Origin of the sequence: Variovorax sp. dw_308 (assembly GCF_019207085.1) — a bacterium.
GTDB lineage: Bacteria > Pseudomonadota > Gammaproteobacteria > Burkholderiales > Burkholderiaceae_C > Variovorax.
Map to the genome: position 1 here is coordinate 57,250 of NZ_JAATOM010000007.1, position 55,788 is coordinate 113,037.

At 66.9% G+C, this 55,788-nt stretch carries 51 protein-coding genes, 1 pseudogene and 1 riboswitch (2 of these 53 cut by a window edge); of the genes and pseudogenes, 19 read left to right on the forward strand and 33 right to left on the reverse strand.

Annotated elements, in window-relative coordinates; genetic code table 11:
- The 5 genes from HCU76_RS16130 to HCU76_RS16150 all read right to left on the reverse strand — a co-directional run.
- Window positions 1–18, reverse strand: partial view of a GtrA family protein gene (locus HCU76_RS16130; RefSeq protein ID WP_218509975.1) — the start only. 375 nt of this gene lie to the left of the window's left edge; 18 of the gene's 393 nt are visible here — the first part of the coding sequence; the start codon lies at window positions 16–18; its stop codon lies beyond the left edge, outside the window.
- The gene (locus HCU76_RS16135) at window positions 15–1,019 is read right to left on the reverse strand and encodes a glycosyltransferase family 2 protein (RefSeq protein WP_218509976.1); all 1,005 of its coding nucleotides are present in this window, start codon (window positions 1,017–1,019) and stop codon (window positions 15–17) included. The genes HCU76_RS16130 and HCU76_RS16135 overlap by 4 nt, the downstream gene beginning before the upstream one ends.
- On the reverse strand, window positions 1,016–2,686 hold the full coding sequence (locus HCU76_RS16140) for a glycosyltransferase family 39 protein (protein WP_256354223.1): 1,671 nt from the start codon (window positions 2,684–2,686) through the stop codon (window positions 1,016–1,018). Before HCU76_RS16140 ends, HCU76_RS16135 begins: the two co-directional genes overlap by 4 nt.
- 150 nt (window positions 2,687–2,836) lie before the next feature.
- The gene (gene metH / locus HCU76_RS16145; RefSeq protein WP_256354244.1) at window positions 2,837–5,551 is read right to left on the reverse strand and encodes a methionine synthase; all 2,715 of its coding nucleotides are present in this window, start codon (window positions 5,549–5,551) and stop codon (window positions 2,837–2,839) included.
- A gap of 55 nt (window positions 5,552–5,606) precedes the next feature.
- Window positions 5,607–5,703: riboswitch (S-adenosyl-L-homocysteine riboswitch) on the reverse strand.
- Window positions 5,704–5,760: 57 nt separating this feature from the next.
- The gene (locus tag HCU76_RS16150) at window positions 5,761–6,201 is read right to left on the reverse strand and encodes a PACE efflux transporter (RefSeq protein WP_218509978.1); all 441 of its coding nucleotides are present in this window, start codon (window positions 6,199–6,201) and stop codon (window positions 5,761–5,763) included.
- Between the two features lie 101 nt (window positions 6,202–6,302).
- On the opposite strand from HCU76_RS16150, the gene HCU76_RS16155 reads away from it, so the two are divergent.
- Window positions 6,303–7,211 (forward strand): LysR family transcriptional regulator, encoded by a 909-nt coding sequence (locus tag HCU76_RS16155; RefSeq protein WP_218509979.1) that lies wholly within the window; start codon window positions 6,303–6,305, stop codon window positions 7,209–7,211.
- Between the two features lie 6 nt (window positions 7,212–7,217).
- Here the strand turns inward: HCU76_RS16155 and HCU76_RS16160 are convergent, their stop codons facing one another.
- The 9 genes from HCU76_RS16160 to HCU76_RS16200 all read right to left on the reverse strand — a co-directional run bounded on the left by HCU76_RS16160 (window position 7,218) and on the right by HCU76_RS16200 (window position 18,114).
- Window positions 7,218–7,961 (reverse strand): SH3 domain-containing protein, encoded by a 744-nt coding sequence (locus HCU76_RS16160; RefSeq protein ID WP_218509980.1) that lies wholly within the window; start codon window positions 7,959–7,961, stop codon window positions 7,218–7,220.
- Window positions 7,962–8,109: 148 nt separating this feature from the next.
- Window positions 8,110–9,162 carry a homocysteine S-methyltransferase family protein gene (locus tag HCU76_RS16165; protein ID WP_218509981.1) on the reverse strand — a complete coding sequence of 351 codons (1,053 nt, stop codon included), beginning with the start codon at window positions 9,160–9,162 and terminating at the stop codon, window positions 8,110–8,112.
- Window positions 9,163–9,288: 126 nt separating this feature from the next.
- Window positions 9,289–10,416 (reverse strand): ABC transporter substrate-binding protein, encoded by a 1,128-nt coding sequence (locus HCU76_RS16170; RefSeq protein ID WP_218509982.1) that lies wholly within the window; start codon window positions 10,414–10,416, stop codon window positions 9,289–9,291.
- Window positions 10,417–10,625: 209 nt separating this feature from the next.
- Complete coding sequence (gene hutG / locus HCU76_RS16175; protein WP_218509983.1) at window positions 10,626–11,441, reverse strand: N-formylglutamate deformylase; 816 nt, start codon at window positions 11,439–11,441, stop codon at window positions 10,626–10,628.
- On the reverse strand, window positions 11,438–12,817 hold the full coding sequence (locus HCU76_RS16180; RefSeq protein ID WP_218509984.1) for a formimidoylglutamate deiminase: 1,380 nt from the start codon (window positions 12,815–12,817) through the stop codon (window positions 11,438–11,440). The genes hutG and HCU76_RS16180 overlap by 4 nt, the downstream gene beginning before the upstream one ends.
- The gene (gene hutI / locus HCU76_RS16185; protein WP_218509985.1) at window positions 12,814–14,034 is read right to left on the reverse strand and encodes an imidazolonepropionase; all 1,221 of its coding nucleotides are present in this window, start codon (window positions 14,032–14,034) and stop codon (window positions 12,814–12,816) included. The genes HCU76_RS16180 and hutI overlap by 4 nt, the downstream gene beginning before the upstream one ends.
- The gene (locus HCU76_RS16190; protein ID WP_218509986.1) at window positions 14,031–14,621 is read right to left on the reverse strand and encodes a HutD family protein; all 591 of its coding nucleotides are present in this window, start codon (window positions 14,619–14,621) and stop codon (window positions 14,031–14,033) included. The genes hutI and HCU76_RS16190 overlap by 4 nt, the downstream gene beginning before the upstream one ends.
- A gap of 232 nt (window positions 14,622–14,853) precedes the next feature.
- Entirely contained in the window at window positions 14,854–16,593 is a 1,740-nt protein-coding gene (gene hutU / locus HCU76_RS16195; protein WP_218509987.1) for a urocanate hydratase, read from the reverse strand.
- Window positions 16,594–16,635: 42 nt separating this feature from the next.
- A complete protein-coding gene (locus tag HCU76_RS16200) occupies window positions 16,636–18,114 on the reverse strand; it encodes a cytosine permease (protein ID WP_218509988.1) in 1,479 nt (492 codons plus the stop codon).
- Between the two features lie 138 nt (window positions 18,115–18,252).
- Here HCU76_RS16200 and hutC (HCU76_RS16205) point away from each other — a divergent pair, with 138 nt between their 5' ends.
- Window positions 18,253–18,993, forward strand: a complete 741-nt coding sequence (hutC, locus tag HCU76_RS16205; protein WP_213954575.1) for a histidine utilization repressor — start codon at window positions 18,253–18,255, stop codon at window positions 18,991–18,993.
- A gap of 376 nt (window positions 18,994–19,369) precedes the next feature.
- Here hutC (HCU76_RS16205) and hutH read toward each other — a convergent pair whose 3' ends face one another.
- The 5 genes from hutH to HCU76_RS16230 form a co-directional block, all read right to left on the reverse strand.
- Entirely contained in the window at window positions 19,370–20,929 is a 1,560-nt protein-coding gene (gene hutH / locus HCU76_RS16210; RefSeq protein WP_213954576.1) for a histidine ammonia-lyase, read from the reverse strand.
- Window positions 20,930–20,981: 52 nt separating this feature from the next.
- Entirely contained in the window at window positions 20,982–21,725 is a 744-nt protein-coding gene (gene hutC, locus HCU76_RS16215) for a histidine utilization repressor (protein ID WP_213954577.1), read from the reverse strand.
- Between the two features lie 154 nt (window positions 21,726–21,879).
- Window positions 21,880–22,665, reverse strand: coding sequence for an ABC transporter ATP-binding protein (locus tag HCU76_RS16220; RefSeq protein ID WP_213954578.1), 786 nt, complete (start codon window positions 22,663–22,665; stop codon window positions 21,880–21,882).
- 58 nt (window positions 22,666–22,723) lie between these two features.
- Window positions 22,724–23,572, reverse strand: a complete 849-nt coding sequence (locus HCU76_RS16225; protein WP_218509989.1) for an ABC transporter permease — start codon at window positions 23,570–23,572, stop codon at window positions 22,724–22,726.
- A gap of 138 nt (window positions 23,573–23,710) precedes the next feature.
- Window positions 23,711–24,670: an ABC transporter substrate-binding protein gene (locus tag HCU76_RS16230; protein WP_218509990.1), complete on the reverse strand. Its 960-nt coding sequence runs from the start codon at window positions 24,668–24,670 to the stop codon at window positions 23,711–23,713.
- A 330-nt stretch (window positions 24,671–25,000) separates the two neighbouring features.
- Here HCU76_RS16230 and HCU76_RS16235 point away from each other — a divergent pair, with 330 nt between their 5' ends.
- Complete coding sequence (locus tag HCU76_RS16235; protein ID WP_371319838.1) at window positions 25,001–26,401, forward strand: hypothetical protein; 1,401 nt, start codon at window positions 25,001–25,003, stop codon at window positions 26,399–26,401.
- A gap of 115 nt (window positions 26,402–26,516) precedes the next feature.
- Window positions 26,517–28,397: a DNA helicase RecQ gene (recQ, locus tag HCU76_RS16240; protein ID WP_256354224.1), complete on the forward strand. Its 1,881-nt coding sequence runs from the start codon at window positions 26,517–26,519 to the stop codon at window positions 28,395–28,397.
- Window positions 28,398–28,748: 351 nt separating this feature from the next.
- Here the strand turns inward: recQ and HCU76_RS16245 are convergent.
- From HCU76_RS16245 to HCU76_RS16255, 3 genes and pseudogenes are all read right to left on the reverse strand, one after another.
- Window positions 28,749–29,951 (reverse strand): annotated as a pseudogene (locus HCU76_RS16245) (S41 family peptidase); the annotation flags it as partial.
- A gap of 68 nt (window positions 29,952–30,019) precedes the next feature.
- Window positions 30,020–31,561, reverse strand: a complete 1,542-nt coding sequence (locus tag HCU76_RS16250; RefSeq protein ID WP_256354225.1) for a S41 family peptidase — start codon at window positions 31,559–31,561, stop codon at window positions 30,020–30,022.
- 130 nt (window positions 31,562–31,691) lie between these two features.
- A complete protein-coding gene (locus HCU76_RS16255) occupies window positions 31,692–34,016 on the reverse strand; it encodes an ATP-binding protein (RefSeq protein ID WP_218509992.1) in 2,325 nt (774 codons plus the stop codon).
- 118 nt (window positions 34,017–34,134) lie between these two features.
- On the opposite strand from HCU76_RS16255, the gene HCU76_RS16260 reads away from it, so the two are divergent.
- The 3 genes from HCU76_RS16260 to HCU76_RS16270 all read left to right on the forward strand — a co-directional run bounded on the left by HCU76_RS16260 (window position 34,135) and on the right by HCU76_RS16270 (window position 37,678).
- Entirely contained in the window at window positions 34,135–35,334 is a 1,200-nt protein-coding gene (locus HCU76_RS16260; protein WP_218509993.1) for a threonine ammonia-lyase, read from the forward strand.
- Window positions 35,335–35,501: 167 nt separating this feature from the next.
- Window positions 35,502–35,654 (forward strand): hypothetical protein, encoded by a 153-nt coding sequence (locus tag HCU76_RS16265; protein WP_218509994.1) that lies wholly within the window; start codon window positions 35,502–35,504, stop codon window positions 35,652–35,654.
- A 173-nt stretch (window positions 35,655–35,827) separates the two neighbouring features.
- Entirely contained in the window at window positions 35,828–37,678 is a 1,851-nt protein-coding gene (locus tag HCU76_RS16270; RefSeq protein WP_218509995.1) for a phosphoenolpyruvate carboxykinase (GTP), read from the forward strand.
- 203 nt (window positions 37,679–37,881) lie between these two features.
- Here the strand turns inward: HCU76_RS16270 and HCU76_RS16275 are convergent, their stop codons facing one another.
- Window positions 37,882–38,415 (reverse strand): hypothetical protein, encoded by a 534-nt coding sequence (locus tag HCU76_RS16275; protein ID WP_218509996.1) that lies wholly within the window; start codon window positions 38,413–38,415, stop codon window positions 37,882–37,884.
- 107 nt (window positions 38,416–38,522) lie between these two features.
- Between HCU76_RS16275 and HCU76_RS16280 the strand changes: the two genes are divergently transcribed.
- The 5 genes from HCU76_RS16280 (at window position 38,523) to HCU76_RS16300 (ending at window position 43,380) form a co-directional block, all read left to right on the forward strand.
- Window positions 38,523–39,515, forward strand: a complete 993-nt coding sequence (locus HCU76_RS16280) for a LysR family transcriptional regulator (RefSeq protein WP_218510107.1) — start codon at window positions 38,523–38,525, stop codon at window positions 39,513–39,515.
- Window positions 39,512–40,315 carry a metallophosphoesterase gene (locus tag HCU76_RS16285; protein ID WP_218509997.1) on the forward strand — a complete coding sequence of 268 codons (804 nt, stop codon included), beginning with the start codon at window positions 39,512–39,514 and terminating at the stop codon, window positions 40,313–40,315. Before HCU76_RS16280 ends, HCU76_RS16285 begins: the two co-directional genes overlap by 4 nt.
- Before the next feature lie 158 nt (window positions 40,316–40,473).
- Entirely contained in the window at window positions 40,474–41,001 is a 528-nt protein-coding gene (locus HCU76_RS16290) for a hypothetical protein (RefSeq protein WP_218509998.1), read from the forward strand.
- A 329-nt stretch (window positions 41,002–41,330) separates the two neighbouring features.
- Window positions 41,331–42,560 carry a nucleoside recognition domain-containing protein gene (locus tag HCU76_RS16295; RefSeq protein ID WP_218509999.1) on the forward strand — a complete coding sequence of 410 codons (1,230 nt, stop codon included), beginning with the start codon at window positions 41,331–41,333 and terminating at the stop codon, window positions 42,558–42,560.
- A 280-nt stretch (window positions 42,561–42,840) separates the two neighbouring features.
- Entirely contained in the window at window positions 42,841–43,380 is a 540-nt protein-coding gene (locus tag HCU76_RS16300; protein ID WP_218510000.1) for a flavin reductase family protein, read from the forward strand.
- A 72-nt stretch (window positions 43,381–43,452) separates the two neighbouring features.
- On the opposite strand, the gene HCU76_RS16305 is transcribed toward HCU76_RS16300, so the two are convergent.
- Both HCU76_RS16305 and HCU76_RS16310 read right to left on the reverse strand, forming a co-directional pair.
- Window positions 43,453–43,758 (reverse strand): NIPSNAP family protein, encoded by a 306-nt coding sequence (locus tag HCU76_RS16305; RefSeq protein ID WP_218510001.1) that lies wholly within the window; start codon window positions 43,756–43,758, stop codon window positions 43,453–43,455.
- A 9-nt stretch (window positions 43,759–43,767) separates the two neighbouring features.
- Entirely contained in the window at window positions 43,768–44,817 is a 1,050-nt protein-coding gene (locus tag HCU76_RS16310; RefSeq protein WP_371319839.1) for an isopenicillin N synthase family dioxygenase, read from the reverse strand.
- On the opposite strand from HCU76_RS16310, the gene HCU76_RS16315 reads away from it, so the two are divergent.
- Entirely contained in the window at window positions 44,739–45,281 is a 543-nt protein-coding gene (locus HCU76_RS16315) for a BON domain-containing protein (protein WP_256354227.1), read from the forward strand. The two genes, HCU76_RS16310 and HCU76_RS16315, sit on opposite strands and share 79 nt — an antisense overlap.
- Window positions 45,278–46,210 (forward strand): DMT family transporter, encoded by a 933-nt coding sequence (locus tag HCU76_RS16320; RefSeq protein WP_218510003.1) that lies wholly within the window; start codon window positions 45,278–45,280, stop codon window positions 46,208–46,210. Before HCU76_RS16315 ends, HCU76_RS16320 begins: the two co-directional genes overlap by 4 nt.
- Before the next feature lie 36 nt (window positions 46,211–46,246).
- Here HCU76_RS16320 and HCU76_RS16325 read toward each other — a convergent pair whose 3' ends face one another.
- Window positions 46,247–46,417, reverse strand: a complete 171-nt coding sequence (locus HCU76_RS16325) for a hypothetical protein (protein WP_218510004.1) — start codon at window positions 46,415–46,417, stop codon at window positions 46,247–46,249.
- A 244-nt stretch (window positions 46,418–46,661) separates the two neighbouring features.
- Window positions 46,662–48,011 carry an amidase family protein gene (locus tag HCU76_RS16330; protein WP_218510005.1) on the reverse strand — a complete coding sequence of 450 codons (1,350 nt, stop codon included), beginning with the start codon at window positions 48,009–48,011 and terminating at the stop codon, window positions 46,662–46,664.
- 104 nt (window positions 48,012–48,115) lie between these two features.
- On the opposite strand from HCU76_RS16330, the gene HCU76_RS16335 reads away from it, so the two are divergent.
- Both HCU76_RS16335 and HCU76_RS16340 read left to right on the forward strand, forming a co-directional pair.
- On the forward strand, window positions 48,116–49,048 hold the full coding sequence (locus HCU76_RS16335) for a glutaminase (protein WP_218510006.1): 933 nt from the start codon (window positions 48,116–48,118) through the stop codon (window positions 49,046–49,048).
- A 185-nt stretch (window positions 49,049–49,233) separates the two neighbouring features.
- Entirely contained in the window at window positions 49,234–49,512 is a 279-nt protein-coding gene (locus HCU76_RS16340) for a hypothetical protein (RefSeq protein ID WP_218510007.1), read from the forward strand.
- Between the two features lie 58 nt (window positions 49,513–49,570).
- On the opposite strand, the gene HCU76_RS16345 is transcribed toward HCU76_RS16340, so the two are convergent.
- The 4 genes from HCU76_RS16345 to HCU76_RS16360 form a co-directional block, all read right to left on the reverse strand.
- On the reverse strand, window positions 49,571–50,317 hold the full coding sequence (locus HCU76_RS16345; RefSeq protein ID WP_218510008.1) for a hypothetical protein: 747 nt from the start codon (window positions 50,315–50,317) through the stop codon (window positions 49,571–49,573).
- Between the two features lie 117 nt (window positions 50,318–50,434).
- Entirely contained in the window at window positions 50,435–50,962 is a 528-nt protein-coding gene (locus tag HCU76_RS16350) for a DUF2867 domain-containing protein (RefSeq protein ID WP_218510009.1), read from the reverse strand.
- 10 nt (window positions 50,963–50,972) lie between these two features.
- Window positions 50,973–51,455, reverse strand: coding sequence for a RidA family protein (locus HCU76_RS16355; protein WP_218510010.1), 483 nt, complete (start codon window positions 51,453–51,455; stop codon window positions 50,973–50,975).
- A complete protein-coding gene (locus tag HCU76_RS16360; RefSeq protein WP_218510011.1) occupies window positions 51,452–51,799 on the reverse strand; it encodes a hypothetical protein in 348 nt (115 codons plus the stop codon). Before HCU76_RS16360 ends, HCU76_RS16355 begins: the two co-directional genes overlap by 4 nt.
- Before the next feature lie 186 nt (window positions 51,800–51,985).
- Between HCU76_RS16360 and HCU76_RS16365 the strand changes: the two genes are divergently transcribed.
- Entirely contained in the window at window positions 51,986–53,458 is a 1,473-nt protein-coding gene (locus tag HCU76_RS16365; RefSeq protein WP_218510109.1) for a PLP-dependent aminotransferase family protein, read from the forward strand.
- Window positions 53,459–53,503: 45 nt separating this feature from the next.
- Complete coding sequence (locus tag HCU76_RS16370; RefSeq protein WP_218510012.1) at window positions 53,504–54,013, forward strand: hypothetical protein; 510 nt, start codon at window positions 53,504–53,506, stop codon at window positions 54,011–54,013.
- Between the two features lie 13 nt (window positions 54,014–54,026).
- Here the strand turns inward: HCU76_RS16370 and HCU76_RS16375 are convergent, their stop codons facing one another.
- Window positions 54,027–54,701, reverse strand: coding sequence for a class I SAM-dependent methyltransferase (locus HCU76_RS16375; RefSeq protein ID WP_218510013.1), 675 nt, complete (start codon window positions 54,699–54,701; stop codon window positions 54,027–54,029).
- 181 nt (window positions 54,702–54,882) lie between these two features.
- Entirely contained in the window at window positions 54,883–55,317 is a 435-nt protein-coding gene (locus HCU76_RS16380; protein WP_218510014.1) for a YXWGXW repeat-containing protein, read from the reverse strand.
- Between the two features lie 185 nt (window positions 55,318–55,502).
- Between HCU76_RS16380 and HCU76_RS16385 the strand changes: the two genes are divergently transcribed.
- On the forward strand, window positions 55,503–55,788 hold the start of the coding sequence (locus HCU76_RS16385; protein WP_218510015.1) for an ion transporter. Its footprint extends 608 nt past the window's final position; 286 of the gene's 894 nt are visible here — the first part of the coding sequence; it begins with the start codon at window positions 55,503–55,505; the stop codon falls past the right edge of the window.

Sequence of the window (55,788 nt, forward strand, 5' to 3'; positions counted from 1 at the left end):
GCTGCGCGCCCCTTTCATGGGCGGCGAACCGGGTCGCGTGCGTTGCCTTGCGCGACCGACAGCACGCCGGGGATGACCAGGTAGCGCAGCCGCTTGGCCTCCTGCCGGCCCACGGTCACGGTGTTCAGCACGATGCCGCACACCAGCGACAGCATCGCGCCCAGCATGATGCCGGTGACCAGCACGGCGGTGGGCAGCCGTGGCACCAGGCCGGTCTCCAGGTAAGTGAGCACCAACGGCTCGACCAGCACCAGCGACAGCAGGAACAAGGTCGTGGCCACGAGGGAGAAGAAATCCAGCGGCCGCTCGCTGATGAACAGCCGCGTGATGGTGCGCATGATGCGCCAGCCGTCTCGGTAGGTGGACAGCTTGCTTTCCGACCCCTCCGGCCGCGCGAGGTAGCGGCAGGGCATCTCGGCATAGGGCATGCGCAATTCCAGCGCGTGCACGGTCAGTTCGGTCTCGATCTCGAAGCCCTTGGCCAGCGCCGGGAAGGACTTGGCATAGCGGCGCGAGAACACGCGGTAGCCCGAGAGCATGTCGGTGAAACCGCTGCCGAAGAGCCACGCGACCGAGCCGGTCAGCACCCGGTTGCCGAAGCGATGGCCGCGCCGGTAGGTCTGCCCTTCCTGCGGGTCCTCCACGCGGGTGCCCACGACCATGTCGAGGTTGCCGGCCACCAGCATGTCGACCATCTGCCGCACGTTGCCCAGGTCGTAGGTGGCGTCGCCGTCGACCATCACGTACACGTCGGCCTCGACGTCGGCGAACATCCGCCGCGCCACGTTGCCCTTGCCGCGCAGGGCCACGTGCGTGACGTGAGCGCCCGCCTCCGTCGCAACCGTTGCCGTGTCGTCGCTGGAGTTGTTGTCGAAGACGTGGATCTCGGCCTCGGGAAGCAGCGCGCGGAAGTCGGCCACGACCTTTCCGATCGCCAGCGCCTCGTTGTAGCAAGGGATGACGGCGGCCACACGAAGTGCAGGCAATGCAGCAGGCTTGCTGGCGGAAGACTCGGTCATGGCTCGATGGGAAGGATGCGGTAGGCCCTGACGCCGTCCTTTTCGAGGATCAGGCGGAAGTAGCGGTCGAAATCGGGTTGGGTGTGAATGTAAGGCGCAAGCGCCGTCTTGATGACGATGCTGCCGAAATCCTGCGCACGCAGTTTGCGCGCCAGTTGGGCCGGCGGCAGCATGATGAAGTCGGCATAGCGCCAGGGCCCGAACACGTCGCCATACATCAGGTCCGGCCCGAAGTAGAGCGAATCGTTCAGCATGACCTGGTAGGTCTTGCCTTCGACCGGATGCTCGCGCAGATGGTGCAGCACCTCGTAGCCCGCGATATGGCGCTTGAAGAAGGCCTCGCGGCTTTCAGGCGTGGGCGAGATCTCGCGGATGTTGCGCGCGGAGTGATAGACGCAGGCAGCGCCCAGCAGCAGGATGGCCACGACCCCGATCGCCTTGCCCAGCGTGGTCTCTCGCCGGGTCGGCGGCAGGCTGGCAACGTCCGTAGCGCCCGCGCCGCGCTTACGCCAGGCATTGAGGATCCAGAGGCCAAGCTGATGCCAGCCCACCGCCGCCATCAACGCGATCAACGGCAGCGCCGGCGTGAGGTAGCGCGGGTAGCGCGAGGTCACGGCCCACACCAGCAGCGACCAGCCGCAGAACAACATGGCGCCACGCGCGGCGCGCGATCGCCGCACCACCTCGCCGAAGGGCGCGAGCAGAACCGCCCACAACACGCCATTGGGCGGGTTCGAATGGTTCTCCTGCACGTCGACGAGCTGATGCTGGTAGTCGGCCTCGTTCCAGTTGGTGAAGCCGAAGAGATGCGCGCCCAGGGGATTGAAGGGGTCGCCCGTCATCAGCGCGTTGCGCGCGTACCAGTAGATGCACGGCAGCAGGAAGCAGCCGATGGCCAGCAGCCACACCTGCGGCCGGCGCTCGCGCACCAGCACGATCAGCCCCACCAGCGGCAGGAAGGTCAGCGACTGGTACTTGGAGCCGGCCGCCAGACCGAGGAAGAAGGCGCAGAGCGCGAGCCAGCGCACCCCGCGGTCCGGCGCCTCGGCATCGTCGAAATTGCGCCACCACCACCACAGCGCGACGAAGGCCACCAGCACGAACAGCGACACGGCCATGTCGATGTAGGCGTTGTCGTACTGGCCCATGAACAGCCAGATCGCGGCGCCCATGCAGGCGACGACCCGGCTCGCATGCATCACCCCCAGCCGGTAGATCACCAGCACCGACAGCCAGCCCGCCAGCGCATGCACCAGGTGCGGGAACACGTCGTCATAGACCTGCAACACGGCCGCGTAGAGCAGGTCGTAGTTGTACGGGAACCAGGGATAGCGCAGCCAGTCGTAGACGCCCAGCCGCCCGCTTTCCGCGACCTGCCGCGCATAGGGCAGGTGGTACATGATTTCGTCGTAGGTCACCGGCGGCGCGAGCGGCGCCAACAGCGTGGGCACCAGCGCGAGGAGGAGCCCGACCAGTGCGTAGCGGTCCACCCACGTGACCACGGGCGGCGCGGCAAAGGTCTGCCTGCGCCATCCGCGCCACTGCAAGAGGGCAGCGATCACCCCGGCCGCGACAAGTCCCAGCACCGGCGCCCGCTGCAATGCGCCCACCAGCCCGAGCGCCTGCATCGCCACCACGAAGAGGCCCAGGCCCAGCGAGGTCGCCATGCCCCATTCGAGCCAGCGATCACGCTGCGCCGGTTCAGCCGGGCGTGCAAGGACGGCCTGGCCCAGGCCCCAGCAGGCCGCGACGATGACGGCGAGCGCAGCGTAGTGCGTCGCCGCGAATATCAGCTTCTGAATGTCGGTTCCCCCGCGTCAGAGATTGGGCGCCAGCAGGCGCTCCAGGTCGGCCTCGCTGGCCTGGCGCCGCTGCGCCTGGTCCACCAGCTGGTCATGGCCGATCTTGCCGACATTGAAATAGGTTGCGTCCGGGTGCGCAAGGTAGAAGCCGCTCACGCTGGCGGCCGGCAGCATCGCCAGGCTCTCGGTCACGCGCATGCCGATGTCGTTGCAATGCAGCAGGTCGAACATCGGGCCCTTCACGCTGTGGTCGGGGCAGGCCGGGTAGCCGGGCGCGGGACGGATGCCGCGGTACTTCTCGTGGATCATGTCCTCGTTGCTCAGCGACTCCTGCGGCGCATAGCCCCAGAGGTCGGTGCGCACGCGGTGGTGCATCGCCTCTGCGAAGGCCTCGGCCAGGCGGTCGGCCAGCGCCTTGAGCATGATGGCCGAGTAGTCGTCGAGGTCGTCGATGAAGTACTTCTCCTTCTTCTCGACGCCTAGCCCCGCCGTCACGGCGAACATGCCGACGTAGTCCTTGATGCCGCTGTCCTTCGGCGCGACGAAGTCGGCCAGGCAGCGGCTCGGGCGCATCACGCCGTCGATGATGTGCTTCTCGGTCTGCTGGCGCATGCCGTACCAGGCGAGTGCGGTCTCGGTGCGCGATTCATCCGTGTAGAGCACGATGTCGTCGTCGTTCACCGTGTTGGCCGGCCAGAAGCCGACCACGCCGCTCGCCGTGAGCCAGCGGCCTTCGATGAGGCGTTGCAGCATGCGCTTGGCATCGGCATACACGCGCACCGCCTCGGTGCCGACCACTTCATCCTTGAGGATCGCGGGGAACGGGCCGGCCAGGTCCCAGGTCTGGAAGAACGGGCCCCAGTCGATGTACTTCGCCAGTTCGGTCAGGTCGAAGTTCTTGAAGACGCGGCGGCCGATGAACTTGGGCACCGTGGGCTTGAACGCCGACCAGTCGACGGGCGTCTTGTTGGCGCGCGCCTTGGGCAGCGGCCACAACGGCACCTGCTTCTTGTTGGCATGCTGGTGGCGCACCTTGTCGTAGTCGGCATTCACCTCGTCGATGTACTTGCCGGCCTGATCCGAGAGCAACGATTGCGCCACGCTCACGCTGCGCGAGGCATCGGGCACGTAGACCACCGGGCCTTCATAGTGCGGTGCGATCTTCACCGCCGTGTGCACGCGGCTGGTGGTGGCACCGCCGATCATCAGCGGGATCTTCCTGATGCGGAAGTGGTCGTCCTTCTGCATCTCGCCGGCAACGTACTGCATCTCCTCGAGGCTTGGCGTGATGAGGCCGGAGAGCCCCACGATGTCCGCGCCCTCGACCTTGGCACGCGCCAGGATCTCGTGGCACGGGACCATCACGCCCATGTTCACGACTTCGAAGTTGTTGCACTGGAGCACGACCGTGACGATGTTCTTGCCGATGTCGTGCACGTCGCCCTTCACCGTGGCGATGATGATCTTGCCCTTGGTGCGCACGTCGCGTCCTGCGGCTTCGTCGCGCTTCTTCTCTTCCTCGATGTAGGGGATGAGGTGGGCCACGGCCTGCTTCATCACGCGGGCCGACTTCACCACTTGCGGCAGGAACATCTTGCCCTGGCCGAACAGGTCACCCACGATGTTCATGCCGTCCATCAGGGGGCCTTCGATGACGTGCAGCGGGCGGCCGCCCCTGGCGACGATGGCTTGATAGGCCTCTTCGGTGTCCTCGACGATGAAGTCGGTGATGCCGTGCACCAGCGCGTGGCTCAGGCGTTGGCCCACCGTCTGGGGCGCCTCGGGCGTGCCGCGCCATTCGAGCTTCTTGCTCTCATCCTTGGCGCCGCTTCTGGCGGTCTCGGCCACTTCGACCAGGCGCTCGCCGGCATCGGGGCGGCGATTCAGGATCACGTCTTCCACGCGCTCGCGCAGCGTCGGCTCCAGGTCGTCGTACACGCCGACCATGCCGGCGTTGACGATGCCCATGTCCATGCCGGCCTTGATCGCGTGGTACAGGAACACCGTGTGGATGGCTTCCCGCACCGGGTCGTTGCCACGGAATGAAAAGCTCACGTTCGACACACCGCCCGACACCTTCGCGCCCGGCAGGTTCTGCTTGATCCAGCGCGTCGCCTCGATGAAATCGACCGCGTAGTTGTTGTGCTCCTCGATGCCCGTGGCCACAGCGAAGATGTTCGGGTCGAAGATGATGTCCTCAGGCGGAAAGCCGATCTCGTCGACGAGGATGCGGTAGGCCCGCTCGCAGATCTCGGTCTTGCGCTCGTACGTGTCCGCCTGGCCCTTCTCGTCGAAGGCCATGACCACCGCCGCGGCGCCGTAGCGGCGCAGGAGCTTGGCATGGTGCTTGAACTGCTCCACGCCCTCCTTCATCGAAATCGAGTTGACGATGCCTTTGCCCTGGATGCAGCGCAGGCCGGCCTCGATCACTTCCCACTTGGAGCTGTCCACCATGATCGGCACGCGCGCGATGTCGGGCTCGCTGGCGATCAGGTTGAGGAAGCGCACCATCGCGGCCTTGCTGTCGAGCATGGCCTCGTCCATGTTGATGTCGATCACCTGCGCGCCGTTCTCGACTTGCTGGCGCGCCACGGCCAATGCATCCTCGAACTGGCCGTTCAGGATCATCCGCGCGAAGGCCTTGGAGCCGGTGACGTTGGTGCGCTCGCCGATGTTGACGAAGAGCGAGCCCTCGCCGATAGCGACCGGCTCGAGGCCGGACAGCAGCATGGGGGAAACGTGATCGGTTGTCTGGGGCATGGCACTCACCTGTGTGAATCGGGTCAGCAGGTGAGCGTCGTTGCGGAAAGACCTGGAGAAGTCCCAAGCCTGACATGCCCGGCGTGCATGGCGCCGGGGATGTTGCAACGCTCCTTGGGAGCCGGGGATTTTAAGCGCTATGCCCCCACGTCTGTCGCGCCACCCTCAAGACGAAAGGCTCAGGCCGCCTGGGCCTTGCCGCCCATCGCCGAGGCCGGCAAGCCGAAGACGCGGTCGAAGCCCCAGTTGAAGGCGAAGGTGTAGACGAGGAAGTAGGCCGACAGCGCCAGGTCCATCACGAGCGCCTGCCAGAGCGTCACGTCGAGCCACCAGGCCACCAGCGGCGCCAGCAGCGCGATCAGGCCGCCTTCGAAGCCGATGGCATGGACGATGCGCCGCTTGAGGCTGCGGCCGTGCGTCAGCTGGCGCGATTCCCAGGCCTCGAAGCCCAGGGTGTAGAAGAAGTTCCAGGCCAAGGCCACAGCCGACATGCTCACCGCCAACGGGCCCGAATGCGACAGCTGCTGACCCGACATCAGCGACAGGCCCACGCTGGAGCACAGGATCGCGAGGCCCTCGTAGAGGCTGAGGTAGACGACTTTGCGCTGGATGCCTTGCATGATGGAACTGCCACTTGGATTCGTTGGGATGGGGGCAACTTTATGACCATCTTTCTGATATAAAAAGTCATCTTCTTTCAGTTTCATTGATAGATCGACCCATGGCCTTCGCCAGCGAAACCGTCGAACTCTTCCTGGCCGTGCTGGACCAAGGCTCGTTTTCAGCGGCCGCGCGTTCGCTGGGCAGGGTGCCTTCGGCCGTCAGCATGGCCGTTGCACAGCTCGAGGCCGAACTTGATCTACAACTGTTCGACCGCGCCGGCCGCGAGCCCAAGCCGACGGCAGCCGCCCGTTCGCTGGAGCCGCAGGCGCGGCTGCTTTCGGCGCTGCTGAAGGCCTTGCAAGTGCAGGCGCTGGGCCTGACCCAGGGCCTGGAAAACCGGCTGACGCTGGCGATCGCGCCAGAACTCCTCTCCGCGCCCTGGAGCGCACCGCTGGCCGCATTGGCGCAGGAACACCCGCTGCTCGAAGTCGAGGTGCTGGCGGCGCCGCAAGCCGATGCGCTGGCGATGCTGCACACCGGCCGCGCCCAGCTCGCGCTGGTATTCGAGCGCCCCAGCATCGACGGGCGCGAGGGCTTCCAGGAAGTCGCGAGCGAGGTGCTGGTCGCGGTGATCGCACCCACGCATCCGGTCTACGTCGCGGCCGGCAGCCGCCTGGGCGAGCAGCACCTGATCAATACGCGGCAGGTGGTGGTCGCCGGCCGCGACCTCGCATCGCGTGACCCGCGATTCGTGTTCGCGCGCCACACCTGGCGCAGCGACAACGCGCTGGCCGCGCTGAGCCTGATCACGGCGGGCGTCGGCTGGGGCTGGCTGCCGCGCAGCTTCGTGCAGCCGCATGTGGCGACCGGCGCGCTGGTCGAGATCGTTTTCGACAACCTGTCGAACGGGCTCGACCTGTGGGTCGACGTGGTGTGGTCGCGCGAGCGGCCGCTGGGGCTGGGTGCTCAGCGCTTCATCCAGCTTGTTCAACGCGCCGACAAAGGTGCGCTCAAGGCAAAAGGCTGATCCCGTTCAGAACTTGTTCGCCGGCACGCCCGGCGCAAAGTCCTTCATCGGTTCCGTGTACTGCCCCGGCTGCCCCGGCACGCCTCCGGCGCGTGGCGGAGGGCCGCCCGGCGCCTGGGGAGGCCGACCCGGGTTGAATCCTGGCTGAGCGGCGTGTCCCGGATGCGGGGCATAACCCGGATGCGCGTCGTAACGCGGTCGAGGGTCGTAGTAGCCCGGGTGCCCATAGCCGGGGCCGCCCGGAGGCCTAGGCGGCGGCACATAGCCCGGACCGGGCGGGCGCGGTTGCCAGCCCGCGTGCGGCGGGGGCGGTGGCCGCCATCCGGGCACGGGCGGCGGCGGCGGGCGGCCGCCCCACCAGCGGGGTTCGCCGTACCAGGGGCGGTCGCGGTAGTAATTGCCCCAGTAATTGCCGATGCTGAAAGTGACGATCGGCACGCCGATGGTCGCGCCGTAGCTGGCCAGTGGCACCGTCGTGCCACCGTAGGGATACGCGAGCCGCGTCGCCGCGGCCCAGCCGCGCAAGCCGTCTGGCAGGACCACATCGCACCAACCGTAGCCGCCCGTGCATCCGACAACGGAGACCGACTGGCCCGGCGCGAGCCGCGTGATCAACGGGTAATCGTTCGAGGGGCCGGCCCGGAGGTTGACCGAACCACGGGTATAGGCCTCCTGGGCGGATGCCACGAGCGGGAGCATCAGCGCAAGCGCCCCGATGCCAATCCATCGCATGCCGAAGGTGTTGCTCATGGGTTTGTTTCCTTTATGCGTCAGGGTAGGCCGCACGTGAAACAGTTGTCAATCGGCGGTCACCTTGGCAGACAACGGCTCGAAAGCGCGCTCCGTGCACCGATGCGCGCGTTGGCGCCGGGCTTTACGCCCGCTTCACATCAAGCCTTCAGGCGTCTGCGTCGGCAGGCTCGCGATAGAACGGCTTGAGTGCACGGCGCGCCAATGGCGCCACGGCCTGACCGATCGCCGCGATGTGGTCCGGCGTGGTGCCGCAGCAGCCGCCCACGATGTTGACCAGCCCTTCGGCCGCGAATTCATGCAGCAGGCGCGAAGTGTCGGCCGGCGTCTCGTCGAAGCCGGTGTCGCTCATCGGGTTGGGCAGGCCGGCGTTGGGATAGCAGCTGATGAAGGTGTCGCCCGCCACCTTCGACAGTTCCTGGATGTAGGGCCGCATCAGCGCCGCGCCGAGCGCGCAGTTCAGGCCCACGGCCAGCGGCCGGGCATGGCGCACGCTGTGCCAGAAGGCCGTGACGGTCTGGCCGCTGAGGATGCGGCCCGAGGCGTCGGTCACGGTGCCGCTGATGATGAGCGGCAGGCGGTGGCCGGAGTCGTCGAAGTACTCGTCGACAGCGAACAGCGCGGCCTTGGCATTGAGCGTGTCGAAGATGGTCTCGACCAGGATCACGTCGGCGCCGCCTTCGACCAGCGCTTCCGTCTGCTCGTAGTAGGCGGCGCGCAGGGTCTCGAAGTCGACGTTGCGCGCGCCGGGGTCGTTCACGTCTGGGCTGATGCTGGCGGTCTTGGGCGTCGGGCCGAGGGCGCCGGCGACGAAGCGGGGCTTGTCCGGCGTGCTGAACTTGTCGCAGGCGGCGCGCGCGAGCCTGGCGGATTCGAGGTTCATCTCGCGCGCCAGGTGGGCCATCTTGTAATCCTCCTGCGCGATGGTGGTGGCGCCGAAGGTGTTGGTCTCGACGAGGTCGGCGCCGGCCGCGAGGTAGGCCTCGTGGATGTCGCGGATCACGTCGGGGCGGGTGAGCGAGAGCAGCTCGTTGTTGCCCTTCACGTCGCGCTCGAAGTCCTTGAAGCGCTCGCCACGGTACTGCGCCTCGTTGAGCTTGAAGCGCTGGATCATCGTGCCCATCGCGCCGTCGAGGATGGCGATGCGCTCGGCGAGGATGCCGGGCAGTTGCTGGGCGCGGGTGTAGGGGATGGGCTGCATGGCGGGAATTGTAGGAAGCCCGGCAAAGCCGGTACGGCGCAGGGTCAGCCGGCGATGCACATCACCGAATCCTTGCTGCCACCCGATCGACCTCCGCGTCACGCCCGGCCTTCGCCGGCGCCGCGTTCAGCGCAGGAACTTGCCGTCCGGGCGCACCTGCACCAGTTCGACGAATTCCGAGCCCGTGATGCGGCCGCCCGTGAAGTCGGCGTTGAGCGTGGCCACGCGCGTCTTCAGCTTGCGCAGGCTGCTGTGCAGGCTGGCCCGGGTGAGATCGCGGCCAGCCGCGCGCATCGCCTGGACCAGGATCCGCGCGGAGATGTAGCCCTCGTAGCTGTGATAGCCCACCGGCACGTTGGCCTTCTGCGCCAGCTCCCGGAACCGGACGGAGTCTGCCTGGGAGGAATCCCAGGGATAGGGCGTGACCTGGGAGATCGCGATGCCACGCGACTGGTCGCCCAGCAGCTTGGCCGCGACCTCGCCGGCCAGGATCGACATGCCATAGAACGTGGGCGTGGCGCCGTTGGCCCGGGCGGACTGGATGAAGCTCACGGCCGGCCCGGCGGTGAGATACAGGATGGTGGCCTGCGCCTGCATCGGCGCCAGCGCCTTGCCACCGGCGGCGGCATTGCTGGCGTCGGGCGCCACGGGGACCGCACCCACGATCGCGACCTTGGTCTTCGCCGCGGCCTGCTTGATCTGGGCCAGCACTTCCTCGCCGCCCGGCGTGCCGATGTAGGCCACGGCGATGCGCTCGATGCCCAGCGTGTCCAGGTGCGCCACGAGCGTGGCGGCCTCGCGCTGCTGGTTGGCACGGGTGTAGTAGGCGACGCCCTCGGACTTGTCGCGCACCGAGTCGACCACGGCGGTCGCGCCGACCAGCGGCGTGTCGCTGGCACGCAGCAGGGGCAGGCCGGCCAGGGTGGGCGCGGCACCCACGCCGCAGTAGCAGGCCAGCGCATTGTGCTTCTCGATCAGCGTCTTGTAGTTGGCCTGCGCGGTCGCGGGATTGAAGGCGTCGTCCAGCGCGATCAGGTTCAGCTTGCGCCCGCCGATGCCGCCTTGCGCGTTCACCTCGTCGAACACCAGCCGCCCTCCGCTTTGCATGAGCAGGACGCTGGGGCCCAGCGCACCGCTGAGAACGGCACTCTGGCCGATCACGATGTCTTTGCCGGATTCGCTGGCGTGAACCACCGAGCCACATCCCAATGCAACGCCTGCGCCGGTCGCCAGGACAAAAGAACGTCGATCCATGAAGGCAATGTCTCCGATAGGTGGTGCTTCAGCGCACGGTGCGCCCTTGCATCGCAGCGATGCGGGTCGCTGCGCGCGGCGATGTTAGCCGCGGGCGTAACGCTTGGTAACCATCGTGGCGGAGGGCCTACACCGCGCTTACATCGATTGCCATCGCGTGAGACATCGAGTTGGAAAACGCATGCGCACATGCGCGGAGTTGCGCGATTTCAGCGTGCCTCGACGAACCCCAGCACCGCCTCCACCATCCGCCGCACATGCGGCTGCACCTTCGCCGCGACGTCCGGCAGGTAGTCGAACGGCAAGGCTTCCTGCATGTAGCTCGACTGCGTCATCTCCAGTTGCACGGCGTGGATGCCGCGCGACGGGTCGCCGTACTGGCGCGTGATGTAGCCGCCCTTGAAACGGCCGTTGAGCACGCCGGTGTAGCCAGCGGCCGAGGTGGCGATGCCTTGCAGCTTCAATGCGAGGCCAGGATCGCAGCTCGCGCCATTGGCGGTGCCAAGGTTCAGATCGGGCAGCTTGCCGTCGAAGAAGCGTGGCAGCACGGAGCGGATCGAGTGCGCATCCCACAGCGCAGCGGTGCCGTGCGCGGCCTTGAGGCGGGCCAGCTCGGTCTGCAGTTGCGTGTGATACGGGCGCCAGATGGCGTCGCGCCGCGCGGCGATTTCCATCTTGCCCGGCAGGTCGCTGGCCGAGTAGATGGGCGTCTTGTCGAAGGTGTCGACCGGGCACAGGCCGGTGGTGTCCTGGCCGGGGTAGAGGTTCTGGTCGTCGGGCGGGCGGTTGACGTCGATCACGTAGCGCGAATGCGTGGCGACGAGCACCGAGGCGCCGAGTTCGTCGGCGAAGTCGTAGAGGCGCTCGAGGTGCCAGTCGGTGTCGGGCACCTGGCGCGCCTCGGCGGTGAAGCGGCTTGCCAATGCCAGCGGCACATGCGTTCCGACGTGCGGCATCGAGATCAGCAGCGGGCGGGTGCCCTGCCGAAAGCGGAACGGGGGTTCGGTGGTTTGGAAAAGGCTCATGGGGTGTTCGACTGCAGTTGACTGCGCGCGGCGACGAAGCCCGCCGTGGCGCTTTCGTGAAGCATATGCCGGCCGGACGTCGTGCGGGGCTGGCCTGCGACCCAGACTTCATCGATGGCACTGGTGCGGTGGCTGGCGAAGACATGCGAGGAGAGCATGTCGGGCGCCGGCAGGCCGGCCAGCGCGGTGTGCGTCGCGTCGAGCATGACGAAGTCCGCTTGCTGGCCAACGGCCAGGCCGGCGACCGATCGGCCCGCGGCGCGCGCGCCGCCACGCACTGCCGCCAGCGTCATCGCGGTGGCAACCTGCGGATGCGTTGTATCGGCCGCGACATTGCGCTGGCGCGTGGCCAGGCGCTGGCTGTATTCCAGCATCAGCAATTCCTCGGCAGCGTTGACGCAGATATGGCTGTCGGAGCCGACGCCCCAGGCGCCATGCCACTGCGGCAGGTCGAAGATGCCGTCGCCGAGGTTGGCCTCGGTCGTCAGGCACAGGCCCGCCACCGCACCGGTCGCCGCGGCGCGGCTGTACTCGCCGGCATCCATGTGCGTGGCATGCACGAGGCACCAGCGTGCGTTCACGTCGGCGTGATCGAGCAGCCACGCGACGGGGCGCTGGCCGCTCCACGCGATGCAGTCGTCGACCTCTTTGGTTTGCTCGGCGATGTGGATGTGGATGGGCGCGGTGGAGTCGATCGCGTTCAGTCCGGCGAGCGCTTCGCGCAGGCCCTCCGGCGGCACGGCGCGCAGCGAATGCGGCGCGAGGCCGAGCCGCGCGCCCTGCGCATCGCACGCCGGCTTGAGCCGTTCGAGCAGGCGCAGCATCGAGTCGGTCGAGCGAATGAAGCGCTTCTGTCCGTCGTTGGGCGGCAAGCCGCCGAAGCCGCTGGTTTGGTAGAGCACCGGCAGCAGCGTGAGGCCGATGCCGGCGCGCCGTGCCGCGCTCAGCAGCGCCAGCGACAGGGTCGCATCGTCGGCGTAGGGCTGGCCATCGGCATCGTGGTGGACATAGTGGAACTCGCAGACCGAGGTGTAGCCCGCCTCGATCATCTCGACGTAGAGGCCGAACGCGATGGCTTCGAGTTGCGCGGGGTCGAGGCGCGATGCGAAGCGGTACATCAGCGTGCGCCAGCTCCAGAAGCTGTCCTGCGCTTCACCGCGGTATTCGGTGAGGCCGGCAATGGCGCGCTGGAAGGCGTGTGAATGCAGGTTGGGCATGCCGGGGATCACCGGGCCGCTGGCGGTCGGCATGTCCGCCGAGGGTTGCGCGCCGGGCTCCGCGCGCGTCAGCCGGCCTGCGTCGTCCCATGCGAGCAGGACGTTCTTTGCCCAACCAGCAGGCAGCAGTGCATCGGCTGCGAACAGCGAGGTCGTCATGCTCCCTCCCCCACGGCGATGCAGCCCTGGCGCACCACCGTCCGCACCGGGCGCTGGCCGAACCAGTACGCGAGCTCGGCGGCATCGTTCAGGTTCCACAGCACGAAGTTGGCTGGCCGCCCGATGGCCAGCGTGCCGTGCGTGTCCTGCAAGCCGAGCGCGCGTGCGGCATGCACTGTGATGCCGTCGATGGCCTCGGGCACGGTGAGGCGGAACAGCGTGCAGGCCATGTTCGCCATCAGCAGCAGGCTCAGCGCGGGCGAGGTGCCGGGGTTGTGGTCGGTGGAGACGGCCATGGGCACGCCGAGGGCGCGCAGTGCGGCAATCGGCGGCACCTGGGTGTCACGCAAGGTGTAGAAGGCGCCGGGCAGCAGCACGGCCACGGTGCCGGCCGCGCGCATCGCCTCGATGCCGGCTTGCGACAGGTGCTCGATGTGGTCGCACGACAGCGCGCCGTAACGTGCCGCCAGGGCCGCGCCGCCCATGTCGGAGAGTTGCTCCGCATGCAGCTTGACCGGCAGGCCGAGCGCTTGGGCCGCCTTGAACACCCGCTCGGTCTCTTCGAGCGAAAAGGCGATGCGCTCGCAGAACACGTCGACCGCGTCGACCAGGCCTTCGGCGGCCAGCGCGGGGAGCATCTCGTGGCATACCAGGTCGATGTAGTCGCTGCTGCGGCCCGCGTATTCGGGCGGTAGCGCGTGCGCGCCGAGGAAGGTGGTGCGCACCGTGACGCCATGCGCCACACCGAGCCGCCGGGCGACGCGCAACTGTTTGCGTTCGTGTTCCGGAGCCAGGCCGTAGCCGGACTTGATCTCGATGGCGCAGACGCCTTCGGCCAGCAGGCTTCGGAGGCGCTGCGATGCGCTGTCGAAGAGTTCGTCTTCGCTGGCCTCGCGCGTGGCGCGCACGCTGGAGACAATGCCGCCGCCGGCCTTGGCCACTTCTTCATAGGTCGCGCCGGCCAGGCGCATCGCGAACTCGTTGGCGCGCTGGCCGCCGTAGACGAGATGGGTGTGGCAATCGACGAGGCCCGGCGTGACCAGCGCGCCGCCGCCATCGCGCGAGGGCCGGTCGGCGGCCGCTGCGGGCAAGGCGGTGCGCTCGCCGATCCAGCGGATCACGCCTTGCGCGACGACGATGGCGATGTCCTTGCCGTCCCTGTCGCGCAGGCCGGTCCAGAGGCCATCGGCCGAGGGAAGCGAATCGAAGGGTTTCATGTTTCCTGTATTCCGGTTTGGGTGCACCGCGACCAGCGCACCGCCACGAGCGCGGCATTGGGTGTGAGCGGCTCCAGCGTCCAGCGACGCGGGGTGTCGGCCCACCAGAGGCCTTCGCCGCTCGCAAGCGTTTCATCACCGGCGCGCCAATCGCCGTGGAGGCTCAGCAGCAGGCCTTCGCGTGCGGCGTCGAGTGCCTGCGCCTGCGCGATCACAGCCACCTGCGCGGTGCAGCGTTCGCGGCGGCTCATCACGTTGAAGTCGCTCGACGCGCCGCCGAGCAGCGTGCAGTTCAGCGCCACATCGCCACTGAACGCGAATGGCTGCAGCGCCTCGTCGAGGCGGTGCTGCACGCCCTCGCCTTGCAATGCGACGCCATCGCCGTCCAGCAGCATGATGGTGCGGTCCACGCCCTCGAACTTCGAGAACGGGCCGCTGGCGGCGATGGTCGCGATGCTGGCGCGCCAGTCGAAGTCATCGAGCCCCGCACCGGGCGGCCAGCACGCGATCTCGCGCGTGGCGCCGCCGCCGTTTTTCCAGGGGGTGGGCACGAGGTCGGCGCGGGAGAAGCGATGAAGCGTGGTCATTGTTGGGAGCTGTGGCTGTCACTCCCTCTCCCTCCTAGAGAGGGTCGGGGTGAGGGAGCATGAGCCCAGCGCAGCACCACTGCGCTCCGTTCACTCCCTCTCCCTCTCCCGCTCGCGGGAGAGGGCTGGGGTGAGGGCCGGCGGCGCGAAACAGGACCTGCGCCTGATCGAAGGCCGCCCGCCATCACCCTGCCCTCTCCCGGAGGGAGAGGGGAAAGACAGCGGAGACAGATCACTTGATCATCGGCAGCTTGAGGCCGTGCTTCTTCGCCGTCGCGATGGCCTGCTCGTAGCCCGCGTCCGCATGGCGCATCACGCCCGATCCGCAATCGTTCACCAACACGCGCGCCAGCCGTGCGGCGGCTTCGTCGGTGCCATCGGCCACGATCACCATCCCCGAGTGCTGCGAATAGCCCATGCCCACGCCGCCGCCATGGTGCAGGCTGACCCACGTCGCGCCGCCCGAGGCGTTGAGCAGCGCATTGAGCAACGGCCAGTCGCTCACGGCGTCGGTGCCGTCCTTCATGCTTTCCGTCTCGCGGTTCGGGCTGGCGACGGAGCCGGTGTCGAGGTGGTCGCGGCCGATGACGATCGGGCCCTTCAGCTCGCCGTTCTTCACCATCTCGTTGAAGGCCAGGCCGGCCTTGTCGCGCTCGCCCAGGCCGAGCCAGCAGATGCGCGCCGGCAGGCCCTGGAAGCTGATGCGCTCGCGCGCCATGTCCAGCCAGCGGTGCGTGTGCTTGTTCTCGGGGAACAGCTCCTTGATCTTGGCGTCGGTCTTGTAGATGTCTTCCGGATCGCCCGACAGCGCCACCCAGCGGAACGGGCCCTTGCCTTCGCAGAACAGCGGACGGATGTAGGCCGGCACGAAGCCGGGGAAGTCGAAGGCGTTGGCAACGCCCTTGTCGAACGCCACCTGGCGGATGTTGTTGCCGTAATCCACCGTCGGGATGCCCATGGCCTGGAAGTCGAGCATGGCCTGCACGTGCACGGCGCAGCCTTGTGCGGCTTCGTCGGTCAGGCGCTTGTGCTGCGACGGGTCCTTCTGCGCGGCCTTCCACTGGGCCACGGTCCAGCCCACCGGCAGGTAGCCGTTGATGAGGTCATGGGCCGAGGTCTGGTCGGTCACGAGGTCTGGCTTGATGCCGCCGGCCTTCGCGCGCTTCACCAGTTCGGGCAGCACGTCCGCCGCGTTGCCCAGCAGCGCGATCGACACGGCTTCCTTGGCGGCGGTGTGCTGCTGGATGAGTTCGATCGCGTGGTCGATGTCGCGCGCCTGCTTGTCGACGTAGCGTGTGCGCAGACGGAAGTCGATGCTGCTCTGCTGACATTCGATGTTGAGCGACACCGCGCCCGCCAGCGTCGCGGCCAGCGGCTGTGCGCCGCCCATGCCGCCAAGGCCGGCCGTGAGGATCCACTTGCCCGACAGGTCGTTGTCGTAGTGTTGGCGGCCGGCTTCGACGAAGGTCTCGAAGGTGCCCTGCACGATGCCCTGGCTGCCGATGTAGATCCAGCTGCCAGCAGTCATCTGGCCGTACATGAACAGGCCCTTGCGGTCGAGCTCGTTGAAGTGTTCCCAGTTGGCCCACTTGGGCACGAGGTTGGAGTTGGCGATGAGCACGCGTGGTGCGTTGGCGTGGGTCTTGAAGACGCCGACCGGCTTGCCCGACTGCACCAGCAAGGATTCGTCGTCATTGAGTTCCTTCAGCGACGCGAGGATCTGGTCGAAGCAGGCCCAATCGCGCGCCGCGCGGCCGATGCCGCCGTAGACGACCAGGTTCTGCGGGTCTTCCGCCACTTCGGGGTCGAGGTTGTTCTGGAGCATGCGGTAGGCCGCTTCGGTGAGCCAGCTCTTGCAGTTGAGCGTGGTGCCGCGCGGGGCGCGGATGACGCGGGTCGGGTCGTGGCGCGGGTCGGTGGCGGCGGGGGCGGTTGCTGCGGCCTTGGCGAGGAACTTGTCGGGTGCGTTCATGGTGGGGTCCTTGGAAGAAGTCGAATGTTTGGAGGATGGTGCTCAGGCCGGTTGCCGGGCCTCGGACGTGGCGACGGGTGCCGTCGGGTGGGCGGTTGGCGCACTGCCGGGCCGCACTGCCCCTTGGGGATAGATCATCGTGGCCGGCACTTTCATCGTGCGCTTGGCCAGCGGGTAGTACACGAGGCAGGTGACGACCAGGCTCACGATCCAGGACACGTCGGCGCCGCCGAGCATCGTGGCGATCGGGCCCTTGTACATCGCCTGGTTCAGGAACGGGATCTGCACCACCACCCCCAGCACGTAGCAGCCCAGCGCCACCGGGTTGTAGGCGCCGTAGCGGCCATTGCAGTCGTACAGGGCGGGAATGTCCACTTTTTCCTTCGAGACCAGGTAGTAGTCGACCAGGTTCACCGCGCTCCAGGGCACGAAGACCGCCAGCAGCAGCAGCACGAAGTTCTTGAAGTTGTTGAGGAAGTCGGCGCTGGCCAGCAGCGCCACGCCCATCGAGACCAGCACGAAGCCGACGATGTACAGCATGCGGGCGCGCGGCGAGATCTGCGTCCTGTTGTTGAAGGCGCTCACGGTGGTGAGGATGGTCATGAAGCCGCCGTAGGCGTTCAGGCAGTTGACGGTGAGCTTGCCGGTGACGATGACCGCGTAGATCAGCACCGCGATCGTGGGGCCGGCCAGTTCGCCCATGAAGCCCACCTGGTTCTTGAGGAAGTTGCCGCCTAGCGCCGCCACCAGCACGCCGAAGGTCATGGCGAGCTGCGCGCCGATGACGCTGCCCGAGAAGGTGGTCCAGAAGGTCGAGGCGATGGTGGTGCGCGTCGGCAGGTAGCGCGAGTAGTCAGCCACGTAGGGCGCGAAGGTCATCTGCCAGCCGGCGGACAGCGCGATCGTCAGCAGCAGCGTCGACACGGTGAACGGCTTCTGGCCGAAGGCACTGGCGACGTCGTGCTGCGCGAACAGCCGGAACGCCAGGTAGCCGAAGCCCAGGATGCCGACCACGGTGGCGATGCGGCCGACCACGTGGATCAGCCGGTAGCCGACCACCGCCACCAACGCGGTGAGCGAGCCGAACACGAGGATGCCGAACTCCGGCGCCGCGACGCCGAAGATGCGGTTGATCGCCTGCCCCGACAGCACGGTGCCGGTGGCCGCGAAGCCGAGGTACATCAGGATGACGAGCACCAGCGGCAGCGCGGCGCCGCGCACGCCGAACTGCACGCGGCTGGAGATCATCTGCGGCAGTCCCAGGCGCGGGCCTTGCGCCGAGTGCAGCGCCATCACGATGCCGCCGAGCACGTTGCCGATCAGCAGGCCGACGATGGCTGTCAGCGCCTCTGCGCCGAAAACGATGGCCAGCGCGCCGTCGACCACGGCGGTGATCTGCATGTTGGCGCCGAACCAGAGGGTGAACTGGCTGCGCGGCGCGCCGTGGCGCTCGTGCTCGGGAACCATGTCGATGGTTCGGGTTTCGACGCCGGCGACGGGCGTTGTCGATTCGATGTGCATGTGGGGCCTTGCGTGTGGACTCGGAAAATCAACCGTACAACTTTTCTATTTCTCCACTAAGTTGTATATACCAATTGTGTGGTTTACTCCGGCAAACGTCAATACGTTTGACTAGCCATTACCCACTGGTAAACCCCTATGAAGACGCTTTCCCCGCCTGAGCCCACGGACGCCAAGGCTGACGCCAGCGTGCCGGCCTTCCAGCGCATCAAGGACCATGTCCTGCACCAGATCCACACGGGCCAGTGGCTCGAGGGGCAGTCGATTCCCAGCGAGGCGATGCTGGCCAGGCAGTTCGGCGTGTCGCGCATGACGGTGAACCGCGCGCTGCGCGAGTTGAGCGACGACCAGACGCTGGTGCGCGTGCAAGGGTCCGGCACCTTCGTGGCACAGCAGAAGTACCAGGCCACGGTGGTCCAGTTGCGCAACATCGCGGAGGAGATCGCGGCGCGCGGCCATGTGCACCGGGGCGAGTTGCAGCGGCTGGAGCGTTGCAAGGCCGAGCCCGCATTGGCGCGCCAGTTCGCGCTGCCGGGACATCCGACGCTGTTCCATTCGGTGGTCATCCACTTCGAGAACGACCTGCCGATCCAGCTGGAAGACCGTTACGTCAACCCGGCCGTGGCGGCGGACTACATGGCGCAGGACTTCTCCAGCCAGACGCCCAATGCCTACCTGATGCGCGTGGCGCCGCTGCAGGGCGTGGAGTTCTCGATCGAGGCATGCCTGCCCCCTGCGGAGGTGGCGGAGCAATTGCACATGGCGGCGATGGAGCCGTGCCTGGTGCTGCGGCGGAAGACGTTGTCGCAAGGGCAGGTGGCGAGCGTGTCTGCGCTCTGGCATCCGGCTTCGCGCTACCAGTTCACCGGGAGCTTTTGAAGACATCGCAGCAGCGCGCTTACAGGCTGCGGGCGGGATCACGCCGACGGCGTACTCCCCTCCGCGAATGTCCCCCGCCGTCAGTCTTCGACTGCCGCCTCCTCCTTTATTTCGCTGCGGGGAGCACACCATCGACGTGATCCGAGACGCGCAGTGGTCGATCAACCGAATCCACGGACGCCACGAACCGTCCCTCGTGTCGAGGGCATCGGGTGTCTCCCGCAGCGAAACAAAGGAGGAGCGGCGGGAGCCGAAGGCGGGGGACATTCGCGGAGGGAGATACCCGGTGTCCTCGGCACGCGCCCCCGATTCGACTCGATCCGCCGAGTAAGGTGCTCAATGTCAATCGAGCACCGATACGAGCACCAGCGCCGGGTCAGCCGGCGTGGCTCGGCAGGATGTCCAGCAAAGCGCCCGGCATGTCCGCATTCAATGCCCACAGCCGCATGGCTTCGATGTCGGGCGCGAGGTAGCGGTCACGTTCGAGGTAGGCGACCTTCGTGCGGATGGTGGCGAACTCGGCTTCGACCAACGGCGAGCTCTTGAGTCCGCGCTTCAACTCGATGCCTTGCGCTGCGGCCATCGCTTCAATGCCGACGACGACTGCCGTGTTGTTGACCATGTCGCCCAAACGGCGCGCGGCATAGGTCGCCATCGACACATGGTCTTCCTGGTTGGCGGACGTCGGCAGGCTGTCGACGCTGCCGGGATGCGCGAGCGACTTGTTCTCGGAAGCGAGCGCGGCGGCCGTGACCTGCGCGATCATGAACCCCGAGTTGAGGCCGCCGTCGTGCACGAGGAATGGCGGCAAGCCCGAGAGGCCGGTGTCGAGCAGCAGTGCCAGGCGGCGTTCCGAGATCGCGCCGACTTCGGAGATCGCCAGCGCGATGATGTCCGCGGCAAAGGCCACCGGCTCCGCATGGAAGTTGCCGCCGGAGATCACCTCGCCGGTGTCGGTGAAGACGAGCGGGTTGTCCGAAGCGGCGTTCGCTTCGATGACCAGCACGCGCGCGGCATGCGCCAGGTTGTCGAGGCACGCGCCCATGACTTGCGGAATGCAGCGGACCGAATACGGGTCCTGCACGCGGCCGCAATCGGGATGCGACGGCACGATCTCGCTGCCGTCGAGCAAGGCACGCACCGCGCCCGCCACCGCGATCTGACCGGGCTGGCCGCGCGCCGCATGGATGCGCGCATCGAATGGCTTGATCGAACCCTGGATGGCTTCGAGCGACAACGCGCCCGACATCAGCGCCGACGCAAAGACGTTTTCCGAACCGAAGAGGCCCGCCAGCGCAAGCGCCGTCGACACCTGCGTGCCGTTGAGCAGTGCCAAGCCCTCCTTCGGGCCGAGCACGAAAGGTTCGAGCCCGATCAGGCGCATCGCCTCGGTGCCGCTCACCGTCTTGCCATCCGCCGTGATCGCCTCGCCCTCGCCGATCAGCACGCAGGCCATGTGCGCCAGTGGCGCCAAGTCGCCGGATGCACCGACGGAACCCTTGCACGGGATGCTCGGCGTGATGCCGGCGTTGAACAGCGCCAGCAAGGCATCGACCAACGCCGGCCGCACGCCCGAATGCCCGCGGGCCAGGCTCACCGCCTTGGTCGCCAGCACCAGCCGGACGACCGCTGCACCCAGCGGCTCGCCCGTGCCCACGCTGTGCGACAGGACCAGGTTGCGCTGCAATTGGGCCAGGTTATCGTTGCCGATGCGCGTGCTCGCCAGCTTGCCGAAGCCGGTGTTGATGCCGTACACGACCTCGTCGTTGTCGACGATGTGTTGCACGGCATCGCGCGCGGCCAGCATGCCGGGCAGCACCGAGGGGTTCAAGGAGAGCTTCAGCCCACCGAGGTGGATGCGGCGCAGCATCGCAAGGTCGACCTTGCCGGGCGTGAGTTCGAGCGTGTTGCTTGTGGTGGTATCAGTAGGTTTCATATGCCTGTCTATACAAGTGGTTGCGGCCGAGGGCCGGGGAGGAAACTGGGCCTCAGTGGCTGGGATTGCCGTCCGAGCGGAAGCGGCTGCCGAGCCGGTAGCGTGAGGCGGGATGAAGGCAGCGCACCACCGTCACCGGCACGGTGCGCGTCCAGGTGCGGCGCGTGAGCAGCAGGCACGGCTCGGCGACGGGCATCGCGAGACGGGCGGCCTGTTCGGCGGTGGGCAGCACGGCGTCGACCAGGTGCTCGATCTGGTCGAAGGGCACGCTGCGCACCAGGTATTCGCTGGGCGGCGTGACGGCCAGGTCCTGCTCCATGAAGTCGGGCACCACACGCGGGTTGACGTAGCGGTCTTCGAGCTGCACCGGCACGCCGTCCTCGAGGTGCAGGCAGGTGGCGTGGAACACCGACTCGCCGGCCCGCACGTCGAGCCATGCCGCCACGTCGGTCGAGGCGGCGATGCGTTCGGCGGCGATGAGCTGGTAGCCGTAGTCATGGCCGCGCGCACGGATCTCGCTCGCGATGTTGGCGATGTGCAGCAACGTGGATTGCGGCTTGTCCTCCGCCACGAAGCTGCCGACGCCGGCGACGCGCGTGATGCGGCCTTGCTCGACCAGTTCGCGCAATGCGCGGTTCACGGTCATGCGCGAGATGCCGAACTGCGCCACCAGTTCGTGCTCCGACGGGAGACGATGCCCGGCCGGCCAGGTGCCGTCCTGGATCTTGCGGGCGATGTGGTCCTTCACCTGCGCGTAGAGCGCGAGTTCGGGGGACTTGCGGACGGTCTTGGTCATGCGAAGACCTGGAATACGGACTTGACCGTACGCGAAGGACGCGGAGAAACGCAAAGGCCGCGAAAGAAACCTGAAGACATTTTTTGGTGTCTTCTTTCGCGTCCTTCGCGGAACCTTCGCGTCCTCTGCGTCCGGCTGTCCGTCTTCATGATGCTCAATGCGCCTCCGCCGCCATCGACTCCGCGCGGATCTCTTCGGTCAACCGCGCCTTGATCTCCATGAACTCCGGCGAGGTCTTGATCGTGTAGTGGCGCGGGTGCGGAAAGTCCACCGCGATCTCGGTCTTGATGCGGCCCGGCCGCGCGCTGAACACGGCCACGCGGTTGGCCATGAAGATGGCCTCGTCGATGTCGTGCGTGACGAAGAGCACCGTCTTCTGCGCCGACTCCCAGATGCCGAGCAGCAGCTCCTGCATCAGCACGCGCGTCTGGTTGTCGAGCGCGCCGAAGGGCTCGTCGAGCAGCAGCATCTTGGGGTCGTTGGCGAGCGCGCGTGCGATGGCGGTGCGCTGCTGCATGCCGCCGGAGAGCTGCTTGGGAAAGTGGTTCTCGAAGCCGCGCAGGCCCACCTTGGCGATGAAGAAATCGCTGCGCTCCTTCTGGTCGGCCTCGCTCATGCCGCGTTCGCGCAGGCCGAAGCGGATGTTCTGCGCAACCGTGAGCCAAGGGAACAGCGTGTAGCTCTGGAACACCACGCCGCGGTCGGCGCCCGGGCCGTCGATGTGCTGGCCGTCGAGCAGCACCTGGCCGGTGGTCGGGAAGTCGAGGCCGGCCACGATGCGCAACAACGTCGACTTGCCGCAGCCCGAGGGGCCGAGGATGGTGACGAAGTCGTTTTCCTTGACCTCGAAGTCGATCGGCAACAGCGCCTGCGTGCGCTGGCCCTTCGTGCCTTCGAAGATGCGTGAGACGCCCTGGATGGAGAGTTGGTTGCGGCTCATGCAGCGCTTTCTGCTTCTTGCTCCCTCTCCCGCTCGCGGGAGAGGGAGTGAAGCGGGTTCATATCGTGCTCCAGGCGAAGAGGCGGCGGTTCAGCGCCTTGAAGGCGAAGTCCGAGACCAGCCCGATGATCCCGATCACGATGATCCCGAAGATGATCTGCCCGGTGTTCAGCAGCGCCTGGCTGTCCGTGATCATGTGCCCGATGCCCGACGACGAGCCGATCAGCTCCGCCACGATCACATAGGTCCAGGCCCAGCCCAGCACCAGCCGCAAGGTCTCCGCGATCCCCGGCGCCGCGCCCGGAATCAGCACGCGCTTGACGATGCCGCTGCCGTTCGCGCCCAGCGTATATGCCGCCTCGACCAGGTCCTTGCGCGCACCACCGACGATCACGGCCACCATCAGGATGATCTGGAACACCGAGCCGATGAAGATGACCAGCAGCTTCTGCGCCTCGCCGATGCCGGCCCACAGGATCAGCAACGGAATGAAGGCCGACGCCGGCAGGTAGCGGCAGAAGGAAACGAAGGGCTCGAAGAAGGCCTCCACCGGCTTCCACGCCCCCATCGCAATGCCGAGCGGCACCGCGATGACCGACGCCAGCACGAAGCCGCCGAACACCCGCCACACCGTCATGCCGATGTCGTGGACGAAGTTGTATTCGGCGAAGAGCAGCCAGCCCTCCTTCACCATCGTCACGGGGCTCGCGAGGAAGGTCGGCTTGACGAAGCCGCCCAGCGTGGCCGCGGCCCAGAGCGCGACGAAAAGCACGAAGAAGCCGACGCCGAGCAGCCAGCGTGCGCGTGGGCTCACCGGCTCGAGGGGCGCCACTGGCCGACGTCGGCGCGGAGCGATGACGGAGCCGGGCACCTGAACGGATGGCTTCATGGCGGTGGAGGTATTCATCGGGCGACAGGAAGTCGTGAGGATTTCGTAGCGAGGGCGCCTGCCGGGAGGCCGGTTCGCGGAGCGGAGACGCACTCTCGTGCGTCGAGCACCGCAGGCTCGAGATCGGTGGCCGCAGTAGAAATGCTCGCGGCTTCCTTATTTGATGTAGCTGGCGTCGAATGTCACCGCCAGGTTCTCCGGCGCCTTGCGGATCACGCCGGCCTCCAGCAGGATCTTCTCGGCATCCTTCATGAAGCTCGTGATCTCGCCCGCGAAGAACTTCTGGTTCGCCGCCTTGTCCTGCCAGCGCAGGTAGGCCGACGATTTGGCGAACTGCTCGCCGCTTTGCTTGACGGCCGAGCCCATGACCTCGTTGGCCTTGGCCGGATCGGCCTTGATCATCTCCAGCGCCTCGAAGTACGAATTGGTCAGCGCCTGCGCCGCCTTGGGGTTGGCCTTGAGCCAGGTCGGCGCGCAGCCCACCGTGTCCATCACCATCGGGTAGTCGAGCGTGGTCGCGAGGATCTTGCCGGCCTCGGGATTGCTGCGGATCGTCGAGAGATAGGGCTCATAGGTCATCGCAGCATCGTTCTGCCCGGCGACGAAGGCGGTGGCGGCGGGTTGCGGCTCCAGCGAAACGAGCTTCACGTCTTTCAGCGTCATGCCGTTCCTGCTCAGCATCCAGGCCAGGCCGAAGTACGGCGAAGTCCCGGGCGCGCTGACGCCGATGGCCTTGCCCTTCAGGTCGGCGAAGGTCTTGACGTCGTTGCGCACGGCCAGGCCGTCGGCGCCGTAGGACTTGTCCATCTGGAAGATCTGCACGATCGGCACGCCGTTGGCGTTCCAGGCGACATGCGTTTCCACGGTGGTCGCGGCGCACTGGATCGCGTCGGATGCCAGCGCCAGGTGGCGGTCCTTCTGCGGAATCATCTTGAGGTCCACGTCCAGCCCGTTCTTCTTGAAGATGCCGGCCTTGTCGGCCAGCGTGAGCGGCGCAAAGCCCGTCCAGCCCGACATGCCGAGCGCGATCTTGGTGACGTCCTGCGCCTGCGCGGCGCCCACGGCGCAGAGGCCGGCCGCAAGAACTGTGGCAAGTTTGAAAATCGTTTGGACCATGAAAACTCCTGGGGTCTGGCTGGAAGGTGAGCGGATTGTGGCTGGATGCACCAACTTGTCTATACAGGGTGAACCCTGTGTGCACTGACGGTGCAGTTCTCTTGGAGGGATGCACCATTATGCTGTCTATACAAGTTGCTGCCAAGCGGGTCATGGTTCATGCGCAAAGGCCGTGCCAGGGGCGCAGGCCGGCGCATGCATGACGCCCGCCGAGGCCGATCGGCCGAAGAACTTTCCGAGGCCAAGCCGGCGAACAGGCTCATGGGCATCTTTGCAATACTTGCTTGACCCTCCCCCCATCGGCAGCCCCACGACAAGACTCGGAGAGACATGGACATGCAGGCAACTTTCAAGCTGGCCACGCTGGCCGTCGCCATCCTCGCGGCGCTCGGCGGATGCGCAGGAACTTCGAGCAACAACGGCGCGCCGATCGGACCGGCGCTTGCCTCCACCATGCCCGAGGCGACGGAGACACCCCCGCGGCCCACTGCCTGCCCGCCTGCCGTGCCCGCCGCCGCAAGCTGCCTCACGGGTGTCGATTCGAGGGGGGCCATCTACCTCATCGCCAAGCCGGCCAACTGGAACGGCGTGCTCGTGCTGCACGCGCACGGCGGGCCGAACCTGGAAGCCCCCTCGGCCCAGCGCGCGGCCGAAGACCTGACGCGCTGGGCCGTCATGGTGGACGCCGGCTATGCCTGGGCCGGCTCCACCTTCCGCCAGGGCGGTGTCGCGGTCCGCGCCGCCGCCGAGGACACGGAGCGCCTGCGCGGCATCTTCCGCCGGTACGTCGGCAAGCCCACCCGCACGATCCTGCACGGGCAGTCCTGGGGCGCCGGCGTGGCAGCCAAGGCCGCCGGGATGTTCACCGCGCAGACGGTCGGCGAGACACCGTACGACGGCGTGCTGCTGTCGAGCGGCGTGCTGGCCGGCGGCAGCCGCTCCTACGATTTCCGCACCGACCTGCGCGTGGTCTACCAGTCCCTCTGCCACAACCATCCGCGCCCGGCCGAAACGCAGTACCCGCTGAACCTGGGCCTGCCGGCCGGCGCGAAGATGACACAGGCCGACCTCAGCGCCCGTGTCAACGAATGCCTGGCCCTCGACAAGCCCGCCGCCAACCGCACGCCCGAGCAGCAAGCGCGCGTGCAGACCATCGAGAAGGTCATCAGGATCCCGGCCAGCGCGATCCACTCGCACATGAGCTGGGCCACCTTCCACTACCAGGACATCAGCAGCAAGCGCACCGGCGGCGCGAGCCCCTTCGGCAACATGGGCGTGACGTACGCAGGCTCGCCCGACGACGCAGCCCTCAATGCCGGCGTGGCCCGTTACAGCGCCGACCCGGCCGCCTACCAGCGCTTTGCCGCGGACACCGACCCGACCGGCAAGATCCCCGTGCCGGTGCTCGCGGTCAAGTGGATCAGCGACCCCACGGCCTTCGTCGAACTCGACTCGTACTTCAAGTCGGTGATGGACCGCGGCGGCAGCGGCGAGCGCCTGGTGCAGACCTTCACCACGCAGGGCACGCACAGCTACATCAGCAGCCCGACCTATCCGACGCTGGTGACGGCTCTGCTGGCATGGATCGAACAGGGCGCCAAGCCGACACCCGCCAGCATTGCCGCGGCCTGCCCTGCCAACGAAGCCAGGTTCGGCGCAGGTTGCAGCTTCGACCCGGGCTACACACCTGCCGCGCTGGAAAGCCGCGTGCCGGCGCGCAATCGACCCTGAAGGACAGGAAGTCACGTTTCGACCCGCCTGATGCTGGCGACGCCGCAAGGCTGAGACAATCGGGACCTTGCGTGCCGGGGAGGTGCGCCCCACTTTCCAAGCCCGCCGCCGCACCTTGTCCGCCTTGCCCTTGACCACCGCCGCCACCGACCCGCTGGAGATCCTCCTCGAGGTCTTCGGCTACACCGCCTTCCGCGGTCCGCAGGAGGCCATCGTCGACCACGTCGTCGGCGGCGGCGACGCGCTGGTGCTGATGCCCACGGGCGGGGGCAAGTCGCTCTGCTACCAGGTCCCGGCCATCGCGCGGCAGCGGGCGGGCCAGGGCGTGGCCATCGTCGTGTCGCCGCTGATCGCGCTGATGCACGACCAGGTCGGCGCCCTGCACGAGGCCGGCGTCAACGCGGCCTTCCTCAATTCCACGCTGGACTGGGCCGAGACCCAGGACGTCGAGCGCCGCGTGGCCCGCGCCGAGATCACCCTGCTCTACGCCGCGCCCGAGCGCGTGACCACGCCGCGCTTCCTCGAACTGCTCGACGGCCTGGCTGCACGCAACAAGCTCAGCCTGTTCGCCATCGACGAGGCGCATTGCGTGAGTCAGTGGGGCCACGACTTCCGGCCGGAATACCGCGCGCTCACCGTGCTGCACGAACGCTATGCCGGCGTGCCGCGCATCGCGCTCACCGCCACCGCCGATGCGCTGACGCGCGCCGATATCGTCGAGCGCCTGCAACTGGAAGAGGCCCGTCAATTCGTCTCGAGCTTCGACCGCCCCAACATCCGCTACACCATCGTCGAGAAGAAGGACGCGACCACGCAGTTGCTGCGCTTCATCGAACGCGAGCACGAGGGCGATGCGGGCGTGGTCTATTGCCAGTCGCGCAAGCGCGTGGAAGACGTTGCCCTGGCGCTGCAGGATGCGGGCATCAACGCCCTGCCCTACCACGCCGGCCTGGACGCCTCGGTCCGGCAGAAGCACCAGAACCGCTTCCTGCGCGAGGAGAGCATCGTGATGGTCGCGACCATCGCCTTCGGCATGGGCATCGACAAGCCCGACGTGCGCTTCGTCGCCCACCTCGACATGCCGAAGAACATCGAGGGCTACTACCAGGAAACCGGCCGCGGCGGCCGTGACGGCGAGCCGGCCGACGCCTGGATGGTGTACGGCCTGCAGGACGTGGTGAACCAGCGCCGCATGATCGACGAGAGCCCTGCCGGCGAGGATTTCAAGAAGGTCATGCGCGGCAAGCTCGACGCGCTGCTGTCACTGGCCGAGGCCAGCGATTGCCGGCGCGTTCGCTTGCTCGCCTACTTCGGCGAACAGAGCAAGCCCTGCGGCAATTGCGACAACTGCCTGACACCCCCCGAGCTCTGGGACGGCACCGACGCCGCACGCAAGCTGCTCAGCACCGTCTATCGCGTGCAGCAGCAAAGCGGCATCAGCTTCGGCGCCGGCCACGTCATGGACATCCTGCGCGGCAAGGAGACCGAGAAGGTCAAGCAGTTCGGCCACGAGCGCATCAGCACCTTCGGCATCGGCAGCGAGTTCAGCGAGGCGCAGTTGCGCGGCGTGCTGCGGCAACTGATCGCGATCGGCGCGCTGGCGGTGGACGCTGAGGCCTTCAACACGCTGAAGCTCACCGACGGCTCGCGCGCGGTGCTCAAGGGCGAGGCCCGCGTGGCGCTGCGCGAATCGGTGACCTCGCCCACGCCACGCAAGACCCGGCGCGAGAAGAGCGCGCGCGGCACTGCATCACCCGCCGCCGCCTCGCTCGACGCCGTCGGGCAGGCACGCTTCACGGCGCTCAAGGCCTGGCGCGCCGAAGTGGCCCGCGAGCACAACCTGCCCGCCTACGTGATCTTCCACGACGCCACGCTCGCCGCCATCGCGCAGCGCGCGCCGGGCACGCTGGAAGACCTGCAGGGCATCAGCGGCATCGGCGCCAAGAAGCTGGAAGCCTATGGCGCCGATGTGCTGCGGGTCAGCGCCGCTTTCTAGCTCTGGCCAGCCTCGCCAGGAGGGCTGTCGACCCAGGTTCGTGATGATCCGGTTGCCGCGCGAGGGCGAGCGATTCAACAGCGGCTCCCAGGCCTTCGCATCGGCCTTCTGCCGCGCCGCCTCGGACTTGGGCATGCCGTTGTTGGGGCATTGGCCCGCAAGCGCCGTCGCCAGCAGGGCCTCGGCCGGCTCGCCCAGCGCGTGGCTGAAATCGTCGGCCACGAAGCAGTCCGGCTGGAAGCCATCGCCATAGTCGCCGAAGCCTTGCTGGTTCACGCCCTTGAACTGGATCGCGAAGTAGGTCGTTCCGCAGTTGTCCTCAGGCACGAACGCATACGGCTTGCCGCAGGTGGCTCCGCCGATGAGGTTGACCTTCACGCCGATGCCGCGCAGTCCGTTCACCACCGACTCGCTGGCCGAGCAGGTGTCCGGCCCGGTGAGGACCGTGACCTCCTTCAGCCCCAGTTGCGGCAGCGCCTGGTACGTCGGCGCCGAATAGCCCTGCGCATAGGCGTAGAAAGGGATGCTGGCCTGGGCCGGCGTCAGTCGGAACGGGTTCTTGCTGTTGAACTCCAGCCGCTCGAAGGTCTTGCCGACGGTGGCATCGCCCGAGGCCACCATGTAGGCCAGTTCGCTCGCGATGCTCAGCATGCCGCCGCCGTTGTAGCGCATGTCCAGCACCAGGTCCTTCGCGCCGGCGCCGTTGAGCGCATTGACCGCGGCGATCAGCTGGACCTCGGACGGCCCGTTGTGGTCGTTGAACTGGAAGTAACCGACTCGGCCCTTCGCGGTGTCGAAGGTCTTCACGTTCTGCACCGGCGACTGCGTAATGTTGGCCGAAGCCAGCGTGACGGTGCGCGTGCCGCCGTCGAGCAGGCCCAGCTTGAAGGAGTGCAATTCGCCGGCATTCGCGGGCGACAGGCCTGCGTTGAGCCTTGCCGTGTCCGTGCCATTGACCACGTCGACGCCGTCGACCTCCAGCAACTTCATGCCCCGGCTGACGCCAGCCAGCGCCGCGGGCGAGTCCGGCTCGAGGTAAGCCACGCGCACGTCGCGCGGACTCGTGCGCTGCAGGAAGGCCAGTTCCATGCCGTAGCCGACCGACAAGCCGGCCGAAAGGTTGAGGTATTCGGCCGTGTCCTCGGTGAAGTGGAAGCGGTCCTTGTCGTGGCCGGTCGCGGTCTTCCGGGGCGTCTTCAGCACGTTGAAGTAGTCGACCGGCGTGGCATAGGCACTGGCCAGCAACCCACCCGGCACCTCGTCGAACCAGAGGTAGGTCTCGTCGATCCAGCTGCGGACCCAATGCTTCTCGTCATCGAGCGTGCCGGCGCGGTCGCGGAACGGAGTGCCGGTCGCGGGGTCGGTGCCGATGCGCGGCGCCGCGCATCGGTCCGCCACCGTGGAAGACGCGGCGATGGGCTCCGACGGCGCCGTTGCCGGCGCCTGCATCAATGCCAGCGCGGCGAGATTGCCGCCCCCTGCACCACCACCGCCACCACCGCCACCACAGGCGGTCAACGCCAAGCCGGCAACGACCCCGGCACCCCAACGCATGTTCAGCCTCACTGCCTCGCCCTCCCGGAAATTTGCGGGAGAGCCTAACAGCGTCGATGCCGTCTTGACTATCTCTTCAACGTGTCGATCAGTCGGTTTTCGCGAATTGGGGTGCGCCACAGGGTGGGCGTCGCACCGCTGGCCGCCTTTTCGAGCTGGATGGCCGTCTTCGCAGCGGTCGGACAGGCGCCGCCGCGCAGCATCATGAGCGCGGCGGCCAGGCGGCCCTCGGCCGGGTCGCCCAGGTCGTGGGTGAGGTCGTCCGCCACCACGCAGTTGGGCGCGAAGCCGTCGCTGTAGTCGCCGAAGCCCTGCTGGTTCACACCCTTGAACTGGATGGTGAAGTAGGTGGTGCCGCAGTTGTCTTGCGGGAAGTAGCCATAGGGCTTGCCGCAGGTGGCGCCGCCGACGAGGTTGACGCTGACACCCACGCCGCGCAGCGAGTTGATGATGGACTCGCTGGCCGAGCAGGTGTCCGGCCCAGTCAGCATCGTCACGCGGGAGAGGCCCAGTTGCGGCAGCGGCTGGCCGGGCGTCGTCGAGTAGCCGCGCGTGCTGCCATAGAAGGGCACGCGGGTCTGGTCTTCGGAGAGCTGGAACGGGTTCTTGCCGTTGAACTGCAGCAATTCGAAGGTCGTGTCCTGGGTGGCCGCGGGCGTGGCCACCATGTAGGCCAACTGGCTCGCGATGGAGAGCAGGCCGCCGCCGTTGTAGCGCAGGTCGATCACCAGGTCGCCGATGCCGTTGTCCTTGAACTGACGGATCGCCGCGATCAGTTGCGCTTCGGCCGCCTCGTTGTGGTCGTTGAAAAGGAGGTAGCCCACGGGGTGTCCACCGACGTCGATCGTCCTGGCGCTCACGGTCGGGCTGCTGCGCACGCCGGCCGCGACGAGCGACGCAACGACGGTGCTGCCGTCCGGCCGGGCCAGCTTGAACAGGTGCCGCTCGCCCGCCGCGACGGGCGCCAGGCCCGCATTGAGCGCGGCGACGTCGCTCCCGTTGACCACGTCGACGCCGTCGATCTCCAGCACCTTCGCGCCACGCCCGATGCCGGCGGAGCCTGCCGGCGTGCCGGGCTCCGCCGAGGCCACGCGCACGTCGCGGGGCGGCGCGGCGCTGAGGAACGCCAACTCCATCCCGTAGCTTGCGGTCGCCACGCCCGTGCTGGCGACTTGGCGATAGGCGGCCGTGTCGTAGGTGAAGTGGAAGCGGTCCTTGGGCCGGCCCGAGGGCGCGGTCGCCGATGTCTTCAGCACCGCGAAGTAGTCGATGGGCGTCGCGTAGTTGGCGGCCACCAGATTGCGGGGCACCTCCTCGTACCAGAGGTAGGTCTCGTCGGTCCAGCCGCGAAGCCAGCGCTTTTCGTCGCTGGTCGTGCCCGGGACGTCAGGGTAGGTAGCACCGGTGTCGGGATCGATGCCCTGGCGCGGCGCCGCACAACGCCCCGCCACGGTGGACGACGCGACGATCTCGTCCTTGGCAGTGGCGCCGGACGTCGCGGCCAGTGCCGGGATCGGCAGGACGCCGCCTCCTCCACCGGCACCGCCACCACATCCACCCAGGACGAGTGCACCGATGAATCCCGCGCACCATCGAACTTGCCGCTTCATTTGCCAGGTCCTTCCCATCCGAGGGACACAGCCTAGCAATTAACGAAAGTTAGCAATGACTCGAAAGAATTAGCTTTCAGGCCCCAGCGCCGTCAAAGACGCCTGATTCTGAAAAAATATTCTCTGGCAACTACTGGACGAAGCCCATGCCGCGCGATTCGCGCACTTCCGGCTTAATCCGATGTTCTGCTTCGAGTTGGTCGAGGAATTCGGACGCGGAAAATTCGGTTGCGAGGATATCGGTCTGGCGTTTGACCGCCGCGAAATCGCCAGGGCAGAGCTGGTCGAGCCTTGCGAGCCGCGCACGCAATTCGCCGGTCAGGAGCGCCGTATCGCCGGCCAGCGCTTCCACGACGAACATGCGTTCGCGCTGCGCCGCCGTCAGCGGCATGAACTTGATCTTGAAGGTGAAGCGCCGCAGCGCCGCCTGGTCGAGCCGGTCGAGCAGGTTGGTGGTGCAGACGAACACCCCGTTGAAACGCTCCATGCCCTGCAGCATCTCGTTGACTTCGGTGACCTCGTAGGTGCGCTGCGCGCCGCGGCGGTCTTGCAGGAACGAGTCGGCCTCGTCGAGCAGCAGCACGGCCTTCTCGGCCTCGGCCTCCTTGAACATGGCGGCCATGTTCTGCTCGGTCTCACCGACGTACTTGCTCATCAGGTCGCTGGCCTGCTTGATGATGAGCGGCCGGCCGATGGCGCGCGCCATGTGCTCGGCCAGCGCGGTCTTGCCGGTGCCCGGCGCGCCGTAGAAGCACAACGTGCCGTGGCCGCGCGCCTTCACCGCCTCGACGATGCGCGGGATCTCGAAGCGGGTCTCGACATTGAGCATGTCGAGGTCGTAGGTGGTGACGCTGCGCCTTTCGCCATGCCCCGTTTCGCCGGTGCCCAGCGCCAGGTCCGCGTTCTTGAGCTGCCGCTCGATGAGCGATTCGACCGTCACCTCGTCGGTCTTGGCCAGTTCCGCGAAGCGCGCCGCCGTGCGGATCTGCGCAGGCGTCAGGCCCTTGCGCTCGGCCAGCTTGGCAGTGAAGGCCTCGGACACCGGAATGCCTTCAAGCGTCTTGCGCACCAGTTGCTCGCGTGCGCCGGGCGGCGGCGACTTGAGCTCGAGGTGGTAGGCAAACCGGCGCCGGAATGCCGGGTCGATCTGCTCGATGCGGTTGGTCACCCACAGCGTGGGCACCGCGTTCGATTCGAGGATCTGGTTGACCCAGGCCTTGCCGCTGACGCTGCCGCTGGTCGGCGCGGAGATCTGCTCGGCGCGCGCCATGTATTGCGCGGCCTCGGTGCTGATCGGCGGGAACACGTCCTCGACTTCGTCGAACAGCAGGGCGGCCTGCGCACTGCCCTTGAGGAAGACCTGCGCGATCTGCAGCGAGCGATAGCGGTCGCGACCGCTCAATGAATTGCCGTCGCGGTCGGCGTACTCGACCTCGAACAGCTCCAGCCCGGCGGCTTGCGCCGCCACCTTGGCCAATTCCGTCTTGCCGGTGCCGGGCGGCCCGTAGAGCAGCACGTTGACGCCCGGCTCCTTGCGCGCCACCGCGGCGCGCAGCAAGGTGACCAGCATCTGCGCCTCGTCGGCCACGAAGGAAAAATCGTCGACCCCCAGCGCGCTCTTGGTCGACGGCCGCGTGAACACCGCCATCAATTCATTCTGGTCGCGGTACTCGCGCATCAGCACGGGCGGCAGCTTCTCGCTGACCTTCATCAGGTCGGCCAGGTCGGTGATGTTGTGTTCGGAGATGAGGTTCTCGACCAGGCCGATGCGCTCCAGGCGCGAGCCGGCGCGCAGGGCCTCGCCCACCTCGCTCGCATTGACGCCCGCCACTTCGGCGATGGCGGCATAGGCCTCGGGCGCATTGTTGACCTTGAATTCCACCAGCAGCGAACGCAGGTCGCGCTGGTAGCGCGCCAGCGTGCCGTAGAGCAGCAGCGCACGCTCGGCCTTGTTCAGCAGCAGCAGGCCGGCCAGCGCATCGATGTTCTTCTCGACCAGCGTCGACTGCTTGCGCAGCGCATGCGTGAGCCAGTCGCGCGTGGCCGACAACACCGAGAGCAGGTCCTTCGGCTGGTCCTTCGCGTACTCGTCGAGGTAGAAGAACAGCGTGCCTTCTTCATAGGGCCCGCGCCAGACGCCGTGGCGCTCCAGCAATGTGCGGCTGTCGAGCACCTCGACGCCCTTCCAGATCTCGTTGCCCGCGCAACGCCGACCGAGGAATTCGCGCAGCCGCTGCAGCACGGCCGTCGGCCAGACGAGATGACGGCCCGTCAGGGAGAGCAGGCCGTTGAGGTCGCGCCGCACGTTGAAGCGCGGTCCCTGCTTGGCCGCCAGCGTCAGCACGAAATGCGAACACATGAGTTCCAGCACCGGCGCGCCCTTGAGTCCAGGCGAAGGCACGGCCTGGCTGCGCGATGCAGCCGCCACCTCATCCACACCGGAACGCTTGACCATGCGGGACTACCCTTCTCCAAGAGCCGACTCAGCGCGACCATAACGCAGAGTTTTAGGTTCGGGAAGAAATGGGAACAGTAAAAACCCTGATGTTACGAATCCGTCCACAATTCCAGACATGGTTGAAATTGAACAGATCGCCAAGGCGGCCACCCGACTGCGCGGGCAATTGCTCGACACCCCCTGCGTGGAATCGCGCACGCTCTCTGAAATCGTGGGGGCGCAGGTGTTCCTCAAGTTCGAGAACTTGCAGTTCACGGCGTCCTTCAAGGAACGCGGGGCCTGCAACAAGCTGGTGGATTTGTCGGAAAGCGGCGTGCGCGGCGTCATTGCGATGTCGGCCGGCAATCACGCGCAGGGCGTGGCCTATCACGCGCAGCGGCTGGGCCTGCGTGCGCTGATCGTGATGCCGCGCTTCACGCCCGGCGTGAAGATCGAGCGCACGCGCGGCTTCGGCGCGGAGGTGGTGTTGCACGGCGACACGCTGGAAGGCGCTCGCGCCCATGCGTTCGAGCTGGCCGAGCGCGAGGGCCTGAGCTTCGTGCATCCCTATGACGACGAGGCCATCATCGCCGGCCAAGGCACGGTGGCGCTCGAAATGCTCGATGCGGTGCCCGAACTCGACACACTGGTGGTGTCGGTCGGCGGCGGCGGGCTCATCGCCGGCATGGCGGTCGCGGCGCGCGCGCGCAAACGGGGCATCGAGATCGTCGGCGTGCAGACGACGCGATTCCCGGCGATGGTCAACGCCATCAAGGGCACGCAGCACCCGATGGGCAACAGCACGATCGCCGAGGGCATCGCCGTCGGAACACCGGGCGTGCTGACCCGCGAAATCATCAAGAACCTGGTGGATGACCTGCTGCTGGTCGACGAGGGCGACATCGAGCAGGCCGTATTGATGCTGCTCGAAATCGAGAAGACGCTGGTCGAGGGTGCCGGTGCCGCGGGCCTCGCGGCCCTGCTGCGCCACCCCGAGCGCTTCCGCGGCAAGAAGGTCGGCCTGGTGCTGTCGGGCGGCAATATCGATCCCTTGCTGCTGGCCGCCATCATCGAGCGCGGCATGGTGCGGGCCGGCCGCCTGGCCCGCGTGCGGGTGAGCGCACGGGACGTCCCCGGCTCGCTGGCCCACATCACGGCGACCGTCGCCGAAGCGGGCGCCAACATCGACGAAGTCCACCACCAGCGGGCCTTTACCATGCTGGCAGCACAGAACGTCGACGTCGAACTGGTGTTGCAAACCCGCGGGCGGCCCCATCTCGCATCGGTGCTCGACGCGCTTCATGCGGCCGGTTTCGCCGCCGAAGAGCAACGTTAGGCGATGCTGGACGCATCTTGTGCGCGGCGGACGCGCATCGTGAGCGGACTTCACTTGCCTTGGCTATAGGCCAAAAGTCGCACATTTTCAGGGGGCGGACCCTGACATGATGTGTCGGAGCGTGCCCCTAAAATGTGCGCCAGTTTTGCGAACCTGAGGTATCCCCGATGTCCACCCCTACCCCCGTCGAACCGGGTCACGACGCGATCGTCGAAAACGATGCCGTCGAATCCATCGTCCATCTGATGCCGCTCGTCCTCCCGATCGTGGGCGGCGTGCTGATGCTGTTGCTGGCATCCATCGCCGTCTTCATGGCCTGACGCAGGCGCCGGCCGGGCGGCCCTCCAAGGCGCCCGCCTCGTCTCGTCGCCCTCCCCTCGCTTCTCCATGCGATACCGGGCTCCGGAAGAAAACGTTTTCTCCAACGGTCTTTGCGCACCGCTGCGCCAAGGTCCGTTCGAAAAGACGATTTTCAAAGACCAGGAGATTTCCGATGAACGCACCCGTGATGAATGGCCTCACCATTCAAGCACCCCAATATGTCAAGAACGCGAAGCTGATCGCCTGGGTGGCCGACATGGCCGCGCTGTGCAAGCCCGAACGCATCTACTGGTGCGACGGCAGCACTGAAGAGTACGACCGCCTCTGCCAGCAACTGGTGGACGCTGGCACCTTCAAGAAGCTCAACCCCGCCAAGCGGCCCAATTCCTACCTCGCCTCGTCCGACCCGAGCGACGTGGCGCGCGTCGAGGACCGCACCTACATCTGCTCCGAAAAGAAGGAAAACGCAGGCCCCACCAACAACTGGATGGCCCCGGCGGAGATGCGCAACACGCTGCACCCGCTCTTCGACGGCTGCATGAAGGGCCGCACCATGTACGTGGTGCCCTTCAGCATGGGCCCGCTGGGCTCGCCGATCGCGCACATCGGCATCGAACTCTCCGACAGCCCCTACGTCGCGGTCAACATGAAGATCATGACCCGCATGGGCAAGGCCGTCTACGACGTGCTCGGCGTCAATGGCGACTTCGTCCCCTGCGTCCACACCGTCGGTGCGCCGCTGGCAGCCGGCGAGAAGGACGTCGCCTGGCCCTGCAACAAGACCAAGTACATCGTCCACTACCCGGAAACGCGCGAGATCTGGAGCTACGGTTCCGGCTACGGCGGCAACGCGCTGCTGGGCAAGAAGTGCTTCGCGCTGCGCATCGCCTCCAACATGGGCCGCGACGAAGGCTGGCTCGCCGAGCACATGCTGATCCTCGGCGTAACCAACCCCGAGGGCAAGAAGTACCACGTCGCCGCCGCCTTCCCCAGCGCCTGCGGCAAGACCAATTTCGCGATGCTGATCCCGCCGGCGGGCCTGGACGGCTGGAAGGTCACGACCATCGGCGACGACATCGCCTGGATCAAGCCGCAGCCCGATGGCCGCCTGCGCGCGATCAACCCCGAGGCCGGCTACTTCGGCGTGGCACCGGGCACCAATGTGCTGACCAATCCGAACTGCATGGCCAGCGTCGAGCGCGACACCATCTTCACGAACGTCGCGCTCACTGACGACGGCGACGTCTGGTGGGAAGGCATGGGCGACGCGCCCGCGCACGCCATCGACTGGCAGGGCAAGGACTGGACGCCGCAGATCGCCAAGGAAACCGGCGCCAAGGCCGCGCACCCGAACGCGCGCTTCACCGTTGCCGCCACCAACAACCCGGCGCTCGACGAAGCCTGGGACGACCCGAAGGGCGTGGCCATCGACGCCTTCATCTTCGGCGGCCGCCGCTCCACCACCGTGCCGCTGGTCACCGAGGCCCGCAGCTGGGTCGAAGGCGTCTACATGGCCGCGACCATGGGCAGTGAAACCACCGCCGCCGCCACCGGCCAGGCCGGCGTGGTGCGCCGCGACCCGTTCGCGATGCTGCCCTTCATGGGCTACAACATGAGCGACTACTTCCAGCACTGGCTCGACCTCGGCAAGAAGCTCGACGCCGCCGGCGCCAAGCTGCCGAAGATCTACACCACCAACTGGTTCCGCAAGGGCGCCGACGGCAAGTTCGTCTGGCCCGGCTACGGCGAGAACATGCGCGTGCTGAAATGGATGATCGAGCGCATCGAGCAGAAGGCCGACGGCGAGGAACACGTGTTCGGCGTCAGCCCGCGCTATCAGGACCTGAGCTGGACCGGCCTGGACTTCAGCGCCGAGCAGTTCAATACCGTGACCAGCATCGACAAGTCGGCCTGGCGCGACGAGCTGAAGCTGCATGAGGAGCTGTTCGCGCAACTCGCGCATCATCTGCCGAAGGAGCTGCCGGCCACGAAGGCAGCCATCGAAGAGCGCCTCGAAGCCTGAGAGGGGTGAATATTTCTACTGCGGACGCCGATCTCAGGTCTGCGGTGCTCACCGCACGAGAGTGCGGTTCCGCTCCTCCACCCGACCTCGGCGCCCTCGCTACGAAATCTTCACCCCTCTCAGCGCCGCGCTGTTCACCGCATTCTTTCCAAGCATGAAAAAACCGCCCTCGGGCGGTTTTTTCATGGCGACAGCAAGCTTGATCAGTGGAAGTGGCCGGACTGCACGCGGGCCAGCGCCACATACAGGGAAGGCGTTTCGTGCAAGCCAGCCATGCGGGTCAGCAGGTTGGGGGTTGCGGCGGCGGCGACTTCGGTCACTTCGCTTTCTGCCTTGCTGCGCTCGATGGCAGCGCGCAGTTCTTGCATGATGCGGGGGTCGCGTTCGGCGCTTGCCAGGAACAGTGCGTCGGCGCGCGCGTTGGCACGGCGTTGCGCACCGGCGACGAAGACCTTGCCGACGCGCTTCGCACCGGCCGCCAGCACGTCTGCGTAGAGGGCGGTGCCGGCGAACAGCGCGGCGCAGAGCACGGCCCATGCGGCCAGCAGGCTGCCTTCATCCCAGTTCGTCACCAGGGCTTCCGCAACCACCAGCGCCGAGGAAAGGGCCGCCACCAGCAGGAAGGCGACCACATGGCGGGCGCCAGCGCGCTTGCCGTTGACGATGTCGAACAACACTTCTGCGCGTTCGACGCCAGGGTGGATCGTGGGGTGGTTTGCGTTGACGAAGCTGGTCATGATGGTCCTCTCAGAATTGCGTAGGGGGTGAGCCGATGACTGGATCATAGGGATTTCCCTAATGCTGCGCCACTTTATATTTCTGATGTTTATCATTCATTGAAATGATGAACGTCAACTTTCGCACGCTGGACCTGAACCTCCTGCGCGTCTTCGACGAGGTGATGGCCGAGCGCAACCTGACCCGCGCCGCCCGCAACCTGTCCCTGACGCAGCCCGCGGTCAGCAATGCCTTGCGCCGCTTGCGCGACCTGCTGGGCGATGAACTGGTGCGCCGCTCGGGCGCTGGCGTCGAGCCGACGCCGCGCGCCCTGGCGCTGTGGCCCACCGTGCGCGATGCGCTGCGGCACCTCCAGCATGTGCTGGCGCCCGGCGACTTCACGCCGGCCACCGCCGACACCGCCTTCGTCCTGGCCATGGCCGACGCCACCGCGGCGGAACTGGTGCCCGGCCTGGTGCAGATCATCGAGCGCGAGGCGCCGGCCGTCTCGTTGCGCGTGGTGCCGCTCACCACGCGAGATCCGCGCCCGCTGCTGGAGAGCGAAGGCGCCGACATGGCGGTCGGCTACTTTCCGGCGGTGCTGGCCGCGTTGACGGCGCGCGGCCAGTCGGGCGTGGCGGTGCCTTTCGAGACGCAGCGGCTCTACGTCGGGCAGTACGTCTGCGTGATGCGGCGGGGGCATCCGCTGGCGGACAAGCCGCTCACGCTGGACGACTACTGCGCCGCGCGGCACCTGCTGGTCAGTTTCTCGGGCCGGCCCTACGGCTTCATCGAGCAGACGCTGGGCGCCCTCGGCCGCGAGCGGCACATCACCGTCACGGTGAACCAGTTCTACACGGCCGGCCGCGTGGTCGCCAGCTCGGACCTGCTGGCCGTGATGCCGCGCCACTTCGTCAAGGTGACCGGCATCGCCGACCAGTTCGAGCTGCGCGACCTGCCCTTCGACCAACCTCTGGTGCATGTGGATGCGCTCTGGCACCGGCGCACGCAATATGGCCAGGCCCATGCCTGGTTGCGCGATGCACTGGCGCGCGCGGCGGAGGTGGCGTTCGCGAAGTCCCCCGACGAGGTCGAGTTGCCGGCGAAGATACGGCCATGAAGCTTCAACTCCTGTCCGACCTGCACCTGGAATCGCACCCGCGCTTCGAGGCGGAAGCCGCGCCGGGCGCCGACCTGCTGGTGCTGGCCGGCGACATCGGCTCCTACCAGAACGGCTCGCGCCTGACCGAGCCGGATTTCGGCCTGGGTCGTTTTTCGCCACGCCGGGGCTGGCCGGTGCCGGTGATCTACGTGCCGGGCAACCACGAGTACGACGGCGATGACTTCGACGCCGTGCACGCGCGCCTGCGTACCACCTGCGACGCGCTCGACATCCACTGGCTGGAACGCGAGACGCTCGTGATCGATGGCATCCGCTTCGTCGGCACCACGCTGTGGAGCGACTTCGACGCGCTGGCCGATCCGGCGGGCGGCATGACCGACTTGCTGAAGGCCCGCGGCAAGGCAATGCGCGCGGCCGACTTCTACCTGGAAAAGGCAGCAACGCTGCGCGACGGCAAGCCGTTCATGTCGGCGGAGTTGAGAGAGCAGGCGCTGCTCTGCCAGGACTGGTTGCGCGATGAACTGGCCCGGCCCTTCGAGGGAACGACGGTGGCGATCACGCATTTCGCGCCGACGCTGGCCAGCGCCGATCCACGCTACGGGCTGTCGCCGGGCACCGCCGGCTTCTGCAATTCGCTGGACGATCTGCTGCCGCTGGCCAGGGTATGGCTGCACGGCCACCTGCATTGCGCCTTCGACTATGTGAAGGACGGCTGCCGGGTGGTGGCCAATCCCCTAGGCTACCGCAGCAAGGGCGAGCAGGAGGCGTTCCAGCCGAGGCTGCTGATCGAGGTGTGAGGCTTGTGCGAAGGGTCACTGGAAGGCATCCCCAGTGACGTCCTCCGGTCTGGTGTCTAGAGCAAGTGCTCCAACTATCGACCCGTTCTAGCTTTTGCCGACTAGGCCTTTGGCGGGAAGATTCGGTCATACCAACTCAAGACCTCAAGGAAAAGATCATGTCGAACCAATCCCTCGCTACCGCCGCCACCCACGTCGTCGCCCAGTACAGCGCTGCCGGCAAGACCCTGAACCACGCCTACCGCGCGACCGTCGAGCGCCTGCTCGACAGCGCCAAGACCCGTTTCGTGTCGGCGCTGGAAGCCCGTTCGATCCCCATGGTCAACGACCAGGTCAAGTCGCAACTCCTGAACGCGCAAGACGTGCTCGCCGGCTTCATGCTCAAGGGCGTGCAAACCGCCTACGGCCAGGCCGACCAAGCCATCGAGCTGATCGCCAAGCGCGCCAACAGCGGCATCGAAAAGGTTGCGTCCACCGTGGCCCGCGTCGAATCGTCGTTCGAAATCGCCAACCTCGAAGTCGTGCGCGCCGTGAACGCCCCGATCGCTTCGGTGGCAACGCAGATCGCCGACAAGGTTGCCGAAGGCGCCAAGGCCCTGGAAGCCCGCATGGGTGTCGTCGCTGAAGAAGTCGAAGTCGCCGTCGCTGCCAAGCCGGCACGTCGCGCTGCTCGCAAGGCTGCCTGATCGCGCCCTTTTCAAGGTAACTAGGCTTCGCCAACAGTTGGCGGCAGCAACCAGTTCGGGGTGCGCAGCCCGCTGAACTGAATCGGCCGGGATGATCGTCATGCACGATCTCCCGGCTTTTTTTCGTCTGCCCGCGCCGCGGTGCACGCCGGGTACCACCCTTGGCGAGCGCCGCCGTACGGCCTTGCATTCGAGCGCAGAGCAAGGCGGAGCGCCGCAGACAGTGCCTTGGCACGGCAAGGCGCTCCAACGCGGCCATGCGTTCGAAGGCAAGGCCGTACGGGCCCGCCCCTATGATCGGCCGGCATCATTCAGCAGGGGAACAACGCATGCTCAACGGGCTGTGGCTCGGATTCTTTCTCGTCGCGGCCGTGGCATCGTTCGGCCGCTGGCTGGTCGGCGGCGATGCGACCGTGTTCGCGACCGTGGTGGAGAGCCTTTTCGCGATGGCGAAGCTGGCGGTCGAGGTGATGGTGCTGCTGTTCGGCACGCTGACGCTGTGGCTCGGCCTGCTGCGCATTGCCGAGGCGGCGGGGCTGGTCGGATGGCTGGCGCGCCTGCTGGGGCCCTTGTTCCGGCGCCTCATGCCCGAGGTGCCCGCGGGCCATCCTGCACTGGGCCTGATCACGATGAATTTCGCGGCCAATGCGCTGGGGCTGGACAACGCGGCCACGCCGATCGGGTTGAAAGCGATGCGCGAGTTGCAGTCCCTGAACCCGAGCGCCACCGCTGCCAGCAACGCGCAGATCCTGTTCCTGGTGCTGAACGCCTCCTCGCTCACGCTGCTGCCGGTGACGATCTTCATGTACCGCGCGCAACAGGGCGCGAGCGACCCGACGCTGGTGTTCCTCCCGATCCTGCTGGCCACCAGTGCGTCGACGCTGGTGGGCTTGCTGTCGGTGGCGGTGGTGCAGCGCCTGCGCTTGTGGGACCCGGTGGTGCTGGCCTATCTGCTGCCCGGCGCGCTGGTGCTGGGCGGCTTCATGGCGCTGCTGGGCACGCTGTCCGCGGCGGCGCTGGCCGCGTTGTCCTCGCTGCTCGGAAACCTGAGCCTGTTCGGCATCGTGATCGTGTTCCTGCTGGCCGGCGCGCTGCGGCGCGTGAAGGTCTACGAGCAGTTCATCGAGGGGGCGAAGGAAGGCTTCGACGTGGCGAAGAACCTGCTGCCCTACCTGGTCGCGATGCTGTGCGCCGTGGGCGTGCTACGAGCGTCAGGCGCGCTGGACTTTGCACTCGACGGCATTCGCTGGGTGGTGACTCAGGGCGGATGGGACACGCGTTTTGTCGATGCGCTGCCGACGGCGCTGGTCAAGCCGTTCTCCGGCAGCGCGGCCCGGGCGATGCTGATCGAGACGATGAAGAGCCAGGGTGTCGACAGCTTTCCGGCGCTGGCCGCCGCCGTGATCCAGGGCAGCACGGAGACGACCTTCTATGTGCTGGCGGTGTACTTCGGCGCGGTGGGCCTCCAGCGGGCACGGCATGCAGTGGCTTGCGCGCTGGCGGCGGAATTGGCGGGGGTGGTGGCGGCGATCGCGGTTTGCTATTGGTTCTTTGGGTGACTCGTGAATTTTGTGGCGGAGGGTCTGCTGACTCGTCGGCTTCGAAGCGGTGAAGACCACCAAGGGATGAGCTCAGCTTCGAAAACGTCTGTCACGTGCGGGCCAAGGGCGACAACACCCAGGACTCGCGGTACGCCGCCGGCAACGGCGAAAAAGGTGAAGGGCAAATGAGTGGCGTGATTAGCAAGGTCATCGGGAAGCAGTAGCCAGAAGCTGCCGATCGGGGCGTCAGGACGCCCGCGACAACCGTCCGCGGCGGCAATCGGTCCGATCGGCCAGAATGCAACTCCCCTTGCCTCCCGCCTCTGTCGTGACCGTTCCTGCCCAGGCGCAAGCGCCCTCCTTCTCGCCCGACGAATTCCGCGATGCGCTCGGCATGTTTGCCACGGGCGTCACGATCGTCACGGCGCGCGCGGCCGACGGCACGCTGGTGGGGCTCACGGCCAATTCGTTCAACTCGGTGTCTCTCACGCCGCCGCTGGTGCTGTGGAGCCTGGCGCGCTCGTCGGGGTCGATGCCGGCACTGGACACGGGGTCGCACTATGCGATCAACATCCTGGCCGCGAACCAGAGGGAACTGGCCGAGCGCTTCGCACAGAAGCGCGCCGACCGCTGGATCGACGTGACCTTCGCCGAGGGCCTGGGCGGCGCGCCCTTGCTGGACGGTGCCGTCGCGAGCTTCGAGTGCTTCAACCGCAGCCGCTACGACGAGGGCGACCACGTGATCTTCGTCGGCGAGGTGGAGCGCTGCTCCATGCGCGTGGGCGCGTCACCGTTGCTCTTTCATGGCGGGCGGTTCTACACGGAGCATCCGCTGTAGCAGGCCTTGCGGCAGCAGGGCCAACAAGCCGAACAATCCGTCAAGCCCCGTGTCACGCGCGCAAAGGCCTGATCACTCGAACACAGGCCTGAAGAAGCTCCGCTCGTAGCTGAGGATGCAGCGCGTGTCTTCCGCGTACCTGAACGCCGCCTGGCACTCCGCATCCGCGAAGGACAGCGCGCGGTATTCCTCGTACGCAGCAAGGCTCGGGAAGGTGAACATCGCCAGCGCGATGTTGTTGGCGCCTTCGGAGGGCAGGAAGTAGCCGTGGTGCTGGCCGCCGAACTTCTGGACGAGCGGTATCCACAGCTTTCCGTAGTGTTCGAATTCCTTGAGCTTGAACGGATCGATGACGTAGCGCAGGTAGCAGGTGACCATGGTGATTCTTCAAGCCTTCTTGTAGGTCGCATCGAAGCGAGACTGCAGGTACGCCTGCGCGGTGATCGCCTCATAGCGCGGCGTCTCGCCCGCAGGCACGCATGACGGAATCGCACTGACCAGCGCATCGGGGTTCGGATCGAGGAACAGCGCGATCGAGTAGCGCTCGCGCGTCGGCCGCAGCACGCGGTGCGGCGTCGACACGTACACGTCATTGGTCCAGCGCATGAGGCAGTCGCCGATGTTGCAGAGGAAGGCGCCGGCCGGCAGCGCGGGCGCGTCGATCCAGTCGCCGTTGCGCGGGCGCACCTGCAGGCCCGCGACGCCATCGGTGGCGAGCAGCGTCACGTTGCCGTAGTCGGTGTGCGCACCGGCGCCGATGCCCTCCGCCGCCATGCCCGCGGCCGGCGCCGGGTAGTGCAGGAAGCGCAGCGTGGCCATGGGCTGGTCGATCTTGTCGTCGAAGAAATCGGGCGCCAGGCCGAGGTCGGTGGCAAAGGCCGCATGCAGCATGCGGGCCGCGGCCAGTGCGGCATCGAAATACGCCTGCACGCGCGGACGCCAGCCGTCGATGGGTGGCCAGGCATTGGGCGGGCGCGTCTGCTCGTCGGTCCAGATGAAGTTGAGGGCCTCCTTCTGGTCGGCGCCCCTTTTTTCGTCGAGCGCCTCGGCGCCGAAGTCGACGTACCCGCGGTTGTGGCCGAGCTTGCCGATGGCGATGGATTGCCTGGTGGCGGCATCCAGCGCGAAGAATTCGCGGCTGGCGACAAAGGCGTCGGCGAGCAGTTCGGGCGCAACGCCGTGGCCGGTGATTGCGAAGAAGCCGACGTCGCGGCAGGCGGCGCCGACCTCTGCGGCGACGCGCGCGTGCTGCGCCGTATCACGGGATGCCAACGGGGAGATGTCGATGATGGGAATGGCCGTATGCATGCGTCGAGTTTGCCCCAGCGGCCCTGGCCCTGCGCGGCTACCATCGACGCATGACCCGTTGCCGCATCGGCGCTTGCCGGCTCGTCTGGATGGCGTGGCTGGCGGCAGGTACCGTTGGCGCGGCGCCATCCACAAGCGACCCCCAGGTGGAGCGGCGCAACTGGTTCGACGACCCCTTCTTCCAGATCGCATCCGGCCTGCCCGGCTGTCCTGTGCCGCTGGGGCCGTTCTATACCGAGGCCGAGCGGCGCATGCAGATGCACAGCCGGCTGGAGCGCGGCACCAGTTGCTGGCTCGAGCACCGCTGTGAGGACAGCAACGCCTACCGGTATGACAAGGTCGTGGCGCCCCGTGTGCGCGATGCATTGGCCGCCGTGCCGGGCCTGAAGCGCGCCAGCGTGTGGGTGACGGTGCAGCGCCGCTGGGTGTATCTGCAAGGCTGCGTGCCGACGCGCGACCTGGCGGTGCGCCTGGAACGCGCGGCACGCGGCGCGAAGGACGTGGAAACCGTGGTGCCGGACCTGATGGTCGGCACGCGGGGCCGGGCGCCGTATCCGCTGAATGAAGACGAAGTGAACGCAAGAAAAAAATGATCGAACGCAAGACCCATCTCGACACCCGCGCCATTAGCCTGCTGGTTGCATGCTGCGCCTTCTGGGGGCTGCAGCAGATCCTCATCAAGACCACCGTGGTGGAAGTGCCGCCGCTGTGGCAGGCGTCGATCCGCATGGCGGGTGCGGTGCTGCTGCTGTGGCTCTGGTGCCGCGCACGCGGCGTGCCGCTTTTCAACCGCGACGGCACGCTACCGGGCGGGCTGCTGGCGGGGCTGCTGTTCGCGGGCGAGTTCTGCTGCATCTACCTCGGGCTGCAGGACACCACGGCTTCGCGGCTGACGGTGTTCCTCTACACCTCGCCCTTCTGGGTGGCGGTGTTCCTGCCGCGCTGGGCGCCGTCGGAGCAATTGCGCGGCTGGCAGTGGGTGGGGCTGGCGCTGGCCTTTGGCGGCGTGGTGCTGGCTTTCAGCGAGAGCTTCGGCCACAGCAGCCCGAAGCAATTGCGCGGCGACCTGCTGGCGCTGGCGTCCGGCATGCTGTGGGGGCTGACCACGCTGTCCATCCGCGCGACCAAGCTGGCGACGGCCAGCGCCGAGAAGACGCTGTTCTACCAGGTGGCGGTGACGGCAGCCGTGTCGCCGTTGCTGTCGCTGGCGCTGGGTGAGACCTGGGGCTTGTCGTATTCGGCGATGGCCTGGGGTTCTATCGCGGTGCAGACCGTGATTGGCGCGTTTGCCAGCTACCTGACGTGGATGTGGCTGCTGCGGCACTACCCGGCGACGCAGATGTCGTCCTTCACCTTCCTGACGCCGCTGTTCGCGCTGGCCTTCGGCGTGATGCTGCTGGGCGAGCCGCTGACGCTGCGGCTGGTGCTGGCGCTGGCCGGCGTGGGCCTGGGCATCGTGATGGTGAACCGGCGCAAGGCGCCTGTCGCGGACGCAAAAAAAGCCGCCTCGACGGCGGCTTGATCTGGCGCTTGCAACGCGGTGGTGTGCCGGAACGCTTCAGCCGCCCTTCTTGGCGCGCTTGCCGGGGTTCTTCTTGCTGCGCGTGGCGGTGCCGCGCTCCAGGCTGCGCTTCTGGCCGACGCCCGACTTGGTCAGGGTGTAGCCGGGTGCGGGGATGGGCTTGGGAGAGGCTTTGCGCTCGGCCTCGGTTCTGAAAGTGGTAGGCATGGTGGGCTCCGGTAAAAAATGTCCGGGCGCAATTAGGCCACAGCCGGGAAACCCGGCCTGCGGCACTTGGCTTTTGGGATTGGCGAGGCCCTGCTAATGTCCATGGCGCCATGCGCGGCCCTTGACGCATGAAGCCAGTGCGAGCGCAGCGAAGCACTTTCGTGGGCACCCGCGGAACCGGCTTTGCCGGGCCGGTGGGTGCGCCCCCTTGAGGGGGAAGCGCCGCAGGCGCTACGGGGGTGGGTCATTGCAGCCAACGCGCAACTGCAACAGTCGTGCGGTCTTCCAGCAGCGGCCCGATGATCTGCACGCCGATCGGCATGCCTTCGGCGCTCTTGCCGACGGGCGCGACCGTCGCGGGCAAGCCCGCCGTGGTGGCAGCGCCGGCCCATGCCAGTTGCTCGTGGTAGCGCGTCGATGCGCCATCGATGGACAGCATGGTCGTGTTCCAGTCGATCGGCCCGGGGATGTGCGGGAAGGCCGCGGTGCCGAAGGGCGGGCACAGCACGACGTCGAAGGACTCGAACAGCTTGCGCCAGGTCACGCGCAACTGCGCGCGGCGGTCGAGCATCGTGAACCACTCATGGGCGGAGATCGAGGGCGGTGCGTCGGGCGCGCCGCGCGTGACGACGGCCTTGAGCATGGCCGCGTACATCTTGTGCATCGCTTCGAGGTCGGGCAGCAGGTCGCTGCCGTGGCTGACCTGCGCGCCGGCCCGCGCGAGCCGTTGGGCGGTGGCCTCGACGGCGGCCTGAACCTCCGCAGAGACGCTTGCGCAAGGATGCGTGGTCATCACCAGTACGCGCAGGCCGCTGGGCTGCGCATGCCGCGCGGGGGGCAATTCGAGGCACCATGCGGCGGCATCGTCCACGTCCGGTCCGGCTAGCACGTCGAGTGCGCGCTCGATGTCGTCGGCGCTGCGCGCCAGCGGGCCGATCACGGCAATCACATCGGCCACGGCGCTGGCCGCGCCGGGGAAATCGTGGCCGCGCCCCGGCAGCAGGCCCACGCTGGGCTTGTGGCCGTAGACGCCGCAGAAGTGCGCCGGCACGCGGATCGAGCCGCCGATGTCGGAGCCCACTTCCAGCGGCACCATGCCCGACGCCACGGCCGCGGCCGCGCCGCCGGAGGAACCACCCGGCGATCGGCTGGTGTCGAGCGGATTCAACGTGCGGCCATAGACCGGGTTCACGCTTTGCCATTCGCCCAGCGCCAAGGCGACGTTCGTCTTGCCGAGGATGACCGCCCCGGCGGCCTTCAGGCGCGACACGGCCACGGCGTCCTGCTTGACCGGAATCTGCTTCGCGAACTCCAGCCCCCAGGTGGTGGGCAGGCCCGCCACGTTGAACGATTCCTTCACCGTCATCGGCACGCCGAGCAAGGCGCCGCGCGCCCCCTTGCCGAGCGCGACATCGGCGGCGCGCGCCTGTTCCCGCGCACGCTCGAAGTCGCGCACGACGACGGCGTTGATCTCGCCATCGAGCGCCTCGATGCGGGCGATGGCGGCATCGCAGAGTTCAAGGGCGCCGACCTGGCGCGTAGCCAGGGCGTCGACGAGTTGGGTGGCGGTGGCCGTGGCGTAGTCGAGGTTCATGGCTTCATTGTGGTCAGCGTGCGCCGCGCGTGCCTGACCAAACTTGCTCAGTTGCATGCGGCCCTGCGCGACATACTCAGGTGGAATCCAACCAACCACAATCCATGAGCGAACCCTTGTTGTCCAACTTCCAGGCCGTGCTCGACGAGATCGACGCGGAGATCCGGCCCCTGCTCGGCGCGGGCGGCAAGGTGGCCAGCTACATCCCGGCACTGGCGCGCGTGCCGGCCGCGCAGTTCGGCATCGCGCTGCGCACCTGCGGCGGCGAGGAAGCCTGCGCGGGCGACGCGGCCACGCCCTTCTCGATCCAGAGCGTGTCGAAGCTGTTCACGCTCACGCTCGCGATGCAGCATCTGGACGAGCAGTTGTGGGAGCGCATCGGCCGCGAGCCGTCGGGCAATCCGTTCAACTCGCTGGTGCAACTGGAGAGCGAACAGGGCAAGCCGCGCAACCCTTTCATCAATGCCGGCGCCATCGCCGTGGCCGACCGGCTGGTGACGCGCGGCGATGCCAAGGGCGCCATCCTGGCGCTGATGTCGAGCCTGGCTGGCGAGCCCATCGCGTTCGACGACGAAGTGGCCGCGTCGGAGGCCGAGACCGGCTATCGCAACATCGCGCTGGCCAACTTCATGAAGAGCTTCGGCAAGCTCGACAACGACGTGGCGCCGGTGCTGGACATGTACTTCCACCAGTGCGCGATACGCATGTCGTGCATGCAGCTGGCGCGCGCCGCGGCCTTCCTGTGCCGCGACGGGGCGCATCCCATCGAAGGGCACCCGGCAGTGACCACCGAGCGCCAGACCCGGCGCATCAATGCGCTGATGCTGACCTGCGGCACCTATGACGCGGCGGGCGACGTGGCCTTCTCGATCGGCCTGCCCTGCAAGAGCGGCGTGGGCGGCGGCATCGTCGCGGTGGTGCCGGATCGGCTCACGCTGGCCGTGTGGTCGCCCGCGCTCGATGCCACGGGCAACTCGCTGCTGGGCATGAAGGCGCTGGAGCTTTTTGTCGGGACGACCGGGCTGTCGGTGTTCTGACGCTTGCTTGTGGCCATGTCGTTCAAACCGCCATTTCAGCAACAGGAGAAGCCGCTCGAAGAGTTCGCCTCCCAAGGGATTTACCCGCAGCGGGATAAAGAAAAAATTCATGCGTCAAGCCGGGCCAGTTGAAGTCTGCTTCTCGATTGACCTGGATGGGGAATCTTCGAAATCCAAGGACACCTTTGGACCTTGTTGGCCATCACCACCACATTGATGTGTTCGCTCCGCAGCAACTGCGTGCGCAGCTCACCGAGCATGTGAGCGTGGAGCTCGGGTCCGAGCGCATCCGCGTTGCGCTGCGCATCGTGCCGGACGATAACAACCCGTGCGCCATCCTGGCCATGCAAGATGAATCGGTGCGCAGCCGTCATACATTACGAGCCGCGCCGTTTCACGAAAAGTGCGGGCGTTTGGTCTTTCGCTTCGTGAATCCATTTAAGCAGGAAAGAGTGCTCCATTAAATCTCAAGCCAAAGGCGAACGCGAGATTCATCGCATCGCCTTGGCTTCTGGCTATGAATTAACCGCGCCCCACGTTGGCAGCTTTCGTATCCGATCTAATTTGCTCCTTTGATCTCTCCACGTTTTCCTGGCACTTACGGGTCATTTTTGACTTCATCTGAAAACCCGAAAATGAACCGTCGTTGTACACCACGGCGATAAGTTTATGATTACCGGGACTCAAGACTACTGTCTTGTTGAAAACGCCACCGTGACCATTCATGAATCCATAATTTGCGGTTTGTCCAACACTTGTCCGACCTAACAAAGATGCTGCATTTACGTTGTCAAGATAAACTGACGCATCATTGTCGGCTGAAAACACCCCCTCGATATTGATGGTTGAACCTATGACACAATCTGGAAGATTGAAGTCTAGCGTGTACTGGTAGTTGCCTTGAGGCGCGCTGTTGGTATTGTTGATGTTGATCCAAGAAGCAACAGACCCTGTATCAATCGTCTTGTTGGTCGCAACCTCGGTAGTCCAATATTGGTATGGCGTAATGGTGGGCGCTGCGGAGCCTTTATAGATCCATGTGGCAACGCCCGTGCTTAGATCCAGACTTGCTGTTTCGCCTACGCATTTGCAGCATTCGAGCTTCGCTATTTTTGCCCCCTTGCCCTCACCAGGAAGAACTCCCCTTGATGGTTTAGAAGGTCCGCGCATGTCCGGGTTGTGTTGCGCCACTGCCGCCGTAGAAAGCGAAGCGAAAAGAGCGCACGCCAAGGCCGAATGCTTGACGCGCGCGAAAGCACATGAACTCATGATATTCCCCCTGAATATGATAATTTGACGTCCAGTCGACGTCGATTCACAGTCTGCCGCGCATCGTCAAATCGCGCCTCATCAATTTTTAGTAGACGCTCTAACTTTTACTTAGTGCTAAGGCGCACTGACCCTTCCCGCCTTCGCCGCACGGTTCAGCGACGAGCGCACGACCATGCGATGGAAAGGCGCGATGACGCGGATGTAGTTGCGGCCCAGCAGGTTGTGGCAATGCACCACCGTCACCAACACCATCTCGTGGCCACCCCCCGCGGCGGGTCGTCTCAGCACCGACACCCGGAAGTCGAGATGCCGGTCGTCCTCGCCGAGGACCACTTCGTCCCCGTGCGTTTCGTAGATGCGGAAGAAGCCGAGGCGGGGCGTGCGCGTCGTATCGGCACGCAGCGCATCGGCGGTCTTCAGGCCGAACAGCTTGACCACGCCATCGCGCACGCCCATGAGCCGCTCGACCCATGGCGCTTGCTTCTCAAGCGCCTTCCGGGCGAGCGACAGCGCGTCGCCAGGGGCACCGGGCGGCAAGTCCATGGCGAAGGCATCGGCCAGGAAGGCGCCGGCGTAGAGCGGCGCCACGCGGGCCTCCTTCGGCAGCGCACAGGCATGGGCACGAGGCGATGGCGAAGGCATGGGCGGCGCTTCAGTCGCCGTACGTGCTCGCGACCATGTCCAGCTCCACCGACGCATTCTTCGGCAGGCTGTAGACGCCGACCGAAGTGCGCGTGTGCACGCCGGCCTCGCCGAACACGCGGTACAGCAGGTCCGACGCGGCGTCGGCCACCTCGCTTTGCTGCGCGAAGTCGGGCGTGGTCTGCATGTAGACGGTGAGGCGCAGGATCTTGTCGATCGCATCGAGCGAGCCGAGCGTCTGGCGCAGGATGGCCAGCGCGCGCAGCGTGCAGATCTGCGCGGCCTCGCGCGCCTGGTCCAGCGAGGTCTCCGCGCCGATGCGTCCCGTGACGACCACGGTGCTGCCGACGCGCGGCACCTGCCCGCTGAGCCAGACGTTGCGGCCGTCCCGCACCGCCGAGGCATAGTGGCCGCCGATGCGAATCTCACCCTCGAAGCTGTGGCCCAGCTCGGCGGCGATCTGGTCGGCGATGGCGTTGCGCGTGGTCGTCATGGCTTCAATGGGCTTGCAACACGGGACAGTCGTGCAGCATAGGCCATGACCCGCCGCCGCAGGGCCAGCCACACGGCGAAGGCCGCCGGCGCGGGCCGATGGCTGCGGATCACGGCGCCGCCGCCGCATGCTTCGAGTTCGACCCAGCCGCCGCGCTCCAGCCGATGGAATTCGCCGTGCGTCAGCGTGACGCCGCGCGACAGCATGGTTTCGCCGAGCCAATGCAGCGGCTCCCGCACCACGACGCGGCCGCTGTCGACCTCCAGCGTGGTGAGGCGGTCGAGCGGGATGTGCAGCGCTTCGCCGCGCTGCAGGCGGGTGGTGGTGGTGAGACAGTGGGTCATCGAAGGCTCCTTGAACGAGGCCTTCATGGTCCCGTTTTCGATGCACGGAAAACAGGCACAGCCTTCCCTGTTGCGACCGGAACAGTGGCCGCGGCACCGCATCTGTTATGGTCGTTTTCGCGTCAACTGCATCTGTTTCAACAGGCGTCGATTGGCCACGATCACGCCATGCCCACGTCATTGCACATGTCGCAAACGCCTGCGCCGCCGACTGCGCCGTCCACTGCGCCGCCGCTGTACCGCCGCCTCGCCACGCACTACCGCGGCGCGATCGAGGCCGGCACGCTGGCGATCGGCGAACGCATGCCGTCGCTGCGCCACCTGATGCGCCTGCACGACATCAGCCTGTCGACCGCACTGCAGCTGTGCCGCACGCTGGAGTCCGATGGGTGGGCCGAGGCGCGCGACCGCTCCGGCTACTTCGTGCGCAAGCCGCAGCGCCTGCGCATGACGCCGATGGAGGAGCCGCCGGCCGGGCAGCCGCCAGACCCGGCGCAGTTCGTCGGCATCCATGCACGCGTGTCGAACTTCGTGACGCAGCGGCGCGCCGCCGAGGTGAAGGTCAACTTCTCGGTCGCCCGCGCCGCGCCGCACCTGTACCCGGGCGAAGCCCTGCGCGCGGGCATGACGCGCGCGTTGCGGCATCGGCCCGAACTGCTGACCGGCGCACCGCCGCTGCAGGGCGATCCGCAGTTCCGCTCGGTACTGGCCAAGCGGGCGATGAGCGCGGGCATGACGCTGTCGCCGGAGGAAGTGCTCGTCACGAACGGCTGCATCGAGGCGCTGAACCTCGCGCTGCGTGCGGTGGCCAACCCCGGCGACACCATCGCAGTGGAGTCGCCGACCTTCTACGGCCTGCTGCAGGTGCTGGAAAGCCTGGGCCTGCGCGCGCTGGAGATTCCGGCCAGCCCGCAGTCGGGTCTCTCGGTCGAGGCGCTGGAACTCGCGCTGCAGGCGTATGACGGCATCAAGGCCGTGGTCGTGATACCGCACCTGCAGAACCCGCTCGGCAGCGTGATGCCCGATGCGCACAAGGAGCGGCTGGTGCGGCTGTGCGAGTCGCAGGGTATCGCGCTGATCGAGGACGACACCTACAGCGAACTGCTCGATGTCGACAGCGCCCCGCGCGCCATCAAGTCATGGGACCGCACCGGCAACGTGATCCATTGCGCATCGCTGCACAAGATCCTCGCGCCCGGCATGCGGCTCGGCTGGATCTCGGCCGGGCGCTGGCAGGCGCGCGTGGAAATGCTCAAGTACGCGCAGACGCGCAACAACGAGGTGCTGTCGCAAATCGGCGCCGGCGAGTTCATGGGCAGCGGCGGCTACGACCGGCACCTGCGCCGGCTGCGCACCGCCTTGCGCGAACAGCGCGAGCGCACCACCGAGGCCATCGCTGCGTACTTCCCCGCGGGCACGCGCCTGAACCTGCCGAACGGCGGACTGCAGGTGTGGGTCGAGCTGCCGAACCAATGCCCATCGAGCACGGTGTTCGACATGGCGCTGCGCGAAGGCATCCTGGTCGCACCGGGCTTGCTGTTCTCGAACACCTCGCGCTGCGACCACTACCTGCGCGTCAACTGCGGCTGGCCGTACGACGAGGTGGTGGACAGCGCATTGAAGCGGCTCGGACAGATGGTGGCTTCGCTGGCGCATTGACTAGCCGGGTGGGGCGCCTCGCGCCTGTGCAAGACTCTGGCCCTCATGAACGACCATTCCAGCCCCGATCCCACCCACGAAGGCGCCGACGACCTCGCCATCCAGGAACCCCGCCTCTGGCGCGACAGCGCATGGACGGCGCGCGTCATCAAGAACGAGGACGACGACGGCTGGGCCGTGTCGATGACGCGCCATGGCGAGGCCGAGCCCGCGCTGGTCGGCCCCTGGACCATGGGCCGCGACAAGAAGAACCCGAAGCCGCTCGACACGCCGGCCTTCCACACGCTGGTGAAGACCGCCAACGAAGTGCTGCGCCGGCATGAGCAGCAACTGCATGCGCAACTGAACAAGCACCTCAGCATCGGCGTGGGCTCGGAGCGCATCCGCGTGGCGCTGCGCATCGTGCCCGACGAGGACAACCCGCATGCGCTGCTGACCGCGCAGGACGAGTCCGGCGCGCAACTGGGCGAGGCCCGCACTGCACCAGGCTTCAAGCTGACGTCGGCGAGTGCGCAGGCGTGGATCGAAGCGGGCTACCCGGCGCGGGCGCGCTAGTTCGCTGGTTGGTTCAGGAGCCGGCCGGGGCGGCCTGCCGGGGCCGGTCGATGACGTAGTACGACTTGACCATGCCCATCGCCCGTTCGAAGGTCACGTCGGCCGCGGGGAAGAGCGCATCGATCTCCGCGCGCCGCAGCAGCCGCGTGCCCCAGTAGTAGTTGCGGATGGTCGGCGCATCCGGATGCGAGAGCAGGCGCCACGGGCTGACGTGGATCAGCAGGTAGCCCAGCCTGCGCGGCAGCCAGTGCACGAAGGGCATGAGGAAGTGCGGCTCGAACGGAAAGGACCACGCCGGGGTCTGGCAGAACACCAGCTTCGAGACGCGCCGCATCTCTTCGGCAAGTGCCTTGCGCTGCTCGCGCGGCACATGCTCGATGACGGAGTTGCAGATCAGGAGGTCGAAGAACCGGTCCGGCGCGGGGATGTGCTGGCCATCGTAGATGACGGTCTTGATGTCGCCGGCCGAGACATCCGCGCCCTGCTGGACCTCGCCGTCGTCCACGTTGTAGATGGTGATCTGCCCGCGCGGGATCGGCAGCTCGATCTTGTCCCAGAAGTGCCGCGAGCCGCCGAGGTCGCAGATGCGCATCGAGGCGATGCCCGGGAATGCTTTCAGGATGAATTTTCCGCGGCGCAATCGAAAGTGCCGCGTGATCGGACCGATGACCTGATGCCACAACGACATGATTGCGCCTCCCTGCGATATTCGGCAACGCCTCGTCACCTTGCTCGACAGGCCTACGGTATGCAAGAAGAGGGGTAGGGTCAACGGTACGTTTGACCGGTACCTTTGGCCGCCCCGGCGCGGCCCGTTCGGTCCATACTTTTGACGACAAGCGTGCCCGGCCGGGCACCGGGCGCGCGACTCAGCAGTTGCCCTTCTTCGCCTGCCCCGGCGGGCAGTGATAGCCGCCGCCGTGGTGATGGTCGTGAGATTCGTAGCGCTGCTCGCGCTCCCATTCGCGGTGTTCCTCGCGCCGCTCCGCACGGCGCCAATCGCCCTCGCGCCAGCGCCACCCGCCATCCACCGCCACCCAGGCGCCGGGCGCATAGGCGTAGTCGGGCCGCGCCTGCTGCCAGCGACCTGGACGCCATGCGTAGGCGCGTCCATCCCATTGCCAGTGGCCCGGCACCCAGGCCTGGCTCGGGCGCGGCGCCGGCATGACTTCGTAGCGCGGCGGCGGCGGCGCCACCTGCACGACGCCGGGCAGTGGCACGTTGATGTTCACGGAGACCTGGGCGACCGCGGTGAATGCTGCGGCCGACAGGGCCGCGGAGATGACGAGTGGAATGGCTTTCAACGTGGGGACTCCTCAGTAGTCAGGGTACCGGGCGAGGACCGCACGAAGTGCAGTCGACGCCTCGTAAAAGGGCGAGAGCGTACTCGACCCCGGTTCCCGGCCCTCGCATGGGTCTCCATCGCCCTCACTCGACCGGAACTGCCCCGCCCATAGGCAATCTGCACAGGCAGGCTTACGATGCCCGCATGCCGCCCCCCTCCGCATCGCGGAACCCCGACCCGGACCGCTTCGGCAAGCCCACGTCGGGCCTGCGGCTCGCGCTCTACACCATCATCTTCGAGGCCGACACGCGTGCCGGCAAGGCCTTCGACGTCGGGCTCATCATCCTCATACTCGCCAGCGTGGCGGCCGTGGTGCTCGACAGCGTGGCCTCGATCCATGCGCGCTTCGCCTTCGAGCTGAGGGTGTTCGAACTGCTCGTGACCGCCGCCTTCACCATCGAATACCTGGTGCGGCTGGCCTGCGTGCGGC

Excerpts from the sequence above, each read along its gene's own strand:
- HCU76_RS16180 (WP_218509984.1), bottom strand. The coding sequence starts at position 12,817 with ATGACGACCTCGCTGTTCGCAGCCGATGCACTGCTGCCTGCTGGTTGG.
- HCU76_RS16160 (WP_218509980.1), bottom strand. The coding sequence starts at position 7,961 with ATGAGCAACACCTTCGGCATGCGATGGATTGGCATCGGGGCGCTTGCG.
- HCU76_RS16315 (WP_256354227.1), top strand. The coding sequence starts at position 44,739 with ATGACCCGTTGCCGCATCGGCGCTTGCCGGCTCGTCTGGATGGCGTGG.
- HCU76_RS16220 (WP_213954578.1), bottom strand. The coding sequence starts at position 22,665 with ATGAGCCGCAACCAACTCTCCATCCAGGGCGTCTCACGCATCTTCGAA.
- HCU76_RS16320 (WP_218510003.1), top strand. The coding sequence starts at position 45,278 with ATGATCGAACGCAAGACCCATCTCGACACCCGCGCCATTAGCCTGCTG.
- HCU76_RS16370 (WP_218510012.1), top strand. The coding sequence starts at position 53,504 with ATGAACGACCATTCCAGCCCCGATCCCACCCACGAAGGCGCCGACGAC.
- HCU76_RS16270 (WP_218509995.1), top strand. The coding sequence starts at position 35,828 with ATGAACGCACCCGTGATGAATGGCCTCACCATTCAAGCACCCCAATAT.
- HCU76_RS16150 (WP_218509978.1), bottom strand. The coding sequence starts at position 6,201 with ATGCAAGGCATCCAGCGCAAAGTCGTCTACCTCAGCCTCTACGAGGGC.
- HCU76_RS16165 (WP_218509981.1), bottom strand. The coding sequence starts at position 9,162 with ATGCAGCCCATCCCCTACACCCGCGCCCAGCAACTGCCCGGCATCCTC.
- hutI (WP_218509985.1), bottom strand. The coding sequence starts at position 14,034 with ATGAAACCCTTCGATTCGCTTCCCTCGGCCGATGGCCTCTGGACCGGC.
- HCU76_RS16170 (WP_218509982.1), bottom strand. The coding sequence starts at position 10,416 with ATGGATCGACGTTCTTTTGTCCTGGCGACCGGCGCAGGCGTTGCATTG.
- HCU76_RS16330 (WP_218510005.1), bottom strand. The coding sequence starts at position 48,011 with ATGAACCTCGACTACGCCACGGCCACCGCCACCCAACTCGTCGACGCC.
- HCU76_RS16225 (WP_218509989.1), bottom strand. The coding sequence starts at position 23,572 with ATGAATACCTCCACCGCCATGAAGCCATCCGTTCAGGTGCCCGGCTCC.
- HCU76_RS16345 (WP_218510008.1), bottom strand. The coding sequence starts at position 50,317 with ATGAGTTCATGTGCTTTCGCGCGCGTCAAGCATTCGGCCTTGGCGTGC.
- HCU76_RS16290 (WP_218509998.1), top strand. The coding sequence starts at position 40,474 with ATGTCGAACCAATCCCTCGCTACCGCCGCCACCCACGTCGTCGCCCAG.
- HCU76_RS16230 (WP_218509990.1), bottom strand. The coding sequence starts at position 24,670 with ATGGTCCAAACGATTTTCAAACTTGCCACAGTTCTTGCGGCCGGCCTC.
- HCU76_RS16265 (WP_218509994.1), top strand. The coding sequence starts at position 35,502 with ATGTCCACCCCTACCCCCGTCGAACCGGGTCACGACGCGATCGTCGAA.
- HCU76_RS16355 (WP_218510010.1), bottom strand. The coding sequence starts at position 51,455 with ATGACGACCACGCGCAACGCCATCGCCGACCAGATCGCCGCCGAGCTG.
- HCU76_RS16235 (WP_371319838.1), top strand. The coding sequence starts at position 25,001 with ATGGACATGCAGGCAACTTTCAAGCTGGCCACGCTGGCCGTCGCCATC.
- HCU76_RS16280 (WP_218510107.1), top strand. The coding sequence starts at position 38,523 with ATGAACGTCAACTTTCGCACGCTGGACCTGAACCTCCTGCGCGTCTTC.
- hutH (WP_213954576.1), bottom strand. The coding sequence starts at position 20,929 with ATGAAACCTACTGATACCACCACAAGCAACACGCTCGAACTCACGCCC.
- HCU76_RS16350 (WP_218510009.1), bottom strand. The coding sequence starts at position 50,962 with ATGCCTTCGCCATCGCCTCGTGCCCATGCCTGTGCGCTGCCGAAGGAG.
- metH (WP_256354244.1), bottom strand. The coding sequence starts at position 5,551 with ATGCTGCTGTCCGGCCTCGAGCCGGTCGCTATCGGCGAGGGCTCGCTC.
- HCU76_RS16300 (WP_218510000.1), top strand. The coding sequence starts at position 42,841 with ATGCAACTCCCCTTGCCTCCCGCCTCTGTCGTGACCGTTCCTGCCCAG.
- HCU76_RS16375 (WP_218510013.1), bottom strand. The coding sequence starts at position 54,701 with ATGTCGTTGTGGCATCAGGTCATCGGTCCGATCACGCGGCACTTTCGA.
- HCU76_RS16310 (WP_371319839.1), bottom strand. The coding sequence starts at position 44,817 with ATGGCGCCGCGCCAACGGTACCTGCCGCCAGCCACGCCATCCAGACGA.
- HCU76_RS16255 (WP_218509992.1), bottom strand. The coding sequence starts at position 34,016 with ATGGTCAAGCGTTCCGGTGTGGATGAGGTGGCGGCTGCATCGCGCAGC.
- HCU76_RS16200 (WP_218509988.1), bottom strand. The coding sequence starts at position 18,114 with ATGCACATCGAATCGACAACGCCCGTCGCCGGCGTCGAAACCCGAACC.
- HCU76_RS16275 (WP_218509996.1), bottom strand. The coding sequence starts at position 38,415 with ATGACCAGCTTCGTCAACGCAAACCACCCCACGATCCACCCTGGCGTC.
- hutU (WP_218509987.1), bottom strand. The coding sequence starts at position 16,593 with ATGAACGCACCCGACAAGTTCCTCGCCAAGGCCGCAGCAACCGCCCCC.
- HCU76_RS16295 (WP_218509999.1), top strand. The coding sequence starts at position 41,331 with ATGCTCAACGGGCTGTGGCTCGGATTCTTTCTCGTCGCGGCCGTGGCA.
- HCU76_RS16155 (WP_218509979.1), top strand. The coding sequence starts at position 6,303 with ATGGCCTTCGCCAGCGAAACCGTCGAACTCTTCCTGGCCGTGCTGGAC.
- HCU76_RS16360 (WP_218510011.1), bottom strand. The coding sequence starts at position 51,799 with ATGACCCACTGTCTCACCACCACCACCCGCCTGCAGCGCGGCGAAGCG.
- hutC (WP_213954577.1), bottom strand. The coding sequence starts at position 21,725 with ATGACCAAGACCGTCCGCAAGTCCCCCGAACTCGCGCTCTACGCGCAG.
- hutC (WP_213954575.1), top strand. The coding sequence starts at position 18,253 with ATGAAGACGCTTTCCCCGCCTGAGCCCACGGACGCCAAGGCTGACGCC.
- HCU76_RS16250 (WP_256354225.1), bottom strand. The coding sequence starts at position 31,561 with ATGAAGCGGCAAGTTCGATGGTGCGCGGGATTCATCGGTGCACTCGTC.
- HCU76_RS16135 (WP_218509976.1), bottom strand. The coding sequence starts at position 1,019 with ATGACCGAGTCTTCCGCCAGCAAGCCTGCTGCATTGCCTGCACTTCGT.
- HCU76_RS16140 (WP_256354223.1), bottom strand. The coding sequence starts at position 2,686 with ATGGCGACCTCGCTGGGCCTGGGCCTCTTCGTGGTGGCGATGCAGGCG.
- HCU76_RS16335 (WP_218510006.1), top strand. The coding sequence starts at position 48,116 with ATGAGCGAACCCTTGTTGTCCAACTTCCAGGCCGTGCTCGACGAGATC.
- hutG (WP_218509983.1), bottom strand. The coding sequence starts at position 11,441 with ATGAGCCTTTTCCAAACCACCGAACCCCCGTTCCGCTTTCGGCAGGGC.
- HCU76_RS16260 (WP_218509993.1), top strand. The coding sequence starts at position 34,135 with ATGGTTGAAATTGAACAGATCGCCAAGGCGGCCACCCGACTGCGCGGG.
- HCU76_RS16365 (WP_218510109.1), top strand. The coding sequence starts at position 51,986 with ATGTCGCAAACGCCTGCGCCGCCGACTGCGCCGTCCACTGCGCCGCCG.
- HCU76_RS16190 (WP_218509986.1), bottom strand. The coding sequence starts at position 14,621 with ATGACCACGCTTCATCGCTTCTCCCGCGCCGACCTCGTGCCCACCCCC.
- HCU76_RS16285 (WP_218509997.1), top strand. The coding sequence starts at position 39,512 with ATGAAGCTTCAACTCCTGTCCGACCTGCACCTGGAATCGCACCCGCGC.
- HCU76_RS16305 (WP_218510001.1), bottom strand. The coding sequence starts at position 43,758 with ATGGTCACCTGCTACCTGCGCTACGTCATCGATCCGTTCAAGCTCAAG.
- HCU76_RS16325 (WP_218510004.1), bottom strand. The coding sequence starts at position 46,417 with ATGCCTACCACTTTCAGAACCGAGGCCGAGCGCAAAGCCTCTCCCAAG.